This is a genomic window from Planobispora rosea (genome assembly GCF_014648175.1).
In the GTDB taxonomy this organism is placed as follows: domain Bacteria; phylum Actinomycetota; class Actinomycetes; order Streptosporangiales; family Streptosporangiaceae; genus Planobispora; species Planobispora rosea.
The window spans coordinates 1-55,169 of sequence record NZ_BMQP01000016.1; the positions used below are offsets into that span (position 1 = coordinate 1).

Sequence of the window (55,169 nt, forward strand, 5' to 3'; positions counted from 1 at the left end):
GGCGCAGGTCTACCCCGACCGCTACGCTCCCGACCTCGCCGCCTCCCTGTCCAACCTCGGTATCCGCTTCTCTGAGCTGGGACGCCCCGCCGACGCGGCGGAGACACAGCAAGAAGCCGAACGCATCCGAGACGGCTATAGCGATACATGATCGCGACCAGGGGACCAACACGCTTCTTGCGTCACTACGCGGCTTGAGCGCGTGGGCGGCGCGGCCGCGACCGGCCGAAGAGCCGCAGCGCGGCCGGCGACCGCCCAACGCGCGGCGGGACGCCGAAGGCGGATCGCCTTTAAAGACGAGAAGATAAGTTACGTTCGATCTTGATGGGTCTCGTGTCAGGTCCTGTGAGCTCGGAGTTCGGTGCTGGTCCAGACGCTCTCGAAGCTGTCGAGGTAGGTCGCTGCCGTGCTGTCGGTCTCGCTGCGGGTGAGGTAGATGACCGGCGCGTCAGGGGCGCGGGTGCCGTAGGCGTGCAGGTTGATCAGAAGTTCGTCATCTGCGCGGTAGATGGAGTTGTAGAGCACCGTGCGGTGTAGCCGGACCTCGATGCCCTCGACCTCCTGGAGCGGTCGGAACAGGGCAAGAGCGTTGCGGATCCGGGCGGCCATGACGTCGGGGCCGACGCCTTCTTCCGCCCCTCGGGCCGCTACGGCCGGGCTTTCGGGGTCGCCCAACAGCATTCGCACCCGTACTCCGGCCCGGGCTCGCTGGGTGAGGATGCGCAAGAGTCCGGCGTCTTCGGCGAGGAACAGGCCGCTGTAGACCAGGATGCCGATCTCGTGCTGTGCGGCTTGGAAGAAGGCACGCCAGACCTCGGCCGGAACGACCCAGCGGTGGGGGTAGACGGCTTGGATCTCCCCGAGGTTGCTGCCTCGTCGACTCCGGGAGTCGGCGGGCCATAGCTCGCCCTCGTCGAGGTCCAGGAGGTCGGCCACGGCCAGGCGATGGCGCGGGTGCGGGGTGCGGCCGGCGATCCAGCGGGTGACGGTCTTGGGGTCCACGGCCAGACGGGCGGCCACGTCAACGGGATGCAGTCGTGCCCGGATGAGTGCGTGCCGGAGGGTCTCGTTCATGAGGGGCGTCCCTTCCACAGGGTCGGTGCCTGCGACGCTAACACAAGACGTCCCTAGACGTCCCTAACTCGTGGTGCCACAGTCCCGCCCCGGAAGCCACCCTCGACGGCAAGGAGAGCCCAGCGCCCGGGCTCCCCTCCTTCCTCCTTCACACCGATGGGAGTTCCGCCGCATGGGCACCGTGAAAGAGAACCAGCACGCCTATCAGGTCGACCTGCTGACCGCGTTGCACGGTGAGCTGACCGACCGGGAGACAACCGCAGTCCTGATCATCGACCAGAAGGGCCGCCCCTGCCTGGACGTGACCGACAGCGCCTTCCGGGCCCGCCGGGTCTATGTCCACCTGCCGTTTCAGTGGTTCTACTGGGGTGATCAGCCCGATGAGCGGGTGTCCTGCCTGCGCCTCTTCCGGGCCGCCGACGTCATCGCGGAAGCTGCTCGGGCCGGATGGCGTGAGGGTGAACAGGGAGAGCTCGGCCTTGACCTCAAGAAGATCATCGACGCTTACCGCGCCTGAGTCGATGTCCACCGAGGAGAGCCGGTGGCTGACCGGCGGGCGGGTCTATGACCAGATCGCCGCTCGGCTGCGTGCCCGGATCACGGCGGGCACCTATCCGCCGGGAACCGCCCTGCCGTCAGAGGCGGCCCTGGTGGCAGAGTTCCGGGTGGCCCGGGCTACGGCTCGGCGGGGTCTGGCGATCCTGGAGGACGAGGGTCTGATCGTCACCCTGCCCGGCAAGGGGCGTGTGGTGAGCGATGGTGCATCCGGCGGGCCGTCGTACCGCTATCAGGCGATCGCCGGTGACCTCCGCGAGCAGATCCACGCCGGGACGCTCGTCGCCGGGACCGTACTGTCCAGTGAGCATGTGCTTCGGCGGCGGTATGCGGCGTCGCGCAACACGGTTCGCCACGCTCTGGCCGAACTGGAGCGAGAAGGGCTGATCACCACCGAGCACGGCAAGGGCCGGTTCGTCCGACTGCTCCACGATTGAGACGTCTTAGGACGTCCCGGGCCGGACTCTGGAAGTCCCCCAGGGTCCGGCCTTTATCGTGAACCGCATGGGACAAGCTGAATGGGCCCGTGAGCTGGCCAGAACCATTCTGGAAGAGCCGTTGCCCCGCCGCTGGGCGCACTCCCAGGGCGTGGCCGCGAAGGCCGAGGCGCTGGCGCCGATCCTCGAGGAAGAGGCAGACCTGCTGATCGCCGCGGCCTGGCTGCACGACATCGGCTACGCACCCGACCTCGTCGACACCGGCTTCCACCCGCTCGACGGCGCACGCTACCTACGCGATGTGGTCAAGGCCGATGACCGGCTGTGCCGTCTGGTCGCCCACCACACGTGCGCGGTCAACGAGGCGCGTAACCGCGATCTCTTCGACGCGCTCACGAGTGAGTTCGACCAGGAGCGCCCCGAGTTGGTCGAGGCGCTGACCTACTGCGACATGACCACCGGCCCGGACGGCGTGCCCCTTGACGTCACCGAGCGCCTGGCGGAGATCCACTCACGCTACGGCCCTGAACATCTCGTCTCACGATCGATCACCGCGTCGACGCCCTGCATCCTAGCCGCGGTCAGGGTTGTCGAGTCTGCGCTCGCCGCAGCACAACAGAGCAGGACCGCGTAACTCCTCCTACGGAGTCCCTGAGTACTCCTGCAACTGGCTGTTCATGAGATCCCAGAAGGAGCGGCAACGCTCGGCCCCGGCCAGCCATGGCGCGATGTACCAGGCTTCCCACTCGCCATCCGGGGTTGTGATGTGCGGGTTGAGGAGGTACGCGCCGGCGTCGTATTCGCCGATCTGGAGAGTGTCCGATACGTACTCCCATCGGACATGGTAGGTGTGCTGATCGTCTCCGTAGACGAAGTAATCCTCATCGGATGGGCGCAAGCCCTCATCCTGGGACAACCCCATGTCGGCCAGGTGCGGATCGAGGTCACGAAGCCAGCCGATCCCTTCGATCGGCAGCAGTGGACCACAGGCGATGCCGTCCCCGTCCCAGCCGTTGGTGACCCGGAGGAACTCCCGGTAGCTCGGCGGCAGGCGGACACCGAGACGCTGCTCATGCTGCACAATCTCGGATTCAGCGACCCCAGGTGAACCCAGCCAGCTTCCAGGGTCAGGCTGCGGAGGAGCATCCCAGGACGCACGCTCGACGGCGACCGGACCCACGCGCCGCAGAAGGTCGAGCCAGGGATAGTGCGCGTCTTCGGGGACACGGGGAGCGTTCATAGGGCATACCGTACGGCAATGCGATCAAGAGGCATCAGCCGATGTACGGCCCTGCCCGGTCGGCCAGGTAGTGGCCGATCCGCAGGCGCATTGACCGGTCCATCGTCAGAGTCTCGACCTGGTCGCGCGGTATCCATCGGACTTCGCGGGACTCGTCGCTCGGCGTCGGCTCGCCCTCGACGGCTCGGGCGGTCAGCACGATGGAGAACTCTTGGCGGGCTTCGCCGTTGGAGGTGTAGAGGATGACGTGCTTGGGGTCGGTGTAGGTGCCGACGATGCCGGTGATCTCGCACCGGATGCCGGTCTCCTCCAGCGTCTCCCGAATGGCAGCCTCGGGCAGGGACTCGCCCAGGTCGATGGCTCCGCCCGGTACGGCCCAGTTGTCGTTGTCGCTGCGGCGGATCATCAGGATCTCGCCGGTGTCGTTGGTGACCACGACGTTGACCGACGGCACGAGGCTGTTGGGCGCGGGTGCGGCGGGATCGTCGTAGAAGTCGATGCGGCGGGCCATGACTCAGGACTCTACGGGCGTCGCGCCATCCCAGACGCTTTCGAAGCTGTCGACATAGGTTGACATCATGTCTCCGCCCAGCACCTTGCGTAGGTGCATGACCGGGGCGTCGGCGGCGAACTTGCCGTAGATGTGGGTGTTGACGAGGAGCTGATCGTCCCCGCGGTAGATGGAGTTGTAGAGGATCGTGCGGTGAAGCCGTACCTCCAGGCCGTCGACCCGGAGCAGCGGCCGGTAGAGCACCAGGGCGGTTCTGATCTGTGCGGCCATGCCGTCGCCGAGGCCTTCGTCCGCGCCGCGTTGGGCGACCTCGGCTGAGTCGGGGTCACCGAGCAGGATGCGCACCCGTGCGCCTGCGCTGGCTTTTTCGGCGAACAGGCGCATGATGCCGGTGTCCTGGGCGATGAAGATGCCGCTGTAGACCAGCACGCCGATCTCCCGTGCGGCCTGCGCGAACAGACGTCCCCAGGCGTCCCTCGGCACGGCCCAGCGGTGCGGGTAGACGGTGACGATCTCGCTCTCGGAGGCGGCGGCCACCTGCTGGGGCGTGAGTGCCTCGGGCCATAGGTAGGTCTCGTCCGTTTTCAGGAACGACGCCACTGCTAGACGGTGCTTTCGGTACGGCGTGCGGTTCTTGGTGATCCATCGCTCCACGGTTTTCGGATCAACCGCAATCGCCTCGGCCAGCTCGGCCACCGATGCCCCGCGTTCCAGCAGGGCCGCGCGCAGTCGCTCGTTCGCCATTCCACCTGCCCGCAAGGGGACGTCCAGGGACCTGGCAATCGTAGACCGGACGTCCTGAACATGTCCCGTCCTGTAGTGATCTCGTCCCCCCTGATCAGCGCACTCTCGGTATCGCACCCCAACGGCAACCAACCGAAAGGAGCGATACCAATGATCACCACCATCATCAGCCTGCTCGACGAGACTCCCGGTTGCATCTGCAGCGCGACCCTGGAGGAGGGGCAGACCCTCTGCCGCAAGTGCCACGCCCGGGAGCGCTGGCTCCAGCGCCGGGCGGCCAAGGGCCGCACCGCCAAGCGGCGCGGCGAGAGCCGTCGTCCGGCCGGCCGCCCCCGCAACATCACCGAGGCGGGGGTGATCTGGACGTGAGCACGCTCCCGCTGATCATCGGCTTCGTGCTCACCGCGATCATGCTCGTCGGCTACATGCTCGTCATGGTCGGCATGCGCCAGGAAGACCGGCGGCGGCACCTGGCCGCCACTGCGCCCAGCCGTACGGCGGGCCTGGCGCGCCGGGTCACCGGCTGCCACGTGCGGGGCGCGAGCCTCACCTACGGTCGGACAGCGCCTTCTCGACCTTCGCCAGTCGTTCCGATAAGTCGCGCAGCGTGAGGCGGATCTCGGCCAGCTCATCGGCAGGCGGCGGGGCCGGCGCAGCGTCCTCGCGGACGAACACGCCCTTGCCCTGCTGGCCGACGACCAAGCCCTCGTTGCGCAGCAGACCGACGGCCATCTTCACCACGCTCAGGGACGCGTCGTACTGCTCGGCCAACTGGGCGGTGGACGGCAGCGGAGCACCGGGCGCCAGAGATCCGCCCCGGATCTGCTCGCGCAGATCGTCGGCGATCTGTAAGTAACCGGGCCGCCCCGTGTTCTTGACCATCCCGCCCCTCATTTCGCCGTCAGTGCCTCTAGTTCAGCACAGGGTGGTGACCAAGCCAACCACGAGGACGTTGACAGCCAAGCCAGCTAGGTTAACTATGTTGGCTACGACGAATAAGGAGGTCATCCGTTATGCGCAACATCCCCATCCCCGTCGACACCACCAAGTTGCAGTTCGTCTGCGTCGCCGCCCCCCGCCCTCGTCTGCTCAACAAGGACACCGGCGAGATCAAGACCGACAAGAGCGGCAACCCCGTCTACGAGGTGGCCCTGTCGGCCATCGACAGCACCGGCCGGATCGAGCTGATCCGCGTCAACACCTCCGGAGAGCCACCCGTCACCCTCGGCATGCCCGTCCGCCTCGTCGACCTGGTCGGCTTCGTCTGGGAGCAGACCCGAGGCGGCGAAGTCCGCTGGGGCATCAGCTACCGAGCCGCCTCGATCCTGCCCGGAGAGGTGAGCGCCGTTGCGTGAGATCCTGCCGCCGCTGCTGGACACGCTGATCGTTCTGCTCATGGTCGCAGCCGGGCTGTGGTCCTGGCGGCGTATCCACTACCGGTCCTTCTGGCTGCTGGCCGGCTACCCGCTCACCGCACTCAGCGTCCGCGCCACCTGGCGCAAGGTCGCCCTCGGCTGCGGGCTGACCAAGAAGCGCCAACGCTGGTGGTTCACCCTCACCCCCGGCGCGGTCGCCTCCACGGGCCTGGTCAAGGTCCGCCGCCGCTTCCAGCGGGTGGCCGTCGACACCAAGCCGTGGATGTGGCTTCCGCTGCCGACCCGGTACGGCTGGCGCGTCACCATCCGCACTCTGGAAGGTCAGATTCCCGAGGACTACGCCGAGGCGGCCGAACGGCTCGCGCACTCCTGGCGGGTGCACGCCGTCCGAGTCTCCTCACCCCGGCCCGGCCGGGTGGTGCTGGCCGCGACCATGCGCGATCCGCTGGTGCGGGTCGATCAGGTACCTGCTTCCTCGGAGCTGCTGAAGGTCACCGTGGGACGGCTGGAGACCGGCAAGCCCTGGGTGATCGACTTCCGTACGGTCCCGCACTGGATCAACGCCGGGGCCACCCAGTCCGGCAAATCCAACCTCGCCAACGCCCTGATCGTCGGCCTGGCCCCGCAACCGGTCGCCCTGGTCGGCTTCGACCTCAAGGGCGGCGTGGAGTTCACCCCCTACGCGCCTCGACTGTCGGCGCTGGCCACCTGTCGGGCCGAGTCGGTACGCCTGCTCGATGACCTGGTCGCCCTCATGGTCGATCGGATGGGCCTGTGCCGCCAAGCCGGGGCACGCAACATCTGGCAACTACCCCCGGCCATCCGCCCGGTTCCGATCGTCGCCCTGGTCGACGAGCTGGCCGAGTTGTATCTGATGGCCGACAAGTCCGAGAAAGACGAGATCGCCAAGACCTCCACCGCACTCCTTCGCGTGGCCCAGCTCGGGCGGGCCTTCGGGATCTACCTGTTCTGCTGCGGCCAGCGCATCGGCTCCGACCTCGGCCCCGGTGTCACCGCGCTGCGCGCCCAGTGCTCGGGACGGATCTGCCACCGGGTCAACGACCCCGAAACCGCCACCATGACCCTGGGCGACCTCGATCCCGCCGCCCTGATCTCCGCCCGCTCGATCGCCGCCGAGACCCCCGGCGTCGCCATCGTCGCCTCCCAGGACGGCCAGTGGTACCGGGCGCGCTCCTTCTACGTCGCCGAGCATGCGGCTGAACACGCCGCCCGCATGTATGCCGATCTCACCCCGTCCTGGGCCGAACTCACCGAAGGCACCCACCACGCCGAGATCAACGACGCCGACCTCGACGAGCTGCTCAACGCCTGACCGATTGATCAGAAAGGGGGATGCGATGCGACGCCTTGCCTGCCGACTGCTGGACTCCGGACCGGTCCTGATCCTGGCTGTGATCGCGGGTGCCGGATCGTTCACCCACATCCGCGACACGGCCACCGAACACGGGCAATCGGGCTGGATGGCCTGGGCGGTGGCCGTGTGCGTCGACCTCACGTGCGTGATGGCCGCCCGGGAGCGCCAGCGCGACAAGAAGACCGGCCGCGTCCGCTCCGGCCCGATCTCCTGGCCGACCCTGGTCCTGGTCGCCGGGATCGCCCTGTCTCTCGCGGCCAACCTGGCCCAGGCCGAACCCTCGGTATGGGGCTGGATCACCGCGGCGACTCCGGCGGGCGCGTTCCTGATCGCCGTCTCCGTGCTGGAACGCCGCGCGACGGCTCCGTACCCGGCCGATCCGGCCCCGGTCCCATCCGCAGTAACCGTCACCGCCTCCACCGCGCCTGCGCCCTCGACCCCGGTACCTGCCCTCGTCCCGGCCGACGAGACCAGCAAGACCGGGACAGGTGATCCGGCCGGACCGTCCCCGGCTCTACTCGCCTTCGCCCGGCGCGTGGCCGACGAACACCACGCCAAGCACGGCATGCCCATCCCGCCTGAGGTCTTCCGCGCCCGGCTCGGGGTGTCCGATCCCCTCGCCGCCGACCTGCTGCGCACCCTGCACACCGTCTCAGAAACCGCCTGACGAGAGGAGAGAACCGATGACCGCCACCGACTACCGAGCCGCCGTGATCCAGGGCCTCCAGGGCCTGGCCGCTTTCCTGGAGGCCAACCCCGCCGTTCCCGTCCCCCGGCACGACGTGACGTTCCTGTACTTCCCCACCCGGGGCACCGACGCCGAGATGATCGCCGAGATCGACCGGATCGCCACGCTCCTGGGCGTCACGCCCGACCCCTCGGACACGGCCTACGGCCACCACAAGGCGCGCTTGGCCTTCGGCCCGGTCGCCTACGAGGCACTCGCGATCCTGGCCGCCCGACGCGCCCAGCATCAGGCCGACGCCAGTTACTCCGGCTGCGTCATCCCAGAAGCCGCCGATGCGGCCTGACCCGCCCGGCGAGGGGATCTCCTCGCCCGACCCTCAACCACCGCTTCCGCCGGTCGAACCCAAGCGCTGGATCTGCTGCCACTGCGGCGGATGCGGCCTCGACTCCTACGCAGAGACCTGTCTGCACTGCGAGGGCCTCGGCTTCTGCTGAGCCTCGGCGCCCCCGGCCTGGCCGTACATCCGCCAAGACGCCTGCCAGGTCGGGGGCCATCCCTTCACCCCAACGAGCGAAAGGAGGTCTCCATCTTGCCCGCACCCCACCCTGTTCCGCACGCGATCGCAGGCATGATCACCCGCCTGAACGATCCGCACTACGCCCGCTGGGCCGCCCAGATCCGCCGCACCGGGGGATGCCGACAGCCGATCCACCTACGGGGCCGCGTCGACCACATCGACCGGGCCACCGGTGAACTCCTGCACCGCTACAGCACCCGCCATGAGCCGGACGGCGTACTACGGGTGCCGTGCAAGACCCGGCGCGCCGCGCGCTGCCCGGCCTGCGCCGAGGTCTACCGGGCCGATACCTACCATCTCATCCGTGCGGGCCTGGCCGGCGGCAAGGGCGTCCCCGAGTCGGTCACGGCGCACCCGTGCCTGTTCGTCACCCTCACGGCCCCGTCCTTCGGCATCGTCCATGCCCGGCGGGAGAAGAACGGCAAGGTCCTGCCGTGCCACGCTCGGCGCGACGCCGAGACCTGCCCGCACGGGCGCGTCATGTCCTGCACGAAGCGCCACGGCACCGAGGACGCCTGCCTCGGCGAACCGCTCTGTCCCGACTGCTACGACTACGCCGGGAGCGTGCTGTTCAACGCCCTAGCCTCCCAGCTCTGGCGGTACTTCACGGACGCCCTGCGCCGCCGCGTCGCCAAGCTCGGTGGCCTGACCCTGCGGGAACTCCGGGGACGGCTCACGATCGCCTTCGCCAAGGTCGCCGAGTACCAGCGGCGCGGCGTCGTGCACTTCCACGCCGTCATCCGCCTCGACGGCCCCGACGGACCCGCCTCCCCGCCTCCGGCCTGGGCGAGCGCCGATGTTCTGGCGGATGCCGTACGGCACGCGGCTTCGGCCGTCTCCGTGCCCGTCCCGGCCGTGGAGGGTGAGCCCGCCCGGGTGCTGCGTTGGGGCGAACAGCTCGACATCCGCCCGATCACCATGGGCGGAGAACTGACAGACCAGGCAGTGGCCGGCTACATCGCCAAGTACGCCACCAAGACCGCCGAGTGCGTCGGCACCCTGGATCGGCGTCTCAGCCCGCTCGACGACCTGACGGTCCTGCCGATCCGCGAGCACGCCCGGCGGCTCATCGCCGAGTGCTTCCGCCTGGGTGCCCTCGACGGCCTGGCCGACCTGCGGCTGACTGCATGGGCGCACATGCTCGGCTTCCGCGGCCACTTCTCCACCCGATCCCGGCACTACTCCACCACCCTCGGCAACATCCGCTCAGCGAGAGAGCGCTTCGTTCACACCGAAGAGGTCACCAGCGGACGGCTGCCCCTCTTCGACGAGGACACCGTCCTCGTGATCGCCGAATGGGAGTACGCGGGCAAGGGCCTGGCTCCCGGTGACGCGCTCCTCGCCGCCGCGTTGACCGGCACGGCCTTACCCGCCTGGCCGATGGACGGCGGGGGTGATGCCTGATGAAGACCGATGACATGCTCACTGTCCCCGAGGTGATGGCCAAGCTCAAGGTCAGCCGGTGGACGGTCTACCAGCTCATCCGCTCCGGTGAACTCGGCTCCGTCCTCGTCGGCGAGCGATGCCGCCGCATCCCCGAATCCGCGCTCAGCGACTATGTGACCCGGCTCTGTGAGGAGGCTGTCTGATGAGGAAGCGCGCGAACGGTGAGGGCTCGGTCTTCCCCTACAAAGACGGCTGGGCGGGCTACGTCTGGGTCACCACGCCGGAGGGCAAGAAGACCCGCAAATGGGCGTACGGCAAGACCCGCGAGGAGACCCATGAGAAGTGGCTCAAGCTCCACGAGTTGGCACGCAAGGGGCCGGTCACCACCACGTCACCGAAGCTCGGTGACTATCTGGCCTACTGGCTCAAGAACGTCGTTGAACCGAACCTCGCGCCCAAGACGGCCGCCAACTATGAGATGTTCTCCCGGCTCTACATCGTGCCCGCTCTCGGATCGAAGCGGCTCGACAAGCTGACCGTGCGGGACGTGCAGACCTGGGTGAACAAGGTCCGTTCCTCCTGCCAGTGCTGCGCCCAGGGCAAGGATGCCGCCCGGCCGGAGAAGCACAGCAACCCGAAGCGTCGTCGGCACTGCTGCGCGGTGGGGAAGTGCTGTACGTCGACGCCTTCGGACTGGACCGTCCACGATGCATACATGACGCTCCGCGCGGCGCTGAGCAACGCCGTACGGGAGGAGATCCTCTCCCGGAATGTCGCGGCCAACGTCAAGATGTCCGTCCCCCGCAAGCGGAAGGTCAGGCCGTGGTCCGTCGAGGAGGCGCGGGCCTTCCTGGAGTCGGCCCGGACCCATGAGGACCCGATGTATCCGGTCTACGTCCTGGTCCTCGTCCTGGGCCTGCGCCTCGGTGAGGCCCTCGGCCTCCGCTGGGAGGACGTCGACCTCGGCAACGCCGAAATGACCATCGGCTGGCAGCTCCAGCGGGTGGCCGGCCAGCTCCTCCACCGGCAGACCAAGACGGACGCCTCGGACGCGACGCTGCCCTTCCCGGAGATCGTGACGACGGCGCTCCGTGCCCGTCGACGGGCACACGACGTGGCCAGGGAGGCGGCGGGGGACTCGTGGCAGGAGACGGGCCTCGTCTTCACCACCGCGAGCGGGCGGCCGGTGGAGCCGTCGAACTTCCGGCGCAGCTTCGCCAGGGCGTGCGACCGGGCGGGCGTGCGGAAGGTCAACGTCCACGCGACCCGGAAGACCTGCGCGTCACTCCTCGTCGCCCTCGACGTCCACCCGCGCGTGGCCATGCAGATCCTCCGGCACAGTCAGATCTCGGTGACCATGAACATCTACAGCGAGGTCTCATCGGAGGAGACGCGCAAGGCGCTCAAGAAGCTCGGTGACCGGCTGGATTCGTAGCCGTTGCTGTATTCCGCTGCTGTATAAGATCGAAAAGGCCACTTCCCGATCATGGGGGGTGGCCTTTGAGCTGGGGTGGAGCCTAGGAGATTCGAACTCCTGACATCCTGCTTGCAAAGCAGGCGCTCTGCCAACTGAGCTAAGGCCCCGAGACCAAGCCGGTGACCTGCGTAGATGATCAGGTACGGCTTGCTTCAGTCGTACACCGTAGCAACAGCCCAGGCGTTCTCGCCACTCGCGGTCGCCTCGTCCGCGTGAAAGCCCCGGTCCGGTCAGCGCGTGGAGGTGGCGATCGGGGACTCCGGCAGGTCGGAACCGAGGACCAGGCCGGGGAAGTCGGCGATGGAGTCCAGGACGTGGGTGGCGCCGCCCTTGATGAGGCGGTCCTTGCTGTGGACCCCGGTCAGGATGCCGGCCACCACCGAGGCGCCCGCGCGGCGGCCGGAGAGCATGTCGCTCTCCGAGTCTCCGGCGATCGCGACCTGGCGGACGTCCTCGATGCCCAGGCGCATCACCGCGGTGAGGATCATGTCGGGCATGGGGCGGCCACGACCGGCGTCCTCCGGGGACAGTGCGAGGTCGATCCTGTCGGACCAGCTCAGGGCCGTCAGCACGCGGCCGAGGGTGGCCCGGCTGAAACCGGTGACGAGGCAGATCTTGATGTCGGCGCCGCGGAGCTTGTCCAGCACCTCGATGGTTCCCGGCAGGGGGAGGAGGCCGGAACGTTCGATCACGCCCTCGTAGGAACGTTCGAAGGTCAGGTTGGCAGCCTGGGCCTGGGCCTCGTTGTCGGGGAAGATGCCGCGGAAGATATCGATCTTGGGGCATCCCCGGGACCGGTGCACGTGCACCATGGCGCGCGCGTATGCCCCGGTCCCGGGCACGATTCCCTGCGTGGCGATCGCCTCGGCGAACGCCCGCTCGACCATGGCGACGTCACCGATGGTGGTGCCTGCCAGATCCAGACAGGCAAGTTTGATGGGTGTCATTCCCCCAACCTTGCTAAGGACCATCAGAGCACCCGAATCGGTAGTCGCGCCGGTCAGTTATCGCTGCCGGTCGCCTCAGTCCACAGGTCGAGCTCAGCGCGATCGGCCTGAACCTTGCGCCAGACCAGCAGCCCCCCAAGAGCGACGAGCGCCAGAACGAGCAGCTTCTTCACGGTGTGACCCCACTTCTTGACGGTCTCACCTGCCGGGGTGAGACAACGCCCGGTTCCAACGGTTCCCTGCAGCCTAGCAAGGGATCGGCCGATGGCCCGGTATGCGAACAATCCGAGACGAGGGAATCTGTGTTCCCCTCGTGATTTTCGTCACCCTCCCGACGGCTCGCGCCTACATGATCACATTCCGCTACGAGTCCGGCCTCGAATCCGTCCTCGCTCTGGAGACAGCCCGTGGAGAGCACGGGGTGCGGGCGTCACGCGAGGTCCGCACCGCCGAGGTCGGAGTCGGCGAGCCGCGCGCCGAACAGCCGGGCTCCCCCGAGGCCTCCCGGATTCCACCGGTGTCCGGCGGATCTGATCAGGATCTTCCGACCAGGTCGGCGTAGCCGGGGTTGAGGTCGATCCAGTGCCTCACGAACGAGCAGCGGGGGACCACCTTCGCCCCCTCGGCCCGGGCCGCGTCCAGCGCCTCCCGGACGAGCTCACCGCCTATCCCCCGCCCCTCGAACGCGCGGTCCACCTCCGTATGGGTGTAGATGATCACCCCGTCCTTCCGGAGGTAGTCGATGTGACCCACGCGGGTGCCGTCCAGCTGCGCCTCGAAGCGGTTCTTCTCCGGCACCGCCGTGACCTTGACGGTCATCCTGCTCCCCTTTCGATCCGCTCGCCCGGATCAGCCGCGTGCGCGCGCCGTTCATTCCCGGGCCGTCTCAGCCCTCTGGATGCCCCTCCAGCAGCTCGGCGAACAGGTTCTCCCACATCGGCATCACCCTGTCCGGGGCGTACTCCCGCACGGTCTTCAGCGCCGCGGCGCCCATCCTGGTGCGCAGCGCCCGGTCGTCCATGAGCCGGCCCATGGCCGCGGCGAACGCCTCGACGTCGCCGGGCGGCACGAGCAGCCCGTCGACCTCGTGGGTCAGTACGTCGGCGGGTCCCGTCGGGCAGTCGAAGGCCACGACGGGCAACGCGTGGGACATCGCTTCGATCATCACCATGGGCAGTCCCTCGAAGCGGGAGCTGAGGGCGTACAGCGACGCGTCGGCCAGTTCCTCGCCCAGCTTGCTGCTGCGGCCCGGCAGTGCGATGACGTCGGCCATGCCGTGTTCGTCGATGAGCTCCCGCAGCGTGTTCCTCTTCTGGCCGGTGCCGTAGATGTCCAGCCGCCAGCCCGGACGGTCCCGTACGGCCTGCGCGAACGCCGGGATGAGCATGTCGAAGCCCTTCTGCGCGACCAGGCGGCCCGCGGCGACCACACGCCGGTTGTCATGGGTGGAGAGGGGCTGGTCGAGCGTGTTGATCGCGTTGGGGATCCGCACGACAGGTGTCCCGGGCAGCAGTTCCTGGTAGTCCCGGCGGTCGGTTGCGGTCAGGACGACGACCGCGTCGAGTTTGCCGTAGTGGCGGGCGATCTGCCTGCGGACGGGCTCGGGGTGGGTGGCCAGGTTCATGTGCTCCTGGGCGACCCGTACGACGGACGCCGGGGTACGGCGGGCGGAGATGAGGTTCAGCGCCGGGCGGGTGGTCACCAGGATTCCGTCGTCCAGGGAGGAGACGTAGTCGATGACGGCCCGCTCCACACCCTCGGTGAAGTACCCTCCGGCGAACTCCCCCCGGGGGACGATCCGGCCCCGGAGCAGTCTGCGGATCCGGCGGATGGTCGAGTCCGGCGGCGCTCCTTCTCGCTGGTCCACCAGGGCGGTGAGCCTGACGCGCGGGTCGAGGGGGAAGCGCGGCCGGTCGCGGCGCCGTACCACGCTGACGATCTCGACGTCGTGCCCCGCCTCGGTCATCGCCCCGGCCTGGTTGATCACCGTGCGGATCGTGCCTCCCATTCCGTAGGCGTGCAGGAGCATGTAGCGGATCTTCATGACGCCGCCAGGTAGCCCCAGGTCCTGCAGATGGGTTTCAGCGTCTCGGGTATCTCGTCCGGCGCGGGGAGCTCCCGGCCCTGCTGTACGGTGCCCGACCGGATCTTGTCCTTCCAGTCGCCGAGCCCCTTGCTGATGACCGCCTGCTCGCCGTACGAGAGCAGGCCGGGCTCCCACGGGATGTCCAGGAAGTCGCACAGGCGGCGGGTCTCCGCCTCCGGATGGGCGGTCAGGTCCTCGTAGCGGATGGTCAGCCCGGACAGCGCCGCGCGGGCCCGCTCGACCGCCTTCATGTAGCGCAGGGCGTCCAGCGCGGCCTCCTCGGGCGTGCGCTTGTCCGGGCTGGCCTCGTGCCAGGAGGTCGCGATGGAGGCCGGGTGGCGGAGCAGGAAGACGAAGCGGGCGTCGGGCCAGCAGGTGGCGATGCGGCGGAAGGCGAAGGCGTTGGCCGGGGTCTTGTCCACGATGAAGGACTTGCCGCTGCGGACGAGTTCCCGATGGAGTACCCGGTCCCACAGGAGGTGTTCGAGGTCGGCCTGGTTGTGGCCGAGCGCTTCCATGGCCCTGCGCGCCAGCGTGGTGCCGAAGCCCACGGTCAGCCGGCGTACGTGCAGCTCGTGCGGGGCGTGCAGCATGGAGTGGGCGCCCAGCATCGCCCGCAGCAGCGTGGATCCCGACCGGACGGGAGAGAGAATGAAGATCGGCGCCCGTAGCAGCCGGTCGGCCTGCGGGTCCGCGGGCGGCCGGACGAGTTCCTCACTCGCGGTCGCGGGTGCGGGTGCCCGTCCGTCTTTCACCGGGGTCCCCGCCCGGGTGAGCCGGAATCCGGTGAATTTGACCAGAGCGTCGTTGACTGTCCGCTGCCAGTTCATGCCGAGGCAGGCTACCCAGCTTTCCTGGCAGTTCACTGAAGGTTCATACCAGCCGGCTCACAGGAAACATTCATGTACGGCTTGGCTCAAGAAAGCCGAGAGTTAACGACCTAAATATGGTGAAAAGGGCGTCATAAATCGAAGAGCATCAGGAAGCCACCGCTTCCCGCGCGGGCTCCGGAGCCCGCAACCCCCGCACCCCCGGGGAGAGCAGCGCGGCGAGACACGAGAGCAGTACGATCGCGGCGCAACCGATCAGCGCGGGTTCCGGGCCGACGAGGATCGCGACCGGTCCGGCCACCAGCAGCCCGATCGGGCCGAACATCAGCGAGCCCAGCGCGTCGTAGGAGCTCACCCGGGACAGGGCCTCGGCCGGGATCTCACGCTGCATGGTGGTGCTCCACAGGATGCCGAAGATGTCGAAGCAGACGCCCAGCACGGCCGCCCCGATGACGATCATCCAGAGTGGGGCCTTCAGCCCGAGCAGCAGGTACGGCAGGGCCGACGGGATCAGGACGAGCGTGGCGACCAGGATGGGGCGCCGGGGCCGCAGCCGCAACGCGACGAAGACACCGGCGATCATGCCGACCGCCTCGCCCGTCAGGATCGCCGTCCAGGCGCCCGCTCCGCCCAGGCTCTCCTTGGCCACCAGCGGACCGAGGACGCCGTGGGCGGCCTGCACGGCCATCACCAGGACGGAGAACTGGGCGACGACCACCCAGAGCCACTGCCGGGAGATGAACTCTCGCCAGCCCTCACGCAGGTCGGCCATGACCGAGTGACGCCCCGGCCCGTCCTCCGGCAGGCCGCTCCGGTCCGCGTCCGGCAGGTCACTCCGGTCCGCGTCCGGCAGGACACCCTGACCCGCATCCGGCAGGTCACTCCGGTCCGCATCCGGCAGGTCACTCCGGTCCGCATCCGGCAGGACACTCCGGTCCGCGTCCGCCGCGGCGCGCTCCAGCCGGGTGAGGCGCATCATCGCCACGAGGACCGCCGCCACGGTGAACATGGCTGCGCTGACGGCCAGGGCCCAGCCGCCGCCGATCAGGACCACCGTGGCGCCGCCCGCGACGAGCCCCGTGATGCGCGACATGTTCTCCCCCAGCCGCAGCAGGCCGTTGGCGGTCTGGAGACGGTCGGCGGGGACGACGTCGGGGATGATGCCGGTCAACGTGGGATAGAGGATCGCCGTCGCGATGCCGGCTGCCGCCGCGGCGATCACCAGCGCGGGCAGCGGCGTCCACCCGGTGAGCAGCATCGCGGCGAGGCAGAAGAACGCCACCGCGTTCAGCGCCTCGCCGCCCATCATCACGCGGTTCCTGGGCAGGCGGTCCGCGATCACCCCGCCGACGAGCATGAAGGCCACGGTGGGAAGCGCCTCGGCGGCGAGCACCACCGACAACGTCGTGGCCGTCGCCCCGGGCAGCCCGAGGACGCCGAAGGCCAGGGCCACGGGGGCGAAGGAGATTCCCAGCGTCGAGATGGTCCGGGCCGCCATCAGCAGGGAGAAGCTCCTGTCGCGGAACATGGCGAGATCACGACGGTAGCTGTGCACCGGAAGGCTCCTTCGGGGGATCGCGAAGAGCACCATCCTGCCGGTTTTCCGCCTGTATGTCGCGTCAATAAGCCGCGGTGAGCAGCGTGGAAGCACGGTCAACCGGAGGCGCGGTCAACCGGAGGCACGCAGGAAGAGCTCCCCCGTCGCGCGCAGACGGTCGCGGAACTCGGACGGCTGGACGACCTCGAACTCCGCACCCAGAGCCGCGAGGATGAAAATCGGCCAGTCAAAGTCCTCGGTGCCGATCCGGAGCCGGCACGTCCGGCCGCCGGCCGCCTCGACCGTCCCTCCCGTGACGGCCACGATCTTCTCCACCTCGGCGACGTCCGCCCGCACCTCCACCACGACCTCGCGTTGCGGCGTCTGTGCGGTGATCCGGGAACGGACGAACTCGGCCGCGTCGCCGCCGGGAATCTCTCGGGGCCGGAACCGCGCCCCGGTGACGGCCGGCTCGTCCAGCCGGTCGACCCGGAAGGCACGCCAGTCGTGCTGCTCGGTGTCCCAGGCGAGGACGTACCAGCGACGCCGGAGAGAGACGAGCCGGTGCGGGTCGACCAGCCGGGTGGTCGGCACGCCCGCCCGGTCGATGTAGGAGAACCGCAGGCGCTCGTTGTCCCGGCAGGCCTGCGCGATCACCGTCAGCACGGCCGCGCCGACCTTCGGCCCATTGCGGGCGGGCGGCCGGGAGGTGGCGGAGTGGAGCGCGTCGACCCGGCGGCGCAGCCGGGGCGGCATCACCTGAACGATCTTCGCCAGTGCCTGCACCGACGTCTCCTCGATGCCCTCCACGGCGCCGTCGGCCGCCGCCCGCAGGCCGATGGCGATGGCCACCGCCTCCTCGTCGTCGAGCAGCAGCGGGGGCATGGCCGTACCGGAGCGCAGTTGGTAACCGCCTGCGACACCGCGGCTGGCGGCGACCGGATAACCCAGCTCGCGCAACCGGTCGATGTCACGGCGCAGCGTGCGCTCGCTCACCTCCAGCCGGGTGGCCAGTTCCGCGCCCGGCCAGTAGCGGTGTGTCTGCAGCAGGGACAACAACCGCAGGATCCGCGCGCTCGTGTTCGCCATGGATCCAGACTCGATTCTCTTCAGGTCAGAAAGTGGCCGGAATCAAATCTAGCGTGGTCTTCCGCAGGCACCGCGGAGAAGGGAAGGGACATGAAGATCCTGGTCACCGGGGCGACGGGGTTCGTCGGACGGAACGTGGTCGAGCAGCTTCTCCGCGCCGGGGCGGAGGTGCGCGCGCTGACCCGGGACCCGGCGAGGGCGGACCTGCCCGGGGCGGCGGAGGTCGTGCGGGGCGATCTGACCGATCCCGCGACGGTCGCCCCCGCGATGGAGGGTGTCACGGCGATGTACCTCTTCCCCGTCGAGGAGACCGCGCGCGAGGTCGTCGCGCTGGCCGGGCGGGCCGGGATCCGGCGCATCGTGGACCTGTCCGCCGCGTCCGTCACCGCCGGACTGCACACCAACCCGGTGGAGCAGGCCGTGGAGGAGTCGGGACTGCAGTGGACCCACGTACGGCCCTGCGGGTTCATGGCCAACATGCTGCAGCTCTGGGCGCCGTCCGTCCGCGCCGAGCGCGTCGTGCGCTACCCCTTCGCGGACGAGCCGATGAACCTCGTCCACGAGGCCGACATCGCCGCCGTCGCCGTCGCCGCGCTGCTGGAGGACGGCCACCACGGCGCGGCGTACACGCTCACCGGGCCGGCGCTGGTCACGGTGCGCGAGCAGGTCCGGGCCATCGGCGAGGCCCTGGGTGAGGAGGTCCGCTACGAGGAGGTCACCCGCGAACGGGCCCGCGAGCTCATGAAGGCCCAGGGCGGCTTCGCCGCCGAGAGCGCCGACCTGATGCTGGGCTTCGTCGACTACGGCGGCCAGGCGGCCTCGGGCGCCGACGGCTACGCCGACCAGGACTGGTCGGCACTGATGCGGCCCTGGCCCGACGTGGAGAGGGTCACCGGCCGCCCCGCGCGCACCTACGCGGAGTGGGCCCGCGACCACGCCGACGACTTCCGCTGACGGCCGAGGACCTCTGCCGGCGCCCCGGCCGGTACACCTGCGAGGACGAGCCGGGCACCGACGCCGAGAGCGGCCGCGAGAACCCGGACACGGATGAAAGGCCCCGTACGGCATTCCGTGCGGGACCTTTTTCCGGGCGGCACAGGCGTCGCCCCGGCGGCACCGGTTGACGGAAAAAGGCACTCCGCGACAACGGCGGATCGGGGGAATGGTTTATCGGAAAACCCCTTGGCATCCCGGCCGGGCTAATCTACTCTTTCGAATACAGAGACCGGACAGATCGACGGACCAGCCGGAGGGACCAGCCATGAACGCGTTCGCAGCCGCCGCGCTCCCGTGGTGCGGCTCCCGCACGCGGCGCGTCCCCGGCGTCGGCGACCTGGGGCCCCCTGGGGCGGCCATGTGACCCATCCCTGCATGGTCGCCGCCCCGGGAAGCCTCCCGACGGGCGGCTTCGTCGTTCCGGGGAGAAATCCGTGCACGGGCGGAATCGACACGGGCGTGCGTCACGGGTGGCGACCGGCCTTTCAAGGACGCGAGCCGGATGCATGCGGGCTCGAATCCCGCCGCCCGCACGAATACCCATTCATGCCCGCGTGAAGGATAACCGGGCACACGAGTTCGACAATTCCACAGTGGAAATAAATTGTTTTTCCTCGGGCTGATGGTGAAACGGGATCACGCCTGCCTTGCAAGCAGGAGTTCAGGGTTCGATTCCCTGTCTGTCCACGAGGCACCTCGCACGCGGCGACCGTGCCGCGTGACCTTCCCGGGTGTGGGGTAGTTCGGTGGCCCGTCTGCCTTGGGAGCAGAAGATCGCAGGTTCGAATCCTGCCACTCGGACCGAGGTGCCCATGCCGCAGAAGCCGAACCGGTAAGGCAGCTGGCTTCCACCCAGCAGGACGGGGTTCGAGTCCCCGCTGCGGCTCTGCCCTGAAAGGAGAGGGCACGGGACGGAGACTCGGCGGCGGGAGTGGCGACCCCCGCCCGGTCCACGCCCCACTCGCGTCCGTACGGCCCACGCCATCCGGACCGGACGCGTATTCCGTGGGTGAAGTGTCAGCGGAAGCACACGACCGTGCCAAGGTCGGAGGACGGGTTCGAGTCCCGTCGCCCACTCGCCGCTCTGGCCCAACGGGGAGAGGCGCCGCGTTCAGGGCGCGGAGGATCCGGGTTCGAATCCCGGGAGCGGCACGGCGGTACGGCGGTGCAACGGCACGGCCGCACGGGAAACGACGGGAGGCGGCGGGAGGCGACGGAGAGCGCCCGGTCACCCGAGCAGGCCGCTGATCGCGGTCATCGTCGGGATGGAGACCAGGGTGCTGACGAGTACGGCGCGGCGGGCGAACCGCTCCGCCGTACCGTAGTGCACCGCGAAGACGTAGATGTTCTGCGCGGTGGGCAGGGCCGCCAGGAGCGTGGCCGCGAACAGGAGCTCGCCGTCGAGCCCGAGGGCGAAACGGCCGACGAGGTAGGCCACCGCCGGTTGCGCGAAGCACTTGAGGATGACGGCCAGGGTGACGTCATGGGCGTGGCCGTTCCCCTCGATCCGCCGGGCGCCGCTCAGGCTCAGGCCGTACGCGATCAGCGCCACCGGCACCGCGGCCGCCGCCACCAGCTCGATCGGGCGCATGAGCATGACCGGCAACCCGACGTCGGTGAGCGCGACCACGAGCCCGAGCACCGTGGCGACGGTGAGCGGGTTGCGCAGCGGGCGCCCGAGCACCGCCCACACGGACGACCCGCCCGAGGTGTCCCGGTCCAGGAGCAGGAACGCCACCGGGGCCATCACCAGGAGCTGGAACAGCAGGATCGGCGCGATGAGGGCGCCGTCGCCGAGCACGTAGATGCAGACGGGGATGCCGAGGTTGCCGGCGTTGACATAGGACGTGGAGAGCGCGCCGATGACCAGCTCCGACCGTCCCCTGCGCCGGGTCAGCGCCGCCACGGCGAGGAACACCGCCTGGACGGACAGCACACCGGCGACGTTCGTCACGAACACCGGCGAGAAGATCGATCCCAGGTCGGCGGCGGCGACCGTGGTGAACAGCAGGGCGGGTGTGGCGATCAGGAAGGTCAGCCGGGAGAGGACCAGCTCGTCCTGGGGGCGCAAGGCGCCGCCCACACCGGCCAGGTACCCGAGAACCGCGACCGCCACCAGTACGGCGAAGGCTCCGACGACCTCCGACATCCCCGATGACTCCGCTCGCACCCGGCCGACGCAACTCCGACAGTCTGCCCCACCCGCCCGGACCGCCGAGCAGCGCCCCCGGACGCTCTCCCGAGCATCGGACGGCCTCCCGAGCGCCGGGGCCTCCCGGACACCCCCGCAGGTGGAGCGGCGATCACCCCTGGGATCGGGGAACGGCGCGCCGTCCTTCGACGCAGAACCGGTTGCCCTCGGGATCGGCGAGCACGACGTACGCCGGCTCTTCGGGCCGCGGGTCCTCCGGATAGTACGGCCAGTCGACGCGCTGCGCGCCCAGCGCCACCAGCCGATCGACCTCCTCGTCGAGGTCGCGGTCTTCCGCGCTGAGGTCGAAATGGATCCGAGGGAACTCCTGGGCGGGGCTCTCGCTCACGTCCATCGCTATCGCGACCCCGGGCGTCCCCGGCGGGGGTTCCAGGACGATCCACTCGTCACCGTCGAAACGCGGCGGGCGCCGTACGTATCCGAGCGCCTGACGCCAGAACTCCGCGGCCCGTACGTCGTCCGTGACGCCCAGCGAGATCTGCGCAATCGTCGTCACGCGTCGAGGCTACCAGGCACCCCAGCCGTGTGATCAAGGAATCCGCGCCGCCGGGAAGGACTCCGCGGGGAAGGACTCCGCCGGGACCCCGGGCAGGTCCCCGGTCATCCCTGGGAGTTCCCCGGCTGTCCCCGAGAGTCCGCCTCCCCGCCCGCGAGCGCCCGGAGCACCTCTTTCTCCAGTGCGGGAGCGAGCGAGCGCATGAACGTCGCCGTGATGTGGCCGTTGTCGGAGTACACCAGCGTGTTGCCGATCACCGCCGGGCAGCGGTCGCCCGGGCAGAACGTGGCGTTGAAATCGGCGACCGTCACGTTGTCGGGTATCGGCCCGGCCGTCGGCATGCGCTCGGCCAGGCTGCGGCTGCGGGGCGCGACGCACGCGGCGGCGCCCTTGGTCTCCACGCACTCGGGCGGATCGAAGCCCATCCGCGGCGTGTCGCGGATGGCCAGGATGTCGATGCCCATGGCGTCGAGCTGCCGCCACCGCTCCAGGTACCCGGCGGGCATGTTCTCGCCGCGTTCCCATTCGCTGGACTCGGTCGCGGTGGTGATCAGCAGATCCGGGTCGATCCTGGGGAGTTCGGCGAGCACGCCCTCCTGCCACTGATCACACAGGGGCTGGGGTTTGCCCTTGTAGAGCTGCACGGTCGTGGACAGGGTGCAGGCACCCTTGGTGATGTTGACGATCTGCCAGCCGTTGTCCTCGCCGAGCAGCTCAAGGGCGGGCAGCCAGTGGGCGGCGTGGGAGTTGCCGACCAGGGCGATGACCTTGTCCGGGTTCTTCGACCCGTAGCGGCAGACGAGGACCTCCGCCTCCTTGAGGTGCTGCGCGCACCCGTCCTTGTACGACCTGGGCCGGTCCTCGGCCGCCACGGCCGGAGCGGGCGTGATCGTGTCGCCCTGCTGCCAGGGCAGGAGGGGCACCACCGCGGCTCCGACGAGCGCGGGCGCCAGCAGGAGCGGTCCCCAGTTGCCCGTCCGGTCCGTCAGCTCGGTCGTCGCCGCGGCCAGGACGAAGCTGGCGACCAGGATCAGCAGGATGCCCTTCCAGCTCGCCGCGGTCCGGTCCGTGGCCACGAGGTAGAAGACGAAGATCGGCCAGTGCCACAGGTAGAGCGCGTAGGAGATGCGGCCGACGTACAGCACCGGGCGGAGCGTCAGCAGCCGGTCCGCGCCGCCCGCCGTACCCGCCACGACGATCGCCGCCGCGGCCAGCGTCGGCCACAGCGCGACGTATCCGGGGAAGCTCGTCGAGACCTGCAGCACCAGCCCGCACGCGACCAGTGCCGCCAGGCCGAGCCAGCCGAGCACCACACGCACGGGTTTCGGCACCTTCAGGAACGGCAGGGCCACGGCGAGCAGCCCGCCCAGCGCCAGCTCCCACAACCTCGCGCCGGTGTCGAAGTAGGCCCAGGCCTGATCGGTTGCCGTCCGGAAGACGGAGTACGCCAGGGAGAGCACGAAGACCGCGGCCATCAGCCCCACGAAGACCCGGAGCTTCCGCCGGGCCATCAGCAGGAGCACCGGCCAGATCACATAGAACTGTCCCTGGATCGCCAGGGACCAGAAGTGCTGCACCGGGCTCACCGCGTTGCCCGCGGACAGGTAGTCCACCGCGGAGAAGGCCAGCTGCCAGTTCTCGTAGTACAGGGCGGAGGCGACGACCTCGGTGATCGTGAGGTCCCAGCGCGTCTTCGGCAGGATCAGCACCATGCCGATCAGCACGCCGAGCAGCGTCAGCCCGGCGGCCGGCAGGAGCCTGAGCACCAGACGCCTGGCGAAGGCCCAGAGCTTGACGTGCTCGTTGCGCAGGAGCGAACCGGTGATCAGGAAGCCGGTGAGCATCAGGAAGACGTCGACTCCGCCCGAGACCCGGCGCGGCCAGATGTGGTAGATCACCACGAGGAGTACGGCTACCGCACGTAACCCGTCGATTTCCAGTCTGCGCTCGGACCTTGCGGTCCGGGGGCGCTGGAGGGCGTGGCGGGCGACTGACATGACGCCACAGAATATGACTCTTTCAACTAACCGGACAAATTTCCGTCAGTTCGGAGACCATTTCGATAGACGCCATTCACACGGTACCCGTCCGCCGTCTACGGCACGGGGCTGAGGGATTCGTTTCCGCGCCGATCTTCCGGTCCGGCCGACGCACGCAGGGCGTCGGCCGTACTGGGGTGGATCTCGAAGACCTTGCGCAGGCCGGTGATGGTCAGGACCCGCGTCATGAGGTCGCCGACGCCGGTGAGTATCAGGCGGGTTCCTCCGGCCTCGCTGCGCTTGAGGGCTCTGACCAGTTCGCTCAGCCCGACCGAGTCGCAGAAGGTCAGGTCCGCCAGGTCCACGATGAGGACGGCGACGTCGGGCAGTTCCCACACTCGGCCCAGTTGCTCCCGCAGGATCGGCGCCGAGCCGATGTCGAGCTCGCCCCCCGCCTGGAGGATGACCGCTTCGCTGTCACGGTGGAGAGCCGCGGTGACGGTGAAGCGGGTGCTCCCCGGCGCGAAGAGCATGCCGAACCTCCAACGTCGTGGCCTGGGCGACAACTGCAGTTACCCTGGGCGCGTAGCTTCTAACACCAGGGTGACACACCGACGGGCCGGTACCGGGCACGAGGTCCCGGACCGGCGATCACTTCCGGCCCCGTACGGTGATCGGCCACCCCGGGGTGGCCGTGAGGTCCGGCCCCTGACTGCGCCGTAGCTGAGGCTCGATTTGTGGATAGTCGGGGCCTTTAATGTGGATATTCCTTACTCTGATGGAGAGAGGAATCCTGATCGGAGATGGGCGAGAACGGGGTCGTGAGCGTAGGGAATGCGGGGCCGGCGGGGGTCCGGTCTCCAGATGATCTGCCCTTCGGTATAGATCTCGATCTGAGCGGCAGACGCGCGGTGGTCCACGTCACCGGAGCGCTGGACATGGCCACGTCCCCATCCCTGCGGGACGCGCTGGAACCCCTGTGGGATGCGGTGCGCGAGGGTTGCGTGATCCTCAACCTGGCCACCATGACCTTCTGCGACTCCACAGGGGTGGGGACGCTGATCGCGGCCTTCAAGGAGTGCCGCGAGCGCGAGGCACGGCTGCTGCTGGCCGCGGTCCCGCTTTTCCTGCTGCGAATGTTGCGCACCACACAACTGATCGCCTTGTTCGAGACCCACACCACGCTGGAGGAGGCATTGGCCGCTTCGGCGGGCAGAGCCTGAACCGGCGGGGACACCTGAACCGGCGGGAGCGCATGAGCCGGCGGCCGTTGCCGTACCCGTTGCAGCAAAAAGCCCCGGAGCGTAATCGCTTCGGGGCGTTTGTCGAGGTGGGGCTACCAGGACTTGAACCTGGGACCTCTTCCTTATCAGGGAAGCGCTCTAACCGACTGAGCTATAGCCCCTCATCGTGCGAGAACGGTATCGCATCCGCGAGGCGGTGGCGAATCCATTCGCTCGGACAGGGAAAAGCTTACCGCGTTCCGGGACCTGCCCGCGCCACGTCCCAGGACCGCCACGTCCCAGGACCGCCGCGTCCCCGGACCGGTACGGCCGGGGACGCGGCGGGCGGGCCGTCACGACGGTTACTCGGCCTCGCTGAAGGTGACCTCGACGCCGCCGACCAGGTCGGAGGCGACGTTGTAGATGACCGCGCCGATGGTCGACAGGGCCGTGACGAGCACCACGTTGACCGCGCCGATCAGGGCGGTGTAGCCGAGGATGCGGACCGGCTCGAACCAGGAGGCGATGTCGAAGGAGATGGCGGAGCCGCTGCCCTCTCCCTGGGTGAACTTGTTCACCGCGTCGGTGATCGAGTCGAAGACGCCCAGGCCGCTCAGCACCATGTAGAGCACCGCGACCGCGACGAACAGCACCACGAAGCACACCAGCGACAACACGAAGCTGAACTTCATGGCCGACCAGGGCTCGATCCGGCGCAGGACCAGGTGGGCCTTGCGCGGCGTCCGCGGCGCCGAGCCGTCCTGCCCCTTCTTGGAACCCAGCTCAGGCGAGGAGGGAGCCGACAGGCCGGCCGGTCCCATCCGGTCCGCGACGACCGGTCCCATCTTGTCCACGGCAGGCTGCGGCGGGGCCGCGGGGGAGGACACCGGACCAGGGGACACCGGACCAGGGGACACCGGACCGGGCGCCCACGCCTTGGCGGTCTCGGCGGACGCGGGGCGGATCCGGATCGTGGAGTCACCCGGCTGGTCGTCCTCGATCGCCTTCACCTTGGACCTGCCCTTGAGTTCGTCGGTCGCCGAGTCGTCAGTCGCCGGCGTGGGAGCGTTACCGTCGTCCGGTGACTCGACCACCTCGACAACATCCGTTTCAGTGGTCTTGTCCATCTTCTCCGTCACCTGCTCGCGTGTCGATGGGGCGGCCGACCGCGGACTCGATCCGGCCTGAGCGCTCACGGGCTACTCCCCTTCCCCGTTTTCCTCGGTCTCCAACGCCTCGGCGTTGCGGGCGAGAGCCACGACGCTGTCCCCCTCGGAGAGATTCATCAGTCGCACCCCCATGGTCTGGCGGCCCGACTGCTTGATCTCACCGGCGCTGGTCCGGATGACCCCGCCGGCGGACGTGATCGCGAAGACCTCGTCCTCCGGCCTGACCATGACCGCGCCGACCAGCCGGCCCCGGGCACTGACGATCTTCGCCGTCAGCACTCCCTTGCCTCCTCGTCCCTGCACAGGGTACTGATCGGCGGGAGTGCGCTTGGCGTAGCCGCCCTCGGTGGCGACCAGGACGTCGTCGCCGTCGGCGATCCGGTTCATCGCGAGGAGCTCGTCCCCTTCGAGGAAACGCATGCCGATCACACCGCTGGTCGCCCGTCCCATCGGCCGCAGGGCCTCGTCGGAGGCGGTGAAGCGGATGGCCTGGGCACCGCGGGAGATCAGCAGGAGGTCGTCCTCCTCCGACACCAGCCGTGCTGCGATCACTTCGTCATCTTCGCGCAGATTGATGGCGATGAGGCCACCTGAGCGCGGCGAGTCGTATTCCGACAGGCGAGTCTTCTTCACCAGGCCGCTCTTGGTGGCCAGCACGAGGTACGGCGCGACGTTGTAGTCACGCAGGTCGAGGACCTCCATGACGACCTCGTCCGGCTGCATGGCCAGCAGGTTCGCCAGGTGCTGGCCGCGGGCGTCGCGACCGGCGTCGGGCAACTCGTAGGCCTTGACCCGGTAGACCCGGCCCTTGTTCGTGAAGAACAGCAGCCAGTGGTGGGTCGTGGTGACGAAGAAGTGGTCGACGATGTCGTCCTGGCGCAGCTGCGCTCCCCGCACCCCCTTGCCGCCGCGCCTCTGCGCCCGGTAGAGGTCGGTGTTGGTGCGCTTGGCGTAACCGCCACGGGTGATCGTGACGACCATGTCCTCCTCGGCCAGCAGGTCCTCGATGGACATGTCGGCCTCGTAGGCGATGATCTCGGTCTTGCGGTCGTCGCCGTACTTCGCCGTGATCTCCGAGAGTTCCTCGAAGACGATCGTGCGCTGCCGCTCGGGCGAGGCGAGGATGGCCTGGTACTCGTTGATCTGGGTCATCAGCGAGTCGTGCTCGTCGGTGATCTGCTGGCGCTCCAGGGCGGCCAGCTTGCGCAGCTGCATGTCGAGGATGGCCTGCGCCTGGACCTGGTCGATCTCCAGCAGCGCCATCAGGCCGCCCTGCGCCTCGGCCGCCGACGGCGAGCGCCGGATCAGGGCGATGACCTCGTCCATCCGCTCCAGCGCCTTGAGCAGGGCACGCAGGATGTGGGCCCGCTCCTCGGCCTTGCGCAGCAGGTAGCGGGTCCGGCGGACCACGACCTCGATCTGGTGGGCGATGTAGTGGCGGACGAACTGGTCGAGCCTGAGCGTCCGCGGCACGCCGTCCACCAGGGCCAGCATGTTCGCGCCGAAGGTGGTCTGGATCTGGGTGTGCTTGTAGAGGTTGTTCAGCACGACCTTGGCGACCGCGTCGCGCTTGAGCACGATCACCAGGCGCTGGCCGACCCGGGAGGAGCTCTCGTCGCGGACGTCGGCGATGCCGCTGATCCGGCCGTCCTTGACCGACTCGGCGATCGACAGCGCGAGGTTGTCCGGGTTGACCATGTACGGCAGCTCGGTGATGACCAGGCACTGGCGGCCCTTGGCGTCCTCCTCGACCTCGACGATCGCCCGCATGGTGATCGAGCCGCGCCCGGTCCGGTAGGCGTCGTCGATGCCGCGGCGGCCGACGATGAGCGCGCCGGTGGGGAAGTCGGGGCCCTTGATCCGCTCGATCAGCGCCTCGAGGAGCTCGTCGTCGGTGGCGTCGGGGTTCTGCAGGGCCCATTTGACGCCCTCGGCCACCTCGCGCAGGTTGTGCGGGGGGATGTTGGTCGCCATGCCGACCGCGATGCCGGCCGACCCGTTGACCAGCAGGTTCGGGAACCGCGACGGCAGGACCAGCGGCTCCTGGGAGCGCCCGTCGTAGTTCGGCTGGAAGTCGACGGTGTCCTTGTCGATGTCACGGATCATCTCCATGGCGATCGGCGCGAGTTTGCACTCGGTGTATCGCATGGCGGCCGGCATGTCGTTGCCGGGCGATCCGAAGTTGCCCTGGCCGTCGACCAGGGTGTAGCGCAGCGCCCAGGGCTGCGCCAGCCGTACCACCGTGCCGTAGATCGAGGAGTCGCCGTGCGGGTGGTAGGAGCCCATGACGTCGCCGACGACGCGGGAGCACTTGAAGTATCCGCGGTCGGGACGGTAACCGCCGTCGTACATCGCGTAGAGCACGCGGCGGTGCACCGGCTTGAGTCCGTCGCGGACGTCGGGCAGCGCGCGGGACACGATGACGGACATCGCGTAGTCCATGTAGCTGCGCTGCATCTCCGACTGGATGTCGACCGGCTCGATGCGCTCGGGCGGAGTGTTCACTTCCGTCACGGGGTGTGGATCCTTTTCAGAGTCGGACAGGAGAGGCTGTACGGCTGCCGCCACACATCGCTACACATCGAGGAAGCGCACGTCCCTGGCGTTCCTGATGATGAAGGAGCGGCGGGCCTCGACGTCCTCACCCATGAGAACGCTGAACAGGTCGTCGGCCTGGGCGGCGTCGTCGAGGGTGACCAGGCGCAGGAGCCGTGTCTCGGGGTTCATCGTGGTCTCCCAGAGCTGGGAGGCGTTCATCTCGCCCAGACCCTTGAACCGCTGGATGCCGTCGTGCAGGCGCGGATCGCGCTTGCCGCGGGCCATGCCCTCCTCGATGATCGCGTCGCGCTCGGCGTCGGAGTAGGCGTAGGAGGCGTCCTCTCCCCGGCGGTCCCACTTGATCTTGTAGAGCGGGGGCTGGGACAGGTAGACGTGCCCCGCCTCGATCAGCGGCCGCATGAAGCGGAACAGCAGCGTCAGCAGCAGCGTGTTGATGTGCTGCCCGTCGACGTCGGCGTCGGCCATCAGGATCAGCTTGTGGTAGCGGAGCTTGGAGATGTCGAACTCGTCGTGGACGCCGGTGCCCATGGCGGTGATCAGCGCCTGGACCTCGGCGTTCTTCAGCACCTTGTCGATCCGGGCCTTCTCCACGTTCAGGATCTTGCCGCGGATGGGGAGGATCGCCTGGTACTTGGAGTCGCGGCCGCCCTTGGCCGAGCCACCGGCCGAGTCACCCTCGACGATGAACAGCTCGCACTTCTCCGGGTCGCTCCACTGGCAGTCGGCCAGCTTGCCGGGCAGTCCGGAGCCGGACTCCAGCAGCGACTTGCGCCGGGTCAGGTCCCGGGCCTGGCGGGCCGCGAGGCGGGCGCGGGCGGCCTGCAGGGACTTGTTGATGACGTCCTTGGCCTCGCCGGGGTTGCGCTCGAACCAGTCGCGCAGGTGGTCGTTGCAGGCCTTCTGGACGAACGACTTGGCCTCGGTGTTGCCCAGCTTGGTCTTGGTCTGGCCCTCGAACTGCGGGTCGGCCAGCTTCACCGAGATGATCGCGGTGAGTCCCTCGCGCACGTCCTCACCGGAGAGGTTGTCGTCCTTGCCCTCCTTGAGGAACTTCTGCTCGCGCGCGTAGCGGTTGACGATCGACGTCAGCGCCGAGCGGAAGCCCTCCTCGTGGGTGCCGCCCTCGGCCGTGTTGATCGTGTTGGCGAAGGTGTAGACGGACTCGCTGTAGGAGTTGTTCCACTGCATCGCGATCTCGACCGAGATCCCGTCGCCGTGCTCCTCGAAGTCGATGACCGACGCGTGCGCCGGCTCCTTCTTGGAGTTCAGGTGCTTGACGAAGTCGGACAGACCGCCCTCGTAGTGGTACTCCACCTTCACGGACTCGCCGTTGATGTGGTCGGGCCGCTCGTCGCACAGCGTGATCGTCAGGCCCTTGTTGAGGAAGGCCATCTCCTGGAAGCGGCGCGAGAGCGTCTCGAAGTTCCACGCCGTGGTCTCGAAGATCTCCGGATCGGCCCAGAAGGTGATCGATGTGCCGGTCTCGTCGGTCTCCTCGCCCTTGGCCAGCGGCGCGGTCGGCTTGGAGGCCTCGTAGCGCTGCCGCCAGTAGTGGCCGTTCTGCTTGACCTCCACATCCATGGCGGTGGACAGGGCGTTGACGACGGCCGAGCCGACGCCGTGCAGACCACCGGAGACGGCGTACGACTTGCTGTCGAACTTGCCGCCCGCGTGCAGCGTGGTCAGGACGACCTCGACCGCCGAACGCTTCTCGACCGGGTGGATGCCCGTCGGGATGCCGCGGCCGTTGTCGACGACCCGCACGCCGTTGTCGGCGAGCAGTGTGACGTCGATGCGGTCGGCGTGCCCGGCGAGGGCCTCGTCCACCGCGTTGTCGACGATCTCGTAGACGAGGTGATGGAGGCCGCGCTCCCCGGTCGAGCCGATGTACATGCCAGGGCGCTTACGGACCGCCTCGAGTCCTTCGAGAACGGTGATTGAGCTAGCGTCGTAGGACAAGTGTGAAATCCTCCTGCCGAGGACACGCGGCGGGAGAATGCTCAGCCCCGCCGTCCGTCACCGTCGTGAATGCCCCGATGCGTTCACCCAGGGGAATCGGCTCGCTTGCCGGGGGGTGACACGCAAACGGACGTGTCCGGAATCCGAGTCCATTCTAGCGGCTCGGCGGGGATGATGCGGCATTGAAGGCCCCTGAAAGCCTCTCTCGCGCGTCGATCATCGTTTCCAGCATCCCCCTACGGGGAGGGGGGTAATCGCGTCAGAGAGGCCGCTGGTCCGCTCCGGCGCGAGCGGGCGGCGATGGGTGACGCCCCGGGAGACGGACCGTAATCAGGCGATGACAGCAGCCGATGACAGGTCGTCAACCACCTTTGCGACGGACCGCAAACCGGGTGTGAATCAGCCGTAGGTGTCGCCCGGGCCCCGGCTCCCGGTCACCCGCAGTCCTCCGCTGGGCCGGGGTCCGTTCTGCGGGCCCTGCACGTTCACCCGCCGCACCATCCCGTCTCCCAGCTCCTCGTTCAGGCGCCTGATCAGGGTCCGGGCCAGCAGCCGTACCTGGGTGGCCCAGGCGGTGGAGTCGGCGGACACCACGACCTCCCCGTCGGCGAAGCTCTCCGGCCGGGTGTGGGCGGCCATCTCGACGCCGACGATCTCGTGCCAGCGGCCGAAGACCCCGCCCACCGCCACCGGCTTCTCCCAGCCCCGGTCGGCGAGCAGGTCGGCGATGGCGCGGCCGAGCAGCTGGGGGTCCCCCGAGGCCCTGAGCGGTCCCGCGGTCTTCCGCCGGGGTTCGCGGCGGGGGAGCTGGCCGCGTCTGGCCGCGTCCGCCTTGGCCTGGGCGAGTTTCTCCCTCGCCAGGGCGGCTCCCTTGGCCGCCGTACCACCTGTCGTACTACCGGTCGCGCTACCTGTCGTGCTACCGGTGGCGCTGCCCGCTGCGCCGCTCGCTCCGCTGCCCGCGGAGTCGTCCACAGCCTTGTCGACGGCGCTGCTCACGGCCCCGGGCTCGGGGCCCCGCACGCCGGGCTTCCTGTCTGGTCCCGGTACGGGGGACCGCTCATCGGACACGGTTCACGCTCCCTTCCGCCACGTCGAACCATGCCCCGGCGAGCTCCTGCGGAACATCGCCGGGGACCGCGGCGGTGATCAGCACCTGCTCGGCGGAGGAGACGAACTCGGCGAGGCGACGGCGGCGCTGGGTGTCCAGCTCCGCGAAGACGTCGTCGAGGATCAGCACCGGGTCGCCGCCGTCGGCCCTGAGCAGTTCGTAGGCGGCCAGGCGGAGAGCCAGGGCGAACGACCACGACTCGCCGTGGCTGGCGTAGCCCCGCGCGGGCAGTTCGCCCAGTCCGAGGAAGAGATCGTCACGGTGCGGGCCGACGAGGGTGACGCCGCGCTCCAGCTCGGCGTTCCTGACCTCCAGCAGGGCCGCCCGCAGAGCCGGCTCGATCACGCCCCGGTCGATCACGCTCCGGCCCGCCACGGCCTGCGCCGTCGCCGGTCCGCCGCCCGGGGAGATCTCAGCGGGGGAGATCTCGGCCGAGGGGATCTCGGCGGAGGGGATCTCAACCGGGGGAGCCTCGGCCGGGGGAACAGCGGCTGGGGAAAGACCGTCCCCGCCTGTGGACAACGTGCCGCGGTATTCGAGGCCCGCCGGGGCCGAGCCGGGCGCCAGGGCGGCGTAGGCCGCGGCGACCAGCGGGCGCAGCGCCTCGACCAGCTCCAGCCGGGCCGCCAGCAGCTCGGCGCCGTGCCGGGCCAGGTGGGCGTCCCACACCTCCAGCGTGCTCAGCACGTCTCCGGCCCCGGCCGCCGCGAACCCCGCGTCGTTCTCCGCCCGCCGGCCGCTCCGGCTTCCCCGCCGGGCCTGGGCGGCCGTGCGCAGCAGGGCGCCACGCTGCTTGAGCACCCGGTCGTAGTCGGCGCGGACCCCGGCGAACCTGGGGGCCCTGGCCACCAGCAGGTCGTCCAGGAAGCGGCGCCGCTCGGCCGGGTCGCCCTTGACCAGGGCGAGGTCCTCGGGGGCGAACAGCACGGTGCGCAGCAGCCCGATGACGTCACGCGGGCGGGACATCGGCGAGCGGTTCAGCCTGGCGCGGTTGGCCCTGCCGGGGTTGATCTCCAGCTCGACCAGGGCGCGCCGGTCGTCGCGCACGACCACCGAGCGCACGACGGCCCGCGACGCGCCGTGCCGTACCAGCGGGGCATCGGTGGCGACCCGGTGGCTCGACTGCGTCGCCACGTAGCCCAGCGCCTCGACCAGGTTGGTCTTGCCCTGCCCGTTCGGCCCCACGAAGGCCGTGACGCCCGGCTCCAGGCCGAGATCGACGGTGTCGTAGGACCGGAAGTCGGTGAGTGAGAGATGGGCTACATGCACCCCGTTACGTTATTACCTTCCCGCCCGTACGGCCCGCGCCTGTGGACAACGCGGGCCCGAGCCGTACGGGGAGCCGGTGTACGGGACTACTTGTCGGCCTCGACCGGCGGGACGACGTCCGCACCGGGGGCGTCGGCGCCCTTCTCCACCTCTCCGGCCTTGGCGGTGACGGCGTGCCCGCCGAACTGGTTGCGCAGGGCGGCCACCACCTTCATCGCCGGGGAGTCGTCCTGGCGGGAGGCGAACCGGGCGTACAGGGCGGCGGTGATGACAGGCAGCGGGACCGCGTGGTCCACCGCCGCCTGCACGGTCCACCGGCCCTCGCCCGAGTCCTGCGCGTAGCCGCGCAGCTCCGACAGGTCGGGGTCCTCCTCCAGCGCGCGGACCATCAGGTCCAGCAGCCAGGAGCGGATCACCGTGCCGTGCCGCCAGCTCTTGAACGCCCCGGCCACGTCGGTCACGACGTCGGCGGCCTCAAGGAGCTCCCAGCCCTCGGCGAAGGCCTGCATCATGCCGTACTCGATGCCGTTGTGGACCATCTTGGCGAAGTGGCCCGCGCCGATCTGGCCCGCGTGGACGAAGCCGTCCTCCCCCTGGGGCTTGAGGGTCTGGAAGATCGGCATGAGGCGCTGGATGTCGGAGTCGGCCCCGCCGACCATCAGCGCGTAGCCGTTCTCCAGTCCCCAGACGCCGCCGCTCACCCCGCAGTCGACGAAGCCGATGCCCCGGGTGGCGAGCTCCGTGCCGTGCTTCTGGTCGTCCACATAGTGGGAGTTGCCGCCGTCGATCACGATGTCCCCGGCGGAGAGCAGCTGTCCGAGCTCCTCGACGGTCGCCTGGGTCGGCGCCCCCGCGGGGACCATGACCCACACCGCGCGCGGCGCCTCGAGCCGCTCCACCAGCTCCTTCAGGCTCGCGACGTCGCTGACCGCCGGGTCACGGTCGTAGCCCACGACGTCGTGGCCGCCGCGGCGCAGGCGCTCGGCCATGTTGCCGCCCATCTTCCCCAGCCCGACCATGCCGATCTGCATTCGAGCACCCCCTTCAGGGTTCCATCATCCACCCGGTGCCAGCCGGGCCCGCGCGAGCCGTACCAGCTCGGCGTTCCCCGCTACGGGACCGCCCACAGGGTTGTGGAGGACGTCCTCCAGCCCGATGCGCGTGGCCAGCCCCAGCCGTCCGGCCTCATCCACAAGTACCCATGTCGGGGCGTGCTCACCATGGAGCAGCCGCGGACCGGGAACAGCCAGCTCGTCGAGCCGGTCGAGTACGGCGTGCGCGCGGGCCACGGCGGTCTCCTCCGTACCGCCGATGATCTCCACGAGCACGCGGACGCACTCCAGGCCGGTCGCGGCCAGCGCCTCGGCGTCCTCCACGGACCAGACTCCGGCCTCGACATCCACGCCGAGCCGCCGAAGATCTTCCCACATGTCCGGAAAACCCGGCTCCGAGAGGTTGACCGAGGCGAAGTCCGGCCGTCGTTCCGGGGGCAGGGCGGCCCAGCCGCGTACTTGCCGGCGCCGCTCCTGCGCATCCCCGCCGGTTATCCACAGGCCTGTGCTCACTCCGACGGGAAGCCCCGGCGCGGCCCGCCGTACCGCGCCGACGGCGGCTCCGATGTGGACCGCGCTGAGAGACTCTCTGCCCGCCTCGTCCCGCGGATGGATGTGCACGGCGCCCGCACCGGCCTCACGCGCCTCACGGGCCGCCTCAGCGAGCTCCAGCGGCGTCAGGGGGAGGGCGGGGTGGTCACCCGGCCGCCTGCTCCCGTTGAGACAGGCCTTGATCAAGGTCATGTTCCCTCCCGTCGCCTGTGGAAACCGGAGGGAACATGATCTCAGGGGATGACGCTCCCGTCCCCGGCGACTCCTCGTCCCCGGCGATTCCCCCGTCCCCGGGGACACGCGCCTCGGCTCGCGTGCGCTTCAGCTCGCGTGCGCTTCAGCTCGACAGCCGGATCGGCATGATCAGGTAGCGGTAGTCGGGGGCGCCGCCGTCCTCCACGGGCTTTCCACCGGTGAGGATGGCGGGTTTGGTGGAGGTGGTCATCTGCAGACGGGCCACGTCGGAGTCGATCGCGGCCAGGCCGTCCAGCAGGAACTGGTGGTTGAAGGCGATGTTGATGTCGTCGCCCTCGAAGTCCACCGGCAGGACTTCCACGGCCTGCGCCTCCTCGCCGCTGCCGGCCTCCAGGACGACCTCGCCGCCGCGGAAAGCCAGCCGGACCGGGGTGTTGCGCTCGGCGACCAGGGCCACGCGCTTGACCGCCTCGACGAAGCTCCCGACGGGCAGGTCCGCTCGGGCGGAGAACTCGGTGGGCAGCAGCGAGCGGTACTTGGGGAACTCGGGGTCGAGCAGCCGGGTGGTGGTGCGCCGCCCGGCGCTGGAGAAGCCGATCATGCCCTCCCCGGTGCCGCCGACGGAGCTCAGCGCGATCTCGACCTCGGCCCCGGTGGCGCCCATGGCCTTCGCCGCGTCGGCGAGGGTCTTGCCGGGGATCATGGCGATCGCCGAGATGTCCGGCTGCTCCGGCTGCCACTTCAGCTCCCGTACGGCCAGGCGGTAGCGGTCGGTGGCGGCGAGGGTCACGGTGTCGCCCTCGATCTCCATGCGCACGCCGGTGAGCATGGGGAGGGTGTCGTCCTTGCCGGCGGCGACGGCGACCTGGCCGACCGCCGAGGCGAACACGTCGCTGCCGACCCTCCCGGCGGCCGGGGGCATCGCCGGCAGGGAGGGGTAGTCCTCCACAGGCATGATGGGGAGGGTGAACCGGGCGCTGCCGCAGGTGACGATGGCGCGGGCCCCCTCCACCACGAAATCCACAGGCTGTGCGGGGAGCGCCCGGGTGATCTCGGCGAGGAGCCTGCCCGAGACGAGCGTCATGCCCGCCTCACCCGTCTGCGGTTCGAGGGTCACCTCGGCGGAGACCTCGTAGTCGAAACCGGAGAGCTTGAGCTGCCCGCTCTCGGTGACCTCCAGTCGCATGCCGGCCAGCACCGGCACGGAGGGACGCGCCGGCAGGCTGCGTGCCGTCCATGCGACCGCCTCTGCGAGTACGTCTCGGTCGACCCGGAACATCACGTGGATCTGCCTCCTGTGTATCGAGCGCTGTCCGCTCTGTGCCTTCGGTGCCTTGGGTTCAAGTGTTCACTGTCCCGCGCATGCGCTCCCCCGGAACCCTTCTATGGGTTTTGAGTTTTCCCTTGAGAGATAAGTGGGGTCATCACAGTAGGGGGTGTGGAAACTGTGGAAGACCAGTGTTTCCGCAGTTCAGTAGCTGTTTTTTCATCCACCGGGGTTGTGGGCGGAGGATGTGGGTAACCCGCGCGCCTGGGGATGACGGAACTGTACCCACAGGCCGTCCCCAGATCTTGGGTCTGCCGTCCCCAGCTTCCCCGTGGTTATCCACGATGTTTCCACAGCTTATCCACGGGGTAGGAGTCCGTTTTGTGCCTGGGGAAAACACTGCGCACAGGGCGTCCACACGTTGTCCACGAGTTACCAACAGGTTGTCCCCAGGTTCTCCCCAGACTCGTCCACATCTGCTGAAGACCCTTCATGTTCCCCGAACCCCTTTTTGATCATGGTCGGGACCCCGAACGACTCCTTATCACGGCCCAGTGATTGATCCACAAGGTTTTCCACAGGCTGTGCATCGTCTGAGGAGAACGCTCATCCACCGCGTGACTGCTGCTTGATCCTGGTCGTCAGCTCGTTGACCTGGTTGTAGATCGAGCGCCGCTCCGCCATCAGGGAACGGATCTTCCGGTCGGCGTGCATGACCGTGGTGTGGTCACGGCCGCCGAACTGCTGGCCGATCTTGGGGAGCGACATGTCGGTGAGCTCCCGGCACAGGTACATCGCGATCTGCCGCGCGGTGACCAGCACCCGGGAGCGGGAGGTGCCGCACAGGTCCTCGATCGACAGGCCGAAGTAGGTCGCCGTGGAGGCCATGATGCTCGCGATGGTGATCTCCGAGTCGGCGTCCTCGGTGATCAGATCCTTCAGCACGACCTCGGTGAGCTGCAGGTCCACCGACTGCCGGTTCAAGCTGGCGAACGCCGTCACCCGGATCAGCGCGCCCTCCAGCTCGCGGATGTTGGTGGAGATGCGGCTGGCGATGTACTCCAGCACCTCTGGCGGGGCGGCCAGACCCTCCTGGATCGCCTTCTTGCGCAGGATCGCGATGCGGGTCTCCAGCTCGGGCGGCTGGACGTCGGTGATCAGGCCCCACTCGAACCGGTTGCGCAGCCGGTCCTCCAGGGTGATCAGCTGCTTGGGCGCCCGGTCGCTGGAGATGACGATCTGCTTGTTGGCGTTGTGCAGGGTGTTGAAGGTGTGGAAGAACTCCTCCTGCGTCTGCTCCTTGCCCTCAAGGAACTGGATGTCGTCCACCAGCAGGATGTCCACAGCCCGGTAGCGGCCCCGGAAGTTGTCGGCCTTGTGGTCACGGATGGAGTTGATGAAGTCGTTGGTGAACTCCTCCGAGCTGACGTATCTCACCCGCGCGCCGTCGTAGAGGCTCTGCGCGTAGTGGCCGATCGCGTGCAGCAGGTGCGTCTTGCCCAGACCCGAGTCGCCGTAGATGAACAGCGGGTTGTACGCCTTGGCCGGCGCCTCGGCCACCGCGACTGCGGCGGCGTGCGCGAAACGGTTGCTGGAGCCGATGACGAATGTCTCGAAGGTGTACTTCGGGTTCAGCCGTCCCGGTTCCTTCGCCGTACGGCCGCCGCCGCCCGGACGGGAGTCCCACCTGTTCTGCGGGGGCGCGGGGGCAGGGCTCGGCGCAGGACGGTCGAAGCTCTCACTCTCCGGACGCGGCGGAGCGGGCTGCGGAGTGTAGCCGCTGCGGCCGTACCCGGAGCTCTGCTCGGCCGGAGACTGCCCCGCGGGGGGCTCCGCCGGGAGGTACGGCTGTGCGGGCTCCTCGGCCTGAGGATAGGAGGGGTAGGGGAACTGCTGAGCCTGTGGCTGACGCTGTGGATATTCGGTGGACGGAGCGGAACCGCCCCCCGCGGGCGGATAGCCGCCCCGAGCACCGGAACCCCCTGTCGGCTGGGGAATCACCGGCTGTGTATAACCTTGCCGCGCTCCGTCACCCTGTGGATAGTTTCCCTGGGAGGGCTGTGGAATCTGGGGATATCCCGGCGGGGGAGCCTGGGGACGCGCCTCGGGACCCGCCGGGCCGTTCTCGTCGGCCTTCGAGACGGAGGGGTCCACCACCACAACGAACCGGACCTGCATGCCCAGTTCCTGGGAGAGCGCGTGGGTGAGCAGCGGGCGGAGCCTGCCCTCCAGGACATCCCTGGCGAAATCGGTGGGAGCGGCGAGCACCACGGTGTCGTGCATGAGGCCGAAGGGCTTGGTCTGAGCCAGCCAGGCACGGTGCACGGGCGAGACGTCCTCGTTGAGCGAGTGCCTCAGCACCTGAGCCCAGACCGCGCCGAGATCCATTTCATTCATGGCTCGGCTTCCTCCTCCCGGCGCGGCCCCCGTACAAGCTCACCGCGCTGCTTGCGCACTTATCCACACCGATGGCCGCCGAGCGCATCGGATCCTTCCGTCATCCACATGTCGGCACCGCGTGGGTCTCTGCTGGCGCCGGCCTCGAAATCCACATCGGATCCACAGGGGATCCACAGGCTGTACACAGTCCCGCACTGACAGCCAGGCCCTTGTTCTGACAGCAGAGAGATGGTTCGGGAGCGCCGACAGTAGTCCGTGTCCACAGCGGTGTTCAAGACGTTGTCCACAGCCTAGTGGCAGTGCGGGGGAGGCTGGGCGCACATCCTGTGGACAAAGTTACGTCGGTGGAAAACCGCCCTGTGGAACAGTGGATAACCCCGGCGGCCGCGATCCCCGGTGGAACAGCGGACAACCCTGGCGGTCGCGATCCCCGGGACCCCCGGTTTGACCTGGGACGCATCCTCCCCGTAACGTACGACGGTCGGCTTGCCACGCGGCGGCTATTTCGCATGCCCCGCATTCGGCAGGCCAGCCAATGTCGAGCGTCCCCATGTGCTGGGGATGAGCCTCAAGCCTGGAGCCACTCGTGAGCAAGCGTACTTTCCAGCCGAACAACCGCCGTCGTGCGAAGACCCACGGCTTCCGGCTGCGCATGCGCACCCGCGCCGGCCGCGCCATCCTGGCCGCCCGCCGTCGCAAGGGTCGCGCCGAGCTTTCCGCCTGACGCGTCATCCACCGTGCCCGGCCCCGTGCCGGGCGGGCAGCGGCGTCCCTTCGCCCGTCGGCCGTGATGCCGGCGGGCGAAAGCCGTACCTGCCCAGGGTCGGAAGGTCCTCTCGTGTTGCCGTCCGGGTCCCGCATGCGCCGGGGCGAGGAGTTCGCCGACGCGGTCAGGAAAGGCGGCCGAGCCGGCCGCCCCACCCTGGTCGCGCACCTTCGTGTGCCCCCGGAACCGGGGGAGACGGACGACCCGCCCCTGGTGGGATTCGTTGTGAGCCGCGCCGTGGGCGGCGCGGTCGTCCGCAACCGGGTCAAACGCCGGTTGAGACACCTGATGCGGGAGCGCCTTGATCGGCTTCCGCGGGGTAGCCTGCTGGTTGTACGCGCCAACCCACCGGCCGCGTCCGCGCGAAGCGAGCGCCTTGCCGCCGAACTCGACGTCGCGCTGGATCGTTTACTCAGGCGGCGAGAGTCTCCCGAGACTCGCATGGACGGACGACGATGACGGCGCAGCAGATCGCCGGGAGCTCCCCGGCAGCCAGGGCCCTGATGGCTCCGATCCGGTTCTACCGGGCATTCGTGAGCCCCCTGCTGGGCCCCCGTTGCCGTTTCCACCCCTCGTGCAGCGCCTACGGCCTTGAGGCGATCGCCGTTCACGGTGCGCTGCGCGGTACGTGGCTGACGATCCGGCGAATCGGGCGTTGCCACCCATTCCATCCCGGAGGTTTAGACCCGGTGCCCCCACGCCCGGTTCGGTCCGACGAAACGCAAGGGAGCTAGCTCGGTGGAGCTGTCCTGGCTCAACTGGCTCTATGAAGCCGTCGCCCAAGTCATCACCTGGATCCATTCGGGATACAGCACCTTCATCCCGAGTGACAGCGGGCTCAACTGGGCGCTGACCATCATCACGCTCACCGTGCTGATGCGAATCCTGATCTTCCCGCTCTTCCTCAAGCAGATGCGCTCGTCGAAGAAGATGCAGGAGCTCGCGCCCAAGGTCCAGGAACTGCGCAAGCGTTACAAGAACGACAAGCAGCGCATGAACCAGGAGATCATGGCGCTGTACCAGGGGGCGGGGGCCAACCCGCTCGGCGGCTGCCTGCCGATCCTGGCGCAGTTCCCGATCTTCATCTCGATGTTCACCGTGCTTCAGGCGATGGCCAACAGCCCGGTTCCGAAGTTCGGCATGACCCAGGAGCTGATGGACAGCGCCCGGGCCGCGCACATCTTCGGCGCCCCGGTCCCGGCGACGTTCTTCACCAGTTCGGCCGACATCGTCAAGCTGGGCGCCGACCCGGTCCTCGCCAAGGTCGTGATCGCTATCTTCGTGGCGGTCAGCTCGCTGACCACCTTCCTCACCGTCCGGCAGAGCGTGACCCGCTCGATGGCGCAGATGCCGGACAACCCGATGGCGCAGCAGCAGAAGATCCTGATGTACATCTCGCCGCTGTTCGCGATCTTCTCCCTCAACTTCCCCCTCGGTCTCGTCCTCTACTGGGTCACGACCAACCTGTGGACGCTCGGCCAGCAGCACTGGTTCTACAGCCGCAACCCCACGCCGGTGATCGACGCCAAGGGCAACGTGGTCACCCCCGAGCCGAAGCCGGGCCTGCTGAGCAAGGTCAAGAAGACCGCCCCCGCGCCCGAGGCGCCGCCCGCGCCGCCGGAGCCCAAGATCGTCCGTCGGCAGCCCAACCGCCAGCCTCGCAGCAAGCGCCCGGGCGGAAAGAAATCCTGAATCCCCATCCCGACAGCACGAAGGAGTGGCTGGACGTGTCCGAGGCCCAGCAGGAGACCGCGACCAAGACGGCTCCCGATCTCAGTGCCCTGGAGCAGGAGGGTGAGATCGCGGCCGACTACCTCGAAGGTCTGCTCGACATCGCCGACATCGACGGCGACATCGACATGGACGTCGAGGGCGACCGTGCCGTCGTGTCGGTGGTCGACGTCAAGGGCGGCGACCTGGTGGGCGCCAACGGCGAGGTCCTGGAGGCGCTCCAGGAGCTCACCCGGCTCGCGGTCCACCGCCAGACGGGCGAGCGCTCTCGCCTCATGCTCGACATCGGCGGCTACCGCGAGCGCCGGCGGACCGAGCTGAAGGAACTCGGCGCCAAGGTGTCCGCGGACGTCAAGCGCTCCGGCGAGCCCAAGGCGCTGCGCCCGATGACCCCCTTCGAGCGCAAGATCGTGCACGACGCCGTCGCGGCCGCCGGCCTGCGCAGCGAGTCCGAGGGCGAGGAGCCCCACCGCTTCGTGGTCGTCCTCCCCGCCTAGGCTCTGCTTCCCGCGTCTCCTCCTGTGGCGAGGATCCGGTCCTCCGGTGGCGGGAATCCGGGGGAGCCCCAACCCTGGCCACACGGTACGAAAATCTCCGGCCGCCGTTCCTGAGCTCCCAGGAACGGCGGCTTTCTCGTGCCGGCCTCCGCGTCGGTTTCCATGCCGGGCTCGTGCGGGTTTCCACGCGGACTTCCATGCCGGACCCCTTTTCCCGGCCACCGACCGGCAACGGCTACACCCCGCACCGGCACGCCGTGCCCGTGGCGATGCCTCCCGTCGCCCCGCGCCGTCATCCTTTCTGTCCCCAAGCGGAGATCCGATCGCCAGTTCGGGTGCCGTACTTCAGGTACGCTCGCGCTGTTGGTGGGCGTTCTTCATGGGCTCTCGCTCCCGGCCGGACGGCTGGGAGCCGGGCACGTGTCCACCGGCGCTGTCGGTCACAGACCCTATGGGCCGGCCTGTGGATTCTGAGGAAAGAGTGATCGTTCAGTGACCGACCAGCAGTTGCCCGGCCCCCCCGAGGTTGCTCACGAGGTGTTCACCGGTGACGCCTGGTCCCGCGCGGAGGCGTTCGCGGAGTTGCTGGCCGGTCCAGGCGTGGTACGCGGTCTGCTCGGCCCGCGCGAGGTCCCGCGGATCTGGGATCGCCATCTGCTCAACTGCGCGGTGGTCGCCGAGGCCATCCCGTCCGACGCACGGCTGGTCGACATCGGGTCCGGTGCGGGCCTCCCCGGCCTGGTGCTCGCGATCGTCCGGCCGGACGTCACGGTCACGCTCCTGGAACCGCTCCTGCGCAGGACGGTCTTCCTGGAGGAGTGTGTGGAAGCGCTGAAACTCGAAAATGTCGAGGTGCTCCGCGGGCGGGCGGAGGAGTTCGCGGGCAAGCGCGAGTTCGACGTGGCCTCCGCCCGTGCGGTGGCTCCTCTCGACCGGCTGCTGACGTGGGCGCTGCCGCTCCTGCGTGAAGGCGGAGAGCTGCTGGCGATGAAGGGGGAGCGCGCGGCGGAGGAACTCACGGCGGCCGAAACGCAATTGCGTTCCAGTGGAGTGCGGACAGCCGAGCTTGTTTCGGTCGGGCACGGTAAGGTCGAGCCGCCTGCAACTCTCGTCAGGGTGGTCGCCGGTCGGGCCCCCATGAAAGCGTCGCAGGCCTCTCGCCGGAAGGACCGGGCCTCGCGCTCGAAGCGGGCACGCGGCCAGTAAGACAACCGAGTAAAGCGAGTAGAGGCCAGTGGATGACCGTGGAAGTGCGACCTTCGCCATGACGGGTGGTCTCGGCTGGCCCCGGAACCCCGTCTCCCGACAGCCCGGACGCCCTTCCGGTCTGGGCTGGCCGCAACCGGCTCCTTTCAGGAACCCGGCCGAGCCGGTGAGGCAGGTCCAGGCGGAGGCGCCGACCATCGCAGTCAGGCCGGTTGTCGGCGCCGGGACGCCCGGTGCGGCCGTACCGACCGGAAGGACGACGACCGTGACCCAGACCCCCCTTAACCCCGGCGACTCGCCGCTGGTACGAGAGGCACTCAGTTCAGTGGTTTCACGTGAAACATCGGTCCAGACGACCACGGTTCCCTCCGGAAGCTCCCCTGGCACTCGCGACGGCGAGTGGCCGCGTCCGCCCCGGACCCGCATCTTCACCGTCGCCAACCAGAAGGGTGGCGTGGGGAAGACCACCACATCGGTGAACCTGGCCGCGGCCCTGTCCATGCACGGCCAGCGCGTCCTGGTGGTGGACCTCGACCCGCAGGGCAACGCCTCCACGGCTCTGTCCATCGAGCACCGCGGTGACGTGCCGGACATGTACAAGGTGCTGGTCGAGGACATGCCTCTGGCCGAGGCGGTGAAGGAAGTGCCGGAGATGCCCGGCCTCTACTGCGCTCCCGCCACCATCGATCTCGCGGGAGCCGAGATCGAGCTGGTCTCCATGGTCGCCCGCGAGGCGCGGCTCCAGCGTGCCCTGACGGCCTACGACGCCATCGAGCTCGACTACATCCTCATCGACTGCCCGCCCTCGCTCGGCCTGCTGACGGTCAACGCCCTGATGGCCGCGAACGAGCTGCTGATCCCGATCCAGTGCGAGTACTACGCCCTGGAAGGACTCGGTCAGCTGCTGCGGAACGTGGACCTGGTGAAGGCCCACCTGAACCCCACGCTCGACCTGTCCACGATCCTCCTGACGATGTACGACGGCCGCACCCGCCTCGCCTCCCAGGTCGCCGAGGAAGTGCGGTCCCACTTCGGCGACCGGGTCCTGAACACGCTGATCCCCCGGAGCGTGCGCGTCTCCGAGGCACCGAGCTACGGCCAGTCGGTCATGACCTACGACCCGGGGTCCAGCGGCGCGATGGCCTACATGGACGCCGCCCGCGAGATCGCTTACCGCGGCGCGGCGGTGTGAACGGTGAGAACGCCGTGGCGGGCCTCGTCATGAACACCGCTGGGGTCATGCACACTACTGGGAGCGAAACCGTGACACCGGGGGAGGGGCAGTGAGCAAGCCGCCGAGGGGACTGGGGCGAGGTCTTGGAGCACTCATCCCGACGGCACCCCCAGCCACCGAGCCCGTAGTGTCGGGAGCGACCACGACGGCGGTCGCGCCGGAACCGGTGAGCCCGATCCGGAAGAGCCTCGGGAACATCTCGGAGGGGAGGACGGAGCCGGACCTCAAGCCGGTCGCCGGAGCCTACTTCGCCGAGATCCCGATCAAGGCCATTTCTCCGAACCCCCGCCAGCCGCGTGAGGTCTTCGACGAGGGGGCCCTGGAAGAGCTCGCCGCGTCCATCAAGGAGGTCGGTCTCCTTCAGCCGGTCGTGGTGCGTCCGGTGGGTAAGGACAGCTACGAACTGATCATGGGGGAGCGCCGTTGGCGGGCGTCCCAGCTCGCCGAGCTCGACGTGATCCCCGCGATCGTCCGGGAGACGGCGGAGGACAAGCTCCTCCTCGACGCTCTGATCGAGAACCTCCAGCGCGAGCAGCTCAACGCGATCGAAGAGGCAGCCGCCTACCGCCAGCTCCTGGACGACTTCGGTGCCACCCATGAGCAGCTCGCCACCCGGGTCGGTCGTTCCCGTGCGCATGTGACGAACACCCTGCGTCTCCTCAACCTCCCACCGAGAATCCAGAAGCGGGTCGCGGCCGGCGTACTCACCGCAGGACACGCACGGGCGCTGCTGACCATGGACGACCCGGCCGCGCAGGAACGCCTCGCCGATCGGATCGTGGCGGAACTGCTCTCGGTGCGGGCGGTCGAGGAGATCGTGGCCGTGGGCGACGTGTCCGCGGCTCCAGCTCCCTCTGAGCCTCGCGCTCCCCGGGCGAAGCCCGCCGAGGACCCATCGCTCCGTCAGCTGGCGGACCGGCTGTCCGACCACTTCGAGACGCGGGTGAAGGTGGACTTCGGGCGGCGCAAGGGACGGATCGTGGTGGAGTTCGCGACCATCGACGACCTTGAGCGGATCATCGCCACGATGTCTCCCGAGGCGCTGCGCTCGGAGGAGTAGGAGAACGATGAGGGCCGCGATGTTTCACGTGAAACATCGCGGGCGCGCCTGCGGTGCGATTGGCGCCGGTACGGCGCGGCTTGCGCCGATGGGGTGCGCACCCGGGTCAAGGAGCCGGCGCCGTTACGGTGAGACGCACGGCGGTGGCCCTCGGCGCCGCAACTACGGCGCGTAACCCGGGCTTTCGGGACGGGCGGAACTGTGGAGGCCGTGCTGCGGCGGGGTCTGTCGTGCTGAGGCCGTGTTTCCGTGAGGTCTGCCGTGCTGAGACCGTGCTGCGGTGGGGGCCGCTGTGGACGGACATGGTCGCGCTGTGCGGGCGGACAGTCCAGCCGGCCGTCGTGGTCCTGTCTGGTGGGTCCAGGCCTTCGGCCTGCGCGGGCGCGGATGGTCCTGGCACGGTCTTTACGCCGGCTGGACTGTCCGCCCGCGCCGCACTCCTCGCCCGCCGCCGTAGCGGGTGCGGGCCGTATGGATGCGGCCCTGTCCCGGACGACCAGTGTTCTGTGGGCGGCTGAAGCGTGAACGCGGCACCGGTTCAGGGTCGGGCGCCGTCGCCTTGCGGCCATGCTGTCCGGAAGGAGCTCAGGGCTGGGTGCCGTAGCTGCGCCCGGTCGTGGGGCGGTGGGCGGGCGAGCCGGAAGGGTATGCCGGAGGGCTTGGAGTCAGGGTGACTGCGGGTCGGGGTTCTGTTCCAGCCAGGCGACGATGTGCCGTACGTAGCTCTCGATGTTCGCCAGAGGGCGGCCGCCGAGCGCCGCGACGAAGTGGGTGACGCCGAATGTCCGGTCCCAGACCTGGGCACGCCGGTAGGTGTCGCCGTCGACGGCCTTGCGGATGGTGTCCCAGCCATGCCAGGCCATGAAGGCGGCATCGACTGCCGGGTCGAAGAGGTGTGCCCGGTCCCAGTCCAGAACACCGACCAGCTTGCCGTCCTCACTCCAGTGGACGTTGTCTCCGACGAGATCACCATGGATGAGGGAGTCGGGGACCGGTTCCAGAGCCAACGCCGCTTCCAGGCGTCGGCGGCCTTCGCCACGCCATCTGCCGGGAAGCCGGGGAAGGACCTCCTCGGCCAGGATCTCAGACCAGTGATGGCCGTCGGCGCATGTACGCGGGGTGCCCAGCACGGCTCTCAGCTCCGAAGTGACGGGGAGTTCCCGCAGTGCCCGGAGAAGTTCGCCGATCCTCTCCGGATCACCGACGCCTTCGGGCAATCCGGCGCCGTCGAGCCAGGAGACGGCAACGGCCGCGCGCTCTCCGAACATCGTCACCGGGGTCAACGGCTCGGGCACCGCGAACGGCAGCCCGGACGCCGCGATCACCCGCAGCAGCTCGGTTCGGCGAGGGAGTTCCGCCGTGCCCAGCGGACGCTGGCTGATTCGCACAGCCGCGACCCCGGGGATGAGAACGACGTCGTGCATCCCGCCTTTGCGTAAACGAGCCGTATCAAGTGGGACACCCGGCATGAGCGCATCGGCTATCTCCAGCAACTCAGCGGGCACCTGGTCACTCACGTCGCACTTCTTTCCGGGGTGGGTTCACCGGCTGGGAGGAGGAAGGGTCCGGTCGATGATCTCGGCTCAGCCTACGTGCTCTACTCCGGGCCCCATGCACGCCCGGGTGCTACGTTGATCGGGATGGCAGGACACCGCCGCGATTTCTCAGTGCCGCCGTTCCTGGACGGGGAAGTATGAGGATCCGAGAGATCTCGACCACGGATTATCACACCGCCGGTGAGCCGTTCCGGATCGTCGGTGACCCGCCGGTCGCCATCGAGGGCGCGACGGTGGCGGAGAAGCGTATGTTCGCGATCAGCGACCCGCACGTCAACGGTCTTCGCCGGTTGCTGTGCTTCGAGCCGCGTGGACACGCTGACATGTACGGCGGGTTCCTCACCGCACCTGACGACGAGGGCGCGCACTTCGGCGTCCTGTTCTGGCACAAGGACGGCTTCTCCACGGCGTGCGGCCACGGGACCATCGCCCTGGGCGTGTGGGCCCTGCACAGCGGGCTGGTGGAGCCTGACCCGTCGGGCACCACGGAGGTACGCGTCGATGTGCCGTCCGGACGGGTGACCGCGCGGGTGCGCACCAGCGGTGACCGGGTCACCGGGGTGGACTTCGTCAGCGTCCCCAGCTACCGCCTCCACCAGCGGGTCGAGATCTCGACCTCGCGCGGCGAGGTCGTCGTCGACGTCGGCTTCGGCGGGGCGACGTACGCGCATCTGGACGCCTCCAGCATCGGCCTCAGCGTCGTTCCGGAGAACTACACCGAACTGATCGCTGCCGGCCGGGAAATCAAATGGCTGCTCGACGACACCGCGTACGCCGCGCACCCGCTCGACGACCGGCTCAGCGGCGTCTACGGCACCATTCTGTTCGAGGACCTCGGCACCGACGAGGCGGGCAACGTCCACCAGCGCAATGTCACCGTCTTCGCCGACGGCGAGGTCGATCGCTCACCGTGTGGATCGGGGACCTGCTCGCGGGTGGCCGTTCTGGCCTCCGACGGTGTCCTGCGGCCGGGACGGCAGCTCGTCCACGACTCCATCGTGGGCACCCGATTCCACGCGCGGATCGCCGGTGAACTGACGGTGGCCGGCCGCCGGGCCGTCATCCCCGAGGTCACCGGCATGGCGTTCCGCACCGGTCGGCACACCTTCGAGATCGATCCTGAGGACTCCCTGGGAGAAGGGTTCGTGCTGCGGTGACTCCCGCGTCCCTGCCGTACGTCGGCCCCGAGCAGATCGCCGTGCTGCTGCCACCGCGTGATGCCGTCCAGGCCGTCCGAGCGGTGCTGCGCGACGGGTTCGACCCCGCCGATGATCCTGTTCGGAGCCAGGTCGACGTCCGTCACGGGCAGTTCCTCATCATGCCCAGCGCATTCGCCGGCAGCGCCGGAGTCAAGCTCGCCGCCGTCGCCCCGCGCAACAGCGAGATCGGCCTGCCCCGGATCCAGGGCCTGTACGTTCTCTTCGACGCCGTGACGCTCACGCCCAAGGCTCTGCTCGACGGCCCCGCGCTGACCGCGCTGCGGACTCCCGCCGTCTCGGTCGCGGCGGTCGAGCCCGCGCTGACGCGGACGACCGAGCCCGCCGCCGTCGTCATCTTCGGCGCAGGGCCTCAGGGCACAGGGCACGCCGAGATGCTGAGATCGGTTCTGGACGGGAGACGGGGGATCACCGGCGTGACCTATGTCGTACGGCGTCCGGAGGCACACGCCCGGCTCCGGCGCCCTGAGGTCACGGTAGTGGGCATCGGCAGTGACGAGGCCGCGGACGCGGTTCGCCGTGCGGACGTGGTGGTGTGCGCCACCAGCTCGCGTGTCCCCCTCTTCGACTCGACGCTCGTGCGTGACGACGCGGTTGTGATCGTCGTTGGCTCGCACGAGCCTGATGCCCGGGAGGTCGACGCGGCGCTGTTCCGGCGTTCGCAGGTCGTCGTCGAGGACGTGAAGACGGCACTGCGCGAGTGCGGCGATGTCGTGATGGCCGTCGCGGAGAACGCCGTCATCCCGCAACAGCTGATCGCGATGCGCTCAGCGGTCTGCGGCGATGTGGAGCTCGCCGCAGACCGGCCGATCCTGTTCAAGAGTTCGGGCATGTCCTGGGAGGATCTCGCCGTCGCCGAGGCGATCGTCTCCCGGCTGGAGAAGGCTCCCTGAGTTCTCGGCGGCGCGACTCATGAACCCACGCCGCTGAGGCACACAGATAACCGATCTCGCTGAGACGTTCCGGCCCCGTCGGGTCTGCGGGTCACATGCCCTGCCCGCTCACACAGGGCTGTGGTACGGAAGCCGCTGACGCTGATCCCGCGCCGCGCTGCGTCAGTGCCGACTGCGTCGTACGGCCGCGCGATGTTTCACGTGAAACATCGCTTCCTTCAGGAGTGGGAACCGACCACCGCGCGGATGTCGGAGACGAAGGTGTCCACCTGTTCCGGGGTGGTGTCGAAGGCCGTCACCAAGCGGACTACGTTCTCCGTGGCATCCCACATGTGGAAGAGGTAGCGCTGCTGGAGTTCGGCGATGGCCTTCTCGGGGAGCCGTGGGAAGACCGCGTTGGACTGGACGGGCCAGCGCAGGGAGACTCCCGGCAGGTCGCTGATGCCGTCGGCGAGGCGGTGGGCCATGGCGTTGGCGTGGGCGGCGTTGTCGTGCCAGAGGTCGTCGGTGAGGAGCGCGGTCAGCTGGACGGAGACGTAGCGCATCTTCGAGGCGAGCTGCATGCCCTGCTTGCGGAGGAACAGCGCCGGAGCGTCCAGCTCGGGGTTGAGGACGACGAGCGCCTCGGCTCCCATGGCGCCGTTCTTGGTGCCACCGAAGCTGAGCACGTCCACACCGGCGTCGGTGGTGAGGGCACGCATCGGGCAACCGAGTTCGGCCGCCGCGTTGGCCAGGCGTGCTCCGTCCATGTGGAGGAAGAGCCCGTGGGCGTGGGCGAACTCCGCGAGTTCTGAGATCTCGTCAGCGGTGTAGACGGTCCCGCACTCGGTCACCTGGGAGATCGAGACGACACGGGGCTGGGCGTACTGGGTGTTGCCCAGGACGGAGAGGTGCTCGCGGATGTCGTCGGCCGCGATCTTCCCGTCGTCGGTGAGGAGGGGCACGAGCTTGGCGCCCAGGACGCGCTCGGCCGCTCCGCCCTCGTGGGTGTTGATGTGAGCCGTGACCGGGCAGAGAACGGAGTCGTAGGGGCGCAGGAGCAGCCCGAGCCCCACCACGTTGGCACCGGTGCCGTTGAACATCGCGTACGCCGTCGTCTGGCTGCCGAACTCGGTACGGAAGGCATCCTGCATCGCCTCGGTCCACGGGTCCGAGCCGTAGGCGGGGGCGTCCCCGGTGTTGGCCTCCATGATGGCGGAGAGGATTTTCGGGTGCACGCCCGCGTGGTTGTCGCTGGCGAAGCTCTTGGGAAACAGAGTGGTGGTCAGCACAGAGCCAGCGTAGGTGAGGGGGCGTGCACACGATCGCACGGTCCACCGTACGGCGGCGGACACGGCCGCGCCGCGTCCCGCGCCGTACCGGCACCTCCGGAATCCGCCGTACCGGCGCCGCGGTGGGCGCCGGGGGCGGGGAAGCGGCGTCGCAGGCCAGGTGCGGGAAGGGAGGTCAGGCGGTCAGGCGGAGCCCCGGGCGGCGGCCTGCTCCAGGAGGATGCGGCACAGGGAGCCGAGGTCCTCTCCGGCGGCCTCAGCGGCCATCGGCAGGAGGGAGGTCTCGGTCATGCCGGGGGCGACGTTGACTTCGAGGAAGTGGGGGCGGCCCTCGGCGTCGACGATGAGATCGGTACGGGAGATGTCCCGCAGGCCCAGGGCGGTGTGCGCGGTCACGGCCATGGCTGCGCAGGCGGCGGCGACCTCGGGGGACAGGCGGGCGGGAGCGAAGAACTCCGTACGGCCCGCGGTGTACCGGGCCGCGTAGTCGTAGACGCCGTCGTCGGGGACGATCTCCACGGGCGGCAGGGCGACGGGGCCCTCACCCCGGTCGACCACGGAGACCGCGACCTCGACACCCTCGATGTAGCACTCGATGAGAGCGGTGTCCCCGTAGGCGAAGCAGCCGACCATGGCGGACGGAAGATCCTCGGCGGTACGGACGATCGAGGCGCCGAGCGCGGAACCGCCGCGGGACGGCTTGACGAACAGAGGCAGGCCGAGGCGTTCCACGATGCGGCCCAGGACCGCGGACGCGCCCAGGTCGTGGAAGGTCTCCTTGGGGAGCGTCACCGACTCGGGGGTGCGCAGGCCGACGGAGCGGACCATCGTCTTGGCCGTGGGCTTGTCGAAGGCGATCCGGCAGGCGTCGGATCCGGCCCCCACGTAGGGCACGGAGAGCAGGTCGAGCACCGACCGGATGGCGCCGTCCTCGCCCGCTCCACCGTGGAGGGTGACGAAGACCGCACTCGGCCGGTCGGCCAGCACCGAGGGGACGAGAGACGCGTCGGTGTCGCGCGTCTCGACGGAGACGCCCGCGGCGCGCAGCACCTCGCTCACCCGGCGGCCCGAGCGGAGGGACACCTCCCGCTCGTAGGACAGCCCGCCCGCTAGGACGAGTACATGGCCGAGATCGCTCATCCGAATACCTCCTCAGACCCTCAGACCCACGTGGGGACTGGATCGGGTCGCTCTCCCAACACCCGAATGATCGTCGAACGACGACACCGCAAGTCACCGTACGGTACTCCGGCGGAGGTGGCCACGGAGGTCCCGCCGGGCCGCGCGCCGTACCGATGGCGCCGGATGTCTCCGTACACCGTCTCGCCGCACCGGCACCCGGAAGGACGCCGGTGCGGCGGGCGGGAGGACGCCGGTACTGGCGCCCGGAAGGACGCCGGTACCGCACCCGGGATGACGGTGGGGCGACCTGGTCCGACGCCGGATCAGGCGAGGTCGGGGCCCGGGGTGTCGACGCCGATGTGGTCGGGGTAGGCACCGGTGCCGAACGTGTCGCGGAGCTGGAGCTCTTGCTCGATCACCCCGGCCAGGCGGCGGACCCCCTCGCGGATGCGTTCGGGCTCCGGGTAGCAGTAGGACAGCCGCATGAAGCGGCCCCCGCTGCCGTCGGCGAAGAAGCCCGTGCCGGGGACGAACGCCACCCGCTCGGCGACCGCGCGGGGCAGGAGCACCTTGGAGTCCAGTCCTTCGGGGAGGGTCGCCCAGACGAAGAATCCGCCGCGCGGGCGCGTCCAGGTGCAGCCGACGGGCATCAGCGCCTCCAGCGAGGAGAGCATGGTGTCCCGGCGCTCCCGGTAGAGCTCGCGGAAGGTCTTGATCTGTTCGCGCCAGGGCTGGGTCGCCAGGTACTCGCCGACGGCGAGCTGGGTGAAGGTGGAGTGCGACAGGACCGCCGACTCCATCGCCAGCACCAGCTTGTCGCGGATGGCGTGCGGGGCGAGGGCCCAGCCGACCCGGAAACCGGGGGCCAGCGTCTTGGAGAACGAGCCGAGGTAGACGACGCCGTCGGGGTTGTCGGCGCGCAGCGCCCGCATGGGGTCGCCGTCGAAACCGAGCAGGCCGTACGGATTGTCCTCGACGATCAGCACGCCCGCGCGCTGGCAGATCTCCAGCACCTGCCCCCGGCGTTCGGCGTTGAGCGTCACGCCCGCGGGGTTCTGGAAAGTGGGGATCGTGTAGAGGAACTTGATCCGGCTGCCCGCGGTCTGCAGGGCGTAGATGGTCTGCGCCAGGGACTCGGGGACGATGCCCTCGTCGTCCATCGCGATGTGCACGATCTTGGCCTGGTAGGCGGCGAAGGTGCCCAGCGCGCCCACGTAGGACGGGCCCTCGGCGAGGATGACGTCACCGGGGTCGATGAAGATGCGAGTGATCAGGTCGAGGGCCTGCTGCGAGCCGACGGTCACCACGACGTCGTCGGCGTTGCCCTCGATCCCCTCCAGGCGCATGACGTCGCAGATCTGCTCGCGCAGGTGCGGGTCACCCTGGCCGGAGCCGTACTGGAGCGCGACCGGGCCGCGCCGGGCCACCAGGTCGGAGACCAGCTCTCCCACCACGTCGAGGGGGAGGGCGGTGACGTACGGCATGCCGCCGGCCAGCGAGACCACCTCGGGCCTCGACGCGACGGCGAAAAGAGCTCGGACCTCGGAGGCGACCATCCCGGTAGCTCGCGCGGCGTACCGGTCGACGTAGGCATCGATACGCGACCCGTGGGCCGCGATGGTCCGACCGTGATCCGACTCCTGGGACACGGTCCACCTCCTAAGTCGTATGGGAGCACATGTGCTCAAACTAGATAAACAAGGGTACGTCAGCGACTCCGGCTACCCGCGTGCGGGACCGTACACCCTGAAACGGAGACCCTTGCTGGGCTACGATGCCAGCTGGAGACGCTGTTCACGCACGTATTTCGCACTCGTCTTGCCAGGATTGGGGCCAAACAGGTGTCGCGTCGGCTGGTTAACGTCACTCTTGACAACCTCGACGACCTGCCGCGCCGCTGCCGCCGGTGCGTTTTCTGGGAGCTGGATCCCGTCGCGGGAGAACGGGCGATCGAGGCGGGCGATCCGGAGCTGGAGAAGGAGGCCTGGATCTCGGCCACCCTCCTGGAGTGGGGGAGCTGCGGGAAGATCGCGTATGTGGACGGGGTGCCGGCCGGATTCGTGCTCTACGCGCCCCCGCTCTACGTGCCGCGCTCGGTGGCCTTCCCGACCTCGCCGGTCAGCGCCGACGCCGTTCTGCTGATGACGGCGCACATCATTCCGGAGTTCTCCGGCGGAGGCCTCGGCCGGATGCTGGTCCAGGGAGTGGCCAAGGATCTGACGCGGCGCGGGGTGCGGGCGATCGAGGCGTTCGGTGACCTGAAGTGGGAGCAGCTGGGGTCGTGCGTGATGCCGGCCGAGTACCTGCTCTCCGTGGGGTTCAAGACCGTACGGCCGCACCTGCGCTTCCCCCGCCTCCGGCTGGAGCTCAAGAACGCCGTCTCGTGGCGTGAGGATGTCGAGGTGGCGTTGGAGAGGCTGCTGGGCTCCATGAGCCCGGAACGGGCCCTGCGGCCCGTCTGAGCCCTCTCAGGGGCGCGCGGGGGCTTTCACCCGGTGTCCGGGTGTTTCGCCGGGAGTCCAGGGGCTTCACCTGGTTTCCGGGTGTTTCGCCGGGCGTCCCGGCAGGCGAAAGGCCTCCAGGCATGCGAAAGCCCCCTCGCGGTGGGCGAGAGGGCTTTCACCGGTGGGTGTGCCGCTCGGAAGCGGGTGGTACGGCCGGGACGCCGTGGGGTGCGGCCGGCCGCAGGGGGCTCCTCCCGGAACACCTCCGGCGGAGGCGTCCTAGATGATGCCCTCGAGTTCGCGAAGCAGCATGGCCTTCGGCTTGGCGCCGATGATCTGCTTCACAACCTCTCCGTTCTTATAGACGTTCAGGGTGGGAATCTGGAGTACGCCGTACTTCTGGGCAATTGCCTGGTTTTCGTCAACGTTGAGCTTGACGATCTCCAGCTTCTCGCCATGCTCCTTCGCGATCTCCTCCAGGACCGGCGCGACCTGGCGGCACGGGCCGCACCACTCGGCCCAGAAGTCGACGAGCACGGGCTTGTCGCTCTTCAGGACGTCGCTGTCGAAGCTGGCCTCGGTCACGTTCTTGATGGCGCCCACGGTTCTTACTCCCTTTTCTGGGTCTTTCCCTGTCGTGCGGTTGTCTCAGGCGTCGGCGGCTCAGGCGTCGGCTCGGTCGGCCAGCCAGCGCTCGGCGTCCAGGGCCGCGGCGCAACCGGTGCCCGCGGCGGTGATCGCCTGCCGGTAGGTGTGGTCGACCACGTCACCGGCGGCGAAGACGCCGTCCAGGTTGGTGCGCGTGGAGGGGGCGGCGACCTTGATGTAGCCCTCGTCGTCCAGCTCCACCTGGCCCTTGACCAGCTCCGTGCGCGGGTCGTGGCCGATGGCGATGAACAGGCCGGTGGCGGCGAGCTCGCTCTCCTCACCGGTCTTGACGTTGCGCAGCCGTACGCCGGCGACCTTGTTCTCGCCCAGGATGTCGGCGACCTCGCTGTCCCAGACGAAACGGATCTTCTCGTTGGCGAACGCGCGGTCCTGCATGATCTTGCTGGCGCGCAGCTCGTCCCGGCGGTGCACGACGGTCACCGAGCTGGCGAACCGGGTCAGGAAGGTGGCCTCCTCCATGGCGGTGTCGCCGCCGCCGACGACCACGATGTCCTGGCCGCGGAAGAAGAAGCCGTCACAGGTGGCGCACCACGACACGCCGTGGCCGGACAGCCTCTGCTCGTTGGGCACGCCCAGCTGCCGGTAACCCGAACCGGTGGCCAGGATGACGGCCTCGGCGTGGAAGGTGCCGGTGGCGGTCTTGACGACCTTGGGAGTGACGGTCAGGTCGACCTCGACCACGTCGTCGGCGACCAGCTCGGCGCCGAACCGCTCGGCCTGCTTGCGCAGCCCGTCCATGAGGTCGGGGCCCATGATGCCGTCGGGGAAACCGGGGAAGTTCTCCACCTCGGTGGTGTTCATCAGCGCACCGCCGGCGGTGACCGAACCCTCGAAGACCAGCGGGTTGAGGTCGGCGCGCGCGGAGTAAACCGCCGCGGTGTAACCGGCGGGACCCGATCCGATGATGATCACATTGCGGACGTCCATCACGCGTTGCGCCTTTCCCTCTGTCGTTGCAGTCGCGTCAACAGATCCTAGGCGCGACTGATTCCCTCCCGGCGCGAGAAGGCCCGGCACGGACGGATCCGTGCCGGGCCTACCCGGACTACGGGGTCGAGACCGGGACGAACGGGTCGTCACCGGGCCTGCCGCCCCCGGGGAGCTCTCGCTAGTTCCACGAAGCCAGAGCGGGCTT

57 protein-coding genes, 7 tRNA genes and 1 pseudogene (1 of these 65 running past the window's edge) are annotated in these 55,169 nt (G+C 69.0%); 31 read left to right on the forward strand and 34 right to left on the reverse strand.

What is annotated here, in order from left to right; translation table 11 throughout:
• Positions 1-336: 336 nt before the first annotated feature.
• On the reverse strand, positions 337-1,074 hold the full coding sequence (locus IEZ08_RS17315; RefSeq protein ID WP_189242482.1) for an XRE family transcriptional regulator: 738 nt from the start codon (positions 1,072-1,074) through the stop codon (positions 337-339).
• 172 nt (positions 1,075-1,246) lie between these two features.
• Here IEZ08_RS17315 and IEZ08_RS17320 point away from each other — a divergent pair, with 172 nt between their 5' ends.
• The 3 genes from IEZ08_RS17320 (at position 1,247) to IEZ08_RS17330 (ending at position 2,700) form a co-directional block, all read left to right on the forward strand.
• Entirely contained in the window at positions 1,247-1,591 is a 345-nt protein-coding gene (locus IEZ08_RS17320) for a hypothetical protein (RefSeq protein ID WP_189242483.1), read from the forward strand.
• A gap of 4 nt (positions 1,592-1,595) precedes the next feature.
• Positions 1,596-2,066 (forward strand): GntR family transcriptional regulator, encoded by a 471-nt coding sequence (locus tag IEZ08_RS17325; protein ID WP_189242484.1) that lies wholly within the window; start codon positions 1,596-1,598, stop codon positions 2,064-2,066.
• Between the two features lie 67 nt (positions 2,067-2,133).
• Positions 2,134-2,700, forward strand: coding sequence for an HD domain-containing protein (locus tag IEZ08_RS17330; RefSeq protein WP_189242485.1), 567 nt, complete (start codon positions 2,134-2,136; stop codon positions 2,698-2,700).
• Positions 2,701-2,706: 6 nt separating this feature from the next.
• Here the strand turns inward: IEZ08_RS17330 and IEZ08_RS17335 are convergent, their stop codons facing one another.
• Genes IEZ08_RS17335 through IEZ08_RS17345 form a run of 3 tightly spaced genes read right to left on the reverse strand, consistent with a single transcriptional unit; the run spans position 2,707 to position 4,561 of the window.
• Entirely contained in the window at positions 2,707-3,306 is a 600-nt protein-coding gene (locus IEZ08_RS17335) for an SMI1/KNR4 family protein (protein ID WP_189242486.1), read from the reverse strand.
• 34 nt (positions 3,307-3,340) lie between these two features.
• Complete coding sequence (locus tag IEZ08_RS17340; RefSeq protein ID WP_189242487.1) at positions 3,341-3,817, reverse strand: NUDIX domain-containing protein; 477 nt, start codon at positions 3,815-3,817, stop codon at positions 3,341-3,343.
• A 3-nt stretch (positions 3,818-3,820) separates the two neighbouring features.
• On the reverse strand, positions 3,821-4,561 hold the full coding sequence (locus tag IEZ08_RS17345; RefSeq protein WP_189242488.1) for a helix-turn-helix domain-containing protein: 741 nt from the start codon (positions 4,559-4,561) through the stop codon (positions 3,821-3,823).
• A gap of 150 nt (positions 4,562-4,711) precedes the next feature.
• Between IEZ08_RS17345 and IEZ08_RS17350 the strand changes: the two genes are divergently transcribed.
• Complete coding sequence (locus IEZ08_RS17350) at positions 4,712-4,930, forward strand: hypothetical protein (protein WP_189242489.1); 219 nt, start codon at positions 4,712-4,714, stop codon at positions 4,928-4,930.
• A gap of 177 nt (positions 4,931-5,107) precedes the next feature.
• Here IEZ08_RS17350 and IEZ08_RS17355 read toward each other — a convergent pair whose 3' ends face one another.
• A complete protein-coding gene (locus IEZ08_RS17355; RefSeq protein ID WP_189242490.1) occupies positions 5,108-5,443 on the reverse strand; it encodes a GntR family transcriptional regulator in 336 nt (111 codons plus the stop codon).
• A 131-nt stretch (positions 5,444-5,574) separates the two neighbouring features.
• Here IEZ08_RS17355 and IEZ08_RS17360 point away from each other — a divergent pair, with 131 nt between their 5' ends.
• The 8 genes from IEZ08_RS17360 to IEZ08_RS17395 all read left to right on the forward strand — a co-directional run bounded on the left by IEZ08_RS17360 (position 5,575) and on the right by IEZ08_RS17395 (position 11,398).
• A complete protein-coding gene (locus tag IEZ08_RS17360; RefSeq protein WP_189242491.1) occupies positions 5,575-5,916 on the forward strand; it encodes an SCO3933 family regulatory protein in 342 nt (113 codons plus the stop codon).
• Between the two features lie 40 nt (positions 5,917-5,956).
• Positions 5,957-7,270: an FtsK/SpoIIIE domain-containing protein gene (locus tag IEZ08_RS17365; RefSeq protein WP_189242546.1), complete on the forward strand. Its 1,314-nt coding sequence runs from the start codon at positions 5,957-5,959 to the stop codon at positions 7,268-7,270.
• A gap of 25 nt (positions 7,271-7,295) precedes the next feature.
• Positions 7,296-7,979, forward strand: coding sequence for a DUF2637 domain-containing protein (locus IEZ08_RS17370; RefSeq protein WP_189242492.1), 684 nt, complete (start codon positions 7,296-7,298; stop codon positions 7,977-7,979).
• Positions 7,980-7,995: 16 nt separating this feature from the next.
• On the forward strand, positions 7,996-8,343 hold the full coding sequence (locus IEZ08_RS17375; RefSeq protein ID WP_189242493.1) for a hypothetical protein: 348 nt from the start codon (positions 7,996-7,998) through the stop codon (positions 8,341-8,343).
• Positions 8,333-8,494 carry a hypothetical protein gene (locus IEZ08_RS17380; protein ID WP_189242494.1) on the forward strand — a complete coding sequence of 54 codons (162 nt, stop codon included), beginning with the start codon at positions 8,333-8,335 and terminating at the stop codon, positions 8,492-8,494. Before IEZ08_RS17375 ends, IEZ08_RS17380 begins: the two co-directional genes overlap by 11 nt.
• 134 nt (positions 8,495-8,628) lie before the next feature.
• Positions 8,629-9,981 carry a replication initiator gene (locus IEZ08_RS17385; protein WP_189242495.1) on the forward strand — a complete coding sequence of 451 codons (1,353 nt, stop codon included), beginning with the start codon at positions 8,629-8,631 and terminating at the stop codon, positions 9,979-9,981.
• The gene (locus IEZ08_RS17390; RefSeq protein ID WP_189242496.1) at positions 9,981-10,166 is read left to right on the forward strand and encodes a helix-turn-helix domain-containing protein; all 186 of its coding nucleotides are present in this window, start codon (positions 9,981-9,983) and stop codon (positions 10,164-10,166) included. Before IEZ08_RS17385 ends, IEZ08_RS17390 begins: the two co-directional genes overlap by 1 nt.
• Positions 10,166-11,398, forward strand: coding sequence for a tyrosine-type recombinase/integrase (locus IEZ08_RS17395; protein WP_189242497.1), 1,233 nt, complete (start codon positions 10,166-10,168; stop codon positions 11,396-11,398). The genes IEZ08_RS17390 and IEZ08_RS17395 overlap by 1 nt, the downstream gene beginning before the upstream one ends.
• A 76-nt stretch (positions 11,399-11,474) precedes the next feature.
• Here the strand turns inward: IEZ08_RS17395 and IEZ08_RS17400 are convergent.
• The 8 genes from IEZ08_RS17400 to IEZ08_RS17430 all read right to left on the reverse strand — a co-directional run bounded on the left by IEZ08_RS17400 (position 11,475) and on the right by IEZ08_RS17430 (position 17,929).
• Positions 11,475-11,547: transfer RNA gene (locus tag IEZ08_RS17400), tRNA-Ala, on the reverse strand.
• Between the two features lie 123 nt (positions 11,548-11,670).
• Positions 11,671-12,387 (reverse strand): HAD-IA family hydrolase, encoded by a 717-nt coding sequence (locus IEZ08_RS17405; protein WP_068920454.1) that lies wholly within the window; start codon positions 12,385-12,387, stop codon positions 11,671-11,673.
• 53 nt (positions 12,388-12,440) lie between these two features.
• Positions 12,441-12,560, reverse strand: a complete 120-nt coding sequence (locus IEZ08_RS39610) for a DLW-39 family protein (protein ID WP_218061633.1) — start codon at positions 12,558-12,560, stop codon at positions 12,441-12,443.
• A 361-nt stretch (positions 12,561-12,921) separates the two neighbouring features.
• Positions 12,922-13,206, reverse strand: a complete 285-nt coding sequence (locus tag IEZ08_RS17410) for a GNAT family N-acetyltransferase (RefSeq protein WP_068920453.1) — start codon at positions 13,204-13,206, stop codon at positions 12,922-12,924.
• A 67-nt stretch (positions 13,207-13,273) separates the two neighbouring features.
• Complete coding sequence (locus IEZ08_RS17415; RefSeq protein WP_068920452.1) at positions 13,274-14,431, reverse strand: glycosyltransferase family 4 protein; 1,158 nt, start codon at positions 14,429-14,431, stop codon at positions 13,274-13,276.
• Positions 14,428-15,303 carry a sulfotransferase family protein gene (locus IEZ08_RS17420; protein ID WP_189242498.1) on the reverse strand — a complete coding sequence of 292 codons (876 nt, stop codon included), beginning with the start codon at positions 15,301-15,303 and terminating at the stop codon, positions 14,428-14,430. The genes IEZ08_RS17415 and IEZ08_RS17420 overlap by 4 nt, the downstream gene beginning before the upstream one ends.
• 148 nt (positions 15,304-15,451) lie before the next feature.
• Complete coding sequence (locus IEZ08_RS17425) at positions 15,452-16,858, reverse strand: MFS transporter (protein ID WP_203863154.1); 1,407 nt, start codon at positions 16,856-16,858, stop codon at positions 15,452-15,454.
• 114 nt (positions 16,859-16,972) lie between these two features.
• Positions 16,973-17,929, reverse strand: coding sequence for a helix-turn-helix transcriptional regulator (locus IEZ08_RS17430; RefSeq protein ID WP_176728333.1), 957 nt, complete (start codon positions 17,927-17,929; stop codon positions 16,973-16,975).
• 90 nt (positions 17,930-18,019) lie between these two features.
• Between IEZ08_RS17430 and IEZ08_RS17435 the strand changes: the two genes are divergently transcribed.
• The 7 genes and pseudogenes from IEZ08_RS17435 (at position 18,020) to IEZ08_RS17465 (ending at position 20,077) form a co-directional block, all read left to right on the forward strand.
• Positions 18,020-18,883 carry an SDR family oxidoreductase gene (locus tag IEZ08_RS17435; protein WP_068920450.1) on the forward strand — a complete coding sequence of 288 codons (864 nt, stop codon included), beginning with the start codon at positions 18,020-18,022 and terminating at the stop codon, positions 18,881-18,883.
• A 496-nt stretch (positions 18,884-19,379) separates the two neighbouring features.
• Positions 19,380-19,458: pseudogene (locus tag IEZ08_RS17440) on the forward strand.
• A gap of 83 nt (positions 19,459-19,541) precedes the next feature.
• Positions 19,542-19,612: transfer RNA gene (locus IEZ08_RS17445), tRNA-Ala, on the forward strand.
• A 40-nt stretch (positions 19,613-19,652) separates the two neighbouring features.
• Positions 19,653-19,726 (forward strand) — tRNA-Pro (locus tag IEZ08_RS17450).
• A 13-nt stretch (positions 19,727-19,739) separates the two neighbouring features.
• A tRNA-Gly gene (locus IEZ08_RS17455) sits at positions 19,740-19,811 on the forward strand.
• Between the two features lie 119 nt (positions 19,812-19,930).
• Positions 19,931-20,002, forward strand: a tRNA-Gly gene (locus tag IEZ08_RS17460).
• 1 nt (position 20,003) lies between these two features.
• Positions 20,004-20,077 (forward strand) — tRNA-Leu (locus IEZ08_RS17465).
• A 76-nt stretch (positions 20,078-20,153) separates the two neighbouring features.
• On the opposite strand, the gene IEZ08_RS17470 is transcribed toward IEZ08_RS17465, so the two are convergent.
• From IEZ08_RS17470 to IEZ08_RS17485, 4 genes are all read right to left on the reverse strand, one after another.
• Positions 20,154-21,074: an AEC family transporter gene (locus IEZ08_RS17470; protein WP_068920449.1), complete on the reverse strand. Its 921-nt coding sequence runs from the start codon at positions 21,072-21,074 to the stop codon at positions 20,154-20,156.
• 154 nt (positions 21,075-21,228) lie between these two features.
• Positions 21,229-21,633, reverse strand: coding sequence for a VOC family protein (locus IEZ08_RS17475; RefSeq protein ID WP_203863155.1), 405 nt, complete (start codon positions 21,631-21,633; stop codon positions 21,229-21,231).
• Between the two features lie 104 nt (positions 21,634-21,737).
• On the reverse strand, positions 21,738-23,630 hold the full coding sequence (locus IEZ08_RS17480) for an acyltransferase family protein (protein ID WP_068920447.1): 1,893 nt from the start codon (positions 23,628-23,630) through the stop codon (positions 21,738-21,740).
• 98 nt (positions 23,631-23,728) lie between these two features.
• Complete coding sequence (locus IEZ08_RS17485) at positions 23,729-24,145, reverse strand: STAS domain-containing protein (protein ID WP_068920446.1); 417 nt, start codon at positions 24,143-24,145, stop codon at positions 23,729-23,731.
• A 270-nt stretch (positions 24,146-24,415) separates the two neighbouring features.
• Between IEZ08_RS17485 and IEZ08_RS17490 the strand changes: the two genes are divergently transcribed.
• Positions 24,416-24,835, forward strand: a complete 420-nt coding sequence (locus IEZ08_RS17490) for an STAS domain-containing protein (RefSeq protein ID WP_084779442.1) — start codon at positions 24,416-24,418, stop codon at positions 24,833-24,835.
• A 108-nt stretch (positions 24,836-24,943) separates the two neighbouring features.
• On the opposite strand, the gene IEZ08_RS17495 is transcribed toward IEZ08_RS17490, so the two are convergent.
• The 10 genes from IEZ08_RS17495 to dnaA all read right to left on the reverse strand — a co-directional run bounded on the left by IEZ08_RS17495 (position 24,944) and on the right by dnaA (position 38,365).
• Positions 24,944-25,017, reverse strand: a tRNA-Ile gene (locus tag IEZ08_RS17495).
• Positions 25,018-25,197: 180 nt separating this feature from the next.
• Entirely contained in the window at positions 25,198-25,962 is a 765-nt protein-coding gene (locus tag IEZ08_RS17500; RefSeq protein ID WP_084780840.1) for a DUF3566 domain-containing protein, read from the reverse strand.
• Between the two features lie 72 nt (positions 25,963-26,034).
• Positions 26,035-28,518 carry a DNA gyrase subunit A gene (gene gyrA / locus IEZ08_RS17505; RefSeq protein WP_068920445.1) on the reverse strand — a complete coding sequence of 828 codons (2,484 nt, stop codon included), beginning with the start codon at positions 28,516-28,518 and terminating at the stop codon, positions 26,035-26,037.
• A gap of 60 nt (positions 28,519-28,578) precedes the next feature.
• Entirely contained in the window at positions 28,579-30,522 is a 1,944-nt protein-coding gene (gene gyrB / locus IEZ08_RS17510; RefSeq protein ID WP_084779441.1) for a DNA topoisomerase (ATP-hydrolyzing) subunit B, read from the reverse strand.
• 399 nt (positions 30,523-30,921) lie between these two features.
• On the reverse strand, positions 30,922-31,545 hold the full coding sequence (locus tag IEZ08_RS17515) for a DciA family protein (RefSeq protein WP_084779440.1): 624 nt from the start codon (positions 31,543-31,545) through the stop codon (positions 30,922-30,924).
• 37 nt (positions 31,546-31,582) lie between these two features.
• On the reverse strand, positions 31,583-32,902 hold the full coding sequence (locus tag IEZ08_RS17520; RefSeq protein ID WP_068920443.1) for a DNA replication/repair protein RecF: 1,320 nt from the start codon (positions 32,900-32,902) through the stop codon (positions 31,583-31,585).
• 86 nt (positions 32,903-32,988) lie between these two features.
• The gene (gene gnd, locus IEZ08_RS17525) at positions 32,989-33,933 is read right to left on the reverse strand and encodes a phosphogluconate dehydrogenase (NAD(+)-dependent, decarboxylating) (protein ID WP_068920442.1); all 945 of its coding nucleotides are present in this window, start codon (positions 33,931-33,933) and stop codon (positions 32,989-32,991) included.
• 24 nt (positions 33,934-33,957) lie between these two features.
• Entirely contained in the window at positions 33,958-34,698 is a 741-nt protein-coding gene (locus tag IEZ08_RS17530) for a 3-keto-5-aminohexanoate cleavage protein (protein ID WP_068920441.1), read from the reverse strand.
• Positions 34,699-34,843: 145 nt separating this feature from the next.
• The gene (gene dnaN, locus IEZ08_RS17535) at positions 34,844-35,983 is read right to left on the reverse strand and encodes a DNA polymerase III subunit beta (RefSeq protein WP_068920440.1); all 1,140 of its coding nucleotides are present in this window, start codon (positions 35,981-35,983) and stop codon (positions 34,844-34,846) included.
• Between the two features lie 591 nt (positions 35,984-36,574).
• Positions 36,575-38,365, reverse strand: a complete 1,791-nt coding sequence (dnaA, locus tag IEZ08_RS17540) for a chromosomal replication initiator protein DnaA (protein ID WP_189242500.1) — start codon at positions 38,363-38,365, stop codon at positions 36,575-36,577.
• Between the two features lie 589 nt (positions 38,366-38,954).
• On the opposite strand from dnaA, the gene rpmH reads away from it, so the two are divergent.
• The 8 genes from rpmH to IEZ08_RS17580 all read left to right on the forward strand — a co-directional run bounded on the left by rpmH (position 38,955) and on the right by IEZ08_RS17580 (position 44,862).
• Positions 38,955-39,092, forward strand: a complete 138-nt coding sequence (gene rpmH / locus IEZ08_RS17545) for a 50S ribosomal protein L34 (protein ID WP_010849920.1) — start codon at positions 38,955-38,957, stop codon at positions 39,090-39,092.
• A 66-nt stretch (positions 39,093-39,158) separates the two neighbouring features.
• Positions 39,159-39,593 carry a ribonuclease P protein component gene (gene rnpA, locus IEZ08_RS17550; protein WP_268249340.1) on the forward strand — a complete coding sequence of 145 codons (435 nt, stop codon included), beginning with the start codon at positions 39,159-39,161 and terminating at the stop codon, positions 39,591-39,593.
• A gap of 44 nt (positions 39,594-39,637) precedes the next feature.
• Positions 39,638-39,868 carry a membrane protein insertion efficiency factor YidD gene (yidD, locus tag IEZ08_RS17555; protein ID WP_444544055.1) on the forward strand — a complete coding sequence of 77 codons (231 nt, stop codon included), beginning with the start codon at positions 39,638-39,640 and terminating at the stop codon, positions 39,866-39,868.
• Positions 39,869-39,872: 4 nt separating this feature from the next.
• On the forward strand, positions 39,873-40,826 hold the full coding sequence (gene yidC / locus IEZ08_RS17560; RefSeq protein ID WP_068928267.1) for a membrane protein insertase YidC: 954 nt from the start codon (positions 39,873-39,875) through the stop codon (positions 40,824-40,826).
• A gap of 35 nt (positions 40,827-40,861) precedes the next feature.
• Positions 40,862-41,362 (forward strand): Jag family protein, encoded by a 501-nt coding sequence (locus IEZ08_RS17565; protein ID WP_373294357.1) that lies wholly within the window; start codon positions 40,862-40,864, stop codon positions 41,360-41,362.
• A 492-nt stretch (positions 41,363-41,854) separates the two neighbouring features.
• On the forward strand, positions 41,855-42,568 hold the full coding sequence (gene rsmG / locus IEZ08_RS17570) for a 16S rRNA (guanine(527)-N(7))-methyltransferase RsmG (RefSeq protein WP_068928265.1): 714 nt from the start codon (positions 41,855-41,857) through the stop codon (positions 42,566-42,568).
• Between the two features lie 424 nt (positions 42,569-42,992).
• Entirely contained in the window at positions 42,993-43,760 is a 768-nt protein-coding gene (locus tag IEZ08_RS17575) for a ParA family protein (protein WP_068929314.1), read from the forward strand.
• A 91-nt stretch (positions 43,761-43,851) separates the two neighbouring features.
• Positions 43,852-44,862 (forward strand): ParB/RepB/Spo0J family partition protein, encoded by a 1,011-nt coding sequence (locus IEZ08_RS17580; RefSeq protein ID WP_068928264.1) that lies wholly within the window; start codon positions 43,852-43,854, stop codon positions 44,860-44,862.
• Positions 44,863-45,527: 665 nt separating this feature from the next.
• Here the strand turns inward: IEZ08_RS17580 and IEZ08_RS17585 are convergent.
• Positions 45,528-46,286 carry a phosphotransferase gene (locus IEZ08_RS17585; protein WP_229803216.1) on the reverse strand — a complete coding sequence of 253 codons (759 nt, stop codon included), beginning with the start codon at positions 46,284-46,286 and terminating at the stop codon, positions 45,528-45,530.
• Between the two features lie 269 nt (positions 46,287-46,555).
• Here IEZ08_RS17585 and IEZ08_RS17590 point away from each other — a divergent pair, with 269 nt between their 5' ends.
• Both IEZ08_RS17590 and IEZ08_RS17595 read left to right on the forward strand, forming a co-directional pair.
• Entirely contained in the window at positions 46,556-47,575 is a 1,020-nt protein-coding gene (locus IEZ08_RS17590) for a proline racemase family protein (RefSeq protein WP_068928262.1), read from the forward strand.
• Complete coding sequence (locus IEZ08_RS17595) at positions 47,572-48,528, forward strand: ornithine cyclodeaminase family protein (protein WP_068928261.1); 957 nt, start codon at positions 47,572-47,574, stop codon at positions 48,526-48,528. Before IEZ08_RS17590 ends, IEZ08_RS17595 begins: the two co-directional genes overlap by 4 nt.
• Before the next feature lie 218 nt (positions 48,529-48,746).
• Here the strand turns inward: IEZ08_RS17595 and IEZ08_RS17600 are convergent, their stop codons facing one another.
• The 3 genes from IEZ08_RS17600 to IEZ08_RS17610 all read right to left on the reverse strand — a co-directional run bounded on the left by IEZ08_RS17600 (position 48,747) and on the right by IEZ08_RS17610 (position 52,477).
• Complete coding sequence (locus IEZ08_RS17600; protein WP_068928260.1) at positions 48,747-49,799, reverse strand: threonine aldolase family protein; 1,053 nt, start codon at positions 49,797-49,799, stop codon at positions 48,747-48,749.
• A 183-nt stretch (positions 49,800-49,982) separates the two neighbouring features.
• Positions 49,983-50,939, reverse strand: coding sequence for a D-alanine--D-alanine ligase family protein (locus IEZ08_RS17605; RefSeq protein WP_068928259.1), 957 nt, complete (start codon positions 50,937-50,939; stop codon positions 49,983-49,985).
• A 305-nt stretch (positions 50,940-51,244) separates the two neighbouring features.
• On the reverse strand, positions 51,245-52,477 hold the full coding sequence (locus tag IEZ08_RS17610; protein ID WP_229803236.1) for an aminotransferase-like domain-containing protein: 1,233 nt from the start codon (positions 52,475-52,477) through the stop codon (positions 51,245-51,247).
• 285 nt (positions 52,478-52,762) lie between these two features.
• Between IEZ08_RS17610 and IEZ08_RS17615 the strand changes: the two genes are divergently transcribed.
• Positions 52,763-53,383: a GNAT family N-acetyltransferase gene (locus IEZ08_RS17615; protein WP_068928258.1), complete on the forward strand. Its 621-nt coding sequence runs from the start codon at positions 52,763-52,765 to the stop codon at positions 53,381-53,383.
• Between the two features lie 261 nt (positions 53,384-53,644).
• On the opposite strand, the gene trxA is transcribed toward IEZ08_RS17615, so the two are convergent.
• From trxA to IEZ08_RS17630, 3 genes are all read right to left on the reverse strand, one after another.
• Positions 53,645-53,968 (reverse strand): thioredoxin, encoded by a 324-nt coding sequence (gene trxA, locus IEZ08_RS17620; protein WP_068928257.1) that lies wholly within the window; start codon positions 53,966-53,968, stop codon positions 53,645-53,647.
• A 60-nt stretch (positions 53,969-54,028) separates the two neighbouring features.
• Positions 54,029-54,964: a thioredoxin-disulfide reductase gene (gene trxB, locus IEZ08_RS17625; RefSeq protein WP_068928256.1), complete on the reverse strand. Its 936-nt coding sequence runs from the start codon at positions 54,962-54,964 to the stop codon at positions 54,029-54,031.
• A 178-nt stretch (positions 54,965-55,142) separates the two neighbouring features.
• Positions 55,143-55,169 carry the end of an anti-sigma factor family protein gene (locus tag IEZ08_RS17630; protein WP_068928255.1) on the reverse strand. The gene runs 861 nt beyond the window's last position, so the window shows 27 of its 888 coding nt (coding positions 862-888); its start codon lies beyond the right edge, outside the window — the gene reads right to left on this strand; it ends in the stop codon at positions 55,143-55,145.

Bases quoted from the DNA above. Each gene is read 5' to 3' on its own strand.
- IEZ08_RS17315 (WP_189242482.1), bottom strand. From the start codon at position 1,074: ATGAACGAGACCCTCCGGCACGCACTCATCCGGGCACGACTGCATCCC.
- IEZ08_RS17330 (WP_189242485.1), top strand. From the start codon at position 2,134: ATGGGACAAGCTGAATGGGCCCGTGAGCTGGCCAGAACCATTCTGGAA.
- IEZ08_RS17360 (WP_189242491.1), top strand. From the start codon at position 5,575: ATGCGCAACATCCCCATCCCCGTCGACACCACCAAGTTGCAGTTCGTC.
- IEZ08_RS17415 (WP_068920452.1), bottom strand. From the start codon at position 14,431: ATGAAGATCCGCTACATGCTCCTGCACGCCTACGGAATGGGAGGCACG.
- IEZ08_RS17485 (WP_068920446.1), bottom strand. From the start codon at position 24,145: ATGCTCTTCGCGCCGGGGAGCACCCGCTTCACCGTCACCGCGGCTCTC.
- IEZ08_RS17355 (WP_189242490.1), bottom strand. From the start codon at position 5,443: ATGGTCAAGAACACGGGGCGGCCCGGTTACTTACAGATCGCCGACGAT.
- IEZ08_RS17480 (WP_068920447.1), bottom strand. From the start codon at position 23,630: ATGTCAGTCGCCCGCCACGCCCTCCAGCGCCCCCGGACCGCAAGGTCC.
- IEZ08_RS17430 (WP_176728333.1), bottom strand. From the start codon at position 17,929: ATGGCGAACACGAGCGCGCGGATCCTGCGGTTGTTGTCCCTGCTGCAG.
- IEZ08_RS17410 (WP_068920453.1), bottom strand. From the start codon at position 13,206: ATGACCGTCAAGGTCACGGCGGTGCCGGAGAAGAACCGCTTCGAGGCG.
- IEZ08_RS17610 (WP_229803236.1), bottom strand. From the start codon at position 52,477: ATGGTCGCCTCCGAGGTCCGAGCTCTTTTCGCCGTCGCGTCGAGGCCC.
- IEZ08_RS17590 (WP_068928262.1), top strand. From the start codon at position 46,556: ATGAGGATCCGAGAGATCTCGACCACGGATTATCACACCGCCGGTGAG.
- IEZ08_RS17345 (WP_189242488.1), bottom strand. From the start codon at position 4,561: ATGGCGAACGAGCGACTGCGCGCGGCCCTGCTGGAACGCGGGGCATCG.
- IEZ08_RS17530 (WP_068920441.1), bottom strand. From the start codon at position 34,698: ATGACCTTGATCAAGGCCTGTCTCAACGGGAGCAGGCGGCCGGGTGAC.
- yidD (WP_444544055.1), top strand. From the start codon at position 39,638: ATGGCTCCGATCCGGTTCTACCGGGCATTCGTGAGCCCCCTGCTGGGC.
- IEZ08_RS17375 (WP_189242493.1), top strand. From the start codon at position 7,996: ATGACCGCCACCGACTACCGAGCCGCCGTGATCCAGGGCCTCCAGGGC.
- IEZ08_RS17390 (WP_189242496.1), top strand. From the start codon at position 9,981: ATGAAGACCGATGACATGCTCACTGTCCCCGAGGTGATGGCCAAGCTC.
- IEZ08_RS17335 (WP_189242486.1), bottom strand. From the start codon at position 3,306: ATGAACGCTCCCCGTGTCCCCGAAGACGCGCACTATCCCTGGCTCGAC.
- IEZ08_RS17405 (WP_068920454.1), bottom strand. From the start codon at position 12,387: ATGACACCCATCAAACTTGCCTGTCTGGATCTGGCAGGCACCACCATC.
- IEZ08_RS17585 (WP_229803216.1), bottom strand. From the start codon at position 46,286: ATGCACGACGTCGTTCTCATCCCCGGGGTCGCGGCTGTGCGAATCAGC.
- IEZ08_RS17500 (WP_084780840.1), bottom strand. From the start codon at position 25,962: ATGGACAAGACCACTGAAACGGATGTTGTCGAGGTGGTCGAGTCACCG.
- gnd (WP_068920442.1), bottom strand. From the start codon at position 33,933: ATGCAGATCGGCATGGTCGGGCTGGGGAAGATGGGCGGCAACATGGCC.
- IEZ08_RS17385 (WP_189242495.1), top strand. From the start codon at position 8,629: ATGATCACCCGCCTGAACGATCCGCACTACGCCCGCTGGGCCGCCCAG.
- dnaA (WP_189242500.1), bottom strand. From the start codon at position 38,365: ATGAATGAAATGGATCTCGGCGCGGTCTGGGCTCAGGTGCTGAGGCAC.
- IEZ08_RS17435 (WP_068920450.1), top strand. From the start codon at position 18,020: ATGAAGATCCTGGTCACCGGGGCGACGGGGTTCGTCGGACGGAACGTG.
- IEZ08_RS17320 (WP_189242483.1), top strand. From the start codon at position 1,247: ATGGGCACCGTGAAAGAGAACCAGCACGCCTATCAGGTCGACCTGCTG.
- IEZ08_RS17370 (WP_189242492.1), top strand. From the start codon at position 7,296: ATGCGACGCCTTGCCTGCCGACTGCTGGACTCCGGACCGGTCCTGATC.
- IEZ08_RS17325 (WP_189242484.1), top strand. From the start codon at position 1,596: ATGTCCACCGAGGAGAGCCGGTGGCTGACCGGCGGGCGGGTCTATGAC.
- IEZ08_RS17470 (WP_068920449.1), bottom strand. From the start codon at position 21,074: ATGTCGGAGGTCGTCGGAGCCTTCGCCGTACTGGTGGCGGTCGCGGTT.
- IEZ08_RS17350 (WP_189242489.1), top strand. From the start codon at position 4,712: ATGATCACCACCATCATCAGCCTGCTCGACGAGACTCCCGGTTGCATC.
- IEZ08_RS17340 (WP_189242487.1), bottom strand. From the start codon at position 3,817: ATGGCCCGCCGCATCGACTTCTACGACGATCCCGCCGCACCCGCGCCC.
- IEZ08_RS17420 (WP_189242498.1), bottom strand. From the start codon at position 15,303: ATGAACTGGCAGCGGACAGTCAACGACGCTCTGGTCAAATTCACCGGA.
- IEZ08_RS17380 (WP_189242494.1), top strand. From the start codon at position 8,333: ATGCGGCCTGACCCGCCCGGCGAGGGGATCTCCTCGCCCGACCCTCAA.
- IEZ08_RS17605 (WP_068928259.1), bottom strand. From the start codon at position 50,939: ATGAGCGATCTCGGCCATGTACTCGTCCTAGCGGGCGGGCTGTCCTAC.
- rnpA (WP_268249340.1), top strand. From the start codon at position 39,159: ATGCCGGCGGGCGAAAGCCGTACCTGCCCAGGGTCGGAAGGTCCTCTC.
- IEZ08_RS17395 (WP_189242497.1), top strand. From the start codon at position 10,166: ATGAGGAAGCGCGCGAACGGTGAGGGCTCGGTCTTCCCCTACAAAGAC.
- IEZ08_RS17365 (WP_189242546.1), top strand. From the start codon at position 5,957: ATGGTCGCAGCCGGGCTGTGGTCCTGGCGGCGTATCCACTACCGGTCC.
- IEZ08_RS17490 (WP_084779442.1), top strand. From the start codon at position 24,416: ATGGGCGAGAACGGGGTCGTGAGCGTAGGGAATGCGGGGCCGGCGGGG.